The following is a 55582-nucleotide window of genomic DNA, read 5'->3' as shown; positions in this document are numbered from 1 at the left end:
CCCCGGTCCTGACGGATCGGAGGAACGCCACCAACCTGGGTCTCGTCGGCGCCCTGACGAAATCGCTGCTCGAGTACCTGCTCGAGGCGGACGTCTCGTCGGCGGACTATCTGGTGCGCCAGGGCGACCGGGCACTCGAGCACGCCCTGACTCGCGCCGGCTTCGCCGAGGCGGACTTCCATTCGTCCACCGACTTCGCCGACTACCTGGAGTTCGCGGCCTCGCCGCAGACGGTCCTCGACACGCTGGGCCTGGGGGCACTCCGGGTCGGCGACCTCCTGTCCCTGAGCCTGGACGGCGGGGAGCTCGACCGGCTGAGTTCCTACCACTTCGCGCTCACCGCCGGACTCACGGCCTACCTGCAGGACTCGCTCAGGCATGCGGCCCTCCTCCCGGGCCTGATCGACGTCGTCGCCACGCTGCCGCCCGCGGGCGTCCCGCCCGGCACTCCCGGGCCACCGCTGACATGAGCCGTACGACGTCCTCGCCCGGCCAGGCGCTGCACGGGACACGGGCGTCGACGGTGTCGCTGGTCATCTCGACGCTGGACGAGGGCGCCGAACTGCATGCGACCATCGAGTCGGTGTACGGCGGATCCGTCGTCCCCGACGAGACGATCGTCGTCGACGACGGCGGCACGGACGCCAGCTGCGCCCTGTTGGAAGGGGCGCGGTGGCGGGCCCGCGGCGTCGTCGTGCACCGCGTCCGGCGCAGCGGCGTCGCTACGGCCCGCAACGCGGGCGCCCGGCTCGCCCGAGGTACGCACCTGATGTTCCTCGACGCACACTGCCGGCTTGAGCGGACCTGCCTGGCACACCTGCGGTCGGCCCTGGACGCCGGGCCGGACGCCGTCCTCGCACCCACGGTGTACGACGCCGCCGGCACGTCGGCGGGCTGCGGCGCGCGACTGATCGACGCCCACCTGCGGGTGCGCTGGCTGCCTCCCGAACCCGGCGGTACCGCCCCATACGCCGTGCCCCTGGCCCCGGGCGGCTGCCTCGTGGTACGCCGGGCGACGTTCCACAGGCTGGGCGGCTTCGGCGCCTTCCGCGAACTCGGCCTCGAAGACGTGGACTTCAGCATCCGGGCATGGCGTGCGGGGCTCGACGTGCTGGCCGTACCGGGGGCACGGCTGGCACACCGCTTCCGCCCCCATCCGCCGTACCGCCTGACCGGTACGAGCCGCGCCTACAACCTGGCGCGGGTCGCGCTCGTCCACTTCGACGGTGCCCGCCGCGAGGAGTGCCTGCGCAAGGTGATCGGTACGACGAGGGCTGCAGAGGTGCTGGTCGAAGCGTTCACCGGCGACTGGGAGGCCCAGCGTGCCGCCGTCGAGGCGATCAGTGTGCGGCCGGTGGAGGCGTACTTCGAGAGGTTCGGCGACTGGCGCTGACGCCCGTCCGGCGCAGGCCGGCGACACGAACGGTCATCCTCCGCAGCAGTCGTTCAGACCAAGAGTTCGGCCAGGCGCGGCGCCGGATCGGCGTCCGGGGTGCCCGCGAGGCGGGCGGCGGCCTCCGCCGTGCAGGCGTGGACGCAGCGCAGGGCGCGCTGGATCCAATGGCCCGGCCTGACCACCCGCTACGACAAGACCGCCACCATCTACCTCGCCGGCGCCGGACTCCATATCGCAGCCATCTTCATCTGGTCCGCGAGATGATCCGGACGGGGCGTTCAGCGGTGATGTGCTGCGGCAGTGGTCTGCTCAGTCGTCGAACCACACGACGAGTCGCACGTTGTCGTCACCGTGCTGTTCTGCGAGCTGTCTCATCGCTTTCCAGACGGGTCGCCACTCGCCGGTGTCGGTGACGGCATCTCTGCGGCAGATGGTGACTGATTTGTAGAGCGTTTCTCCGACGAGCCACTCACTTCCTTCGGGCCACTCCCGAACCTCGCCGGCGCTGAGACCGACCGCCTGGGCGAAGGCGCCACTCCAGGACGCCTTGCCCGTCATCCTGAGCCCGCTCGACGTCTGGCGGTATTGGTGGAGCCGGCTGTCGGGCTTCTCTGCGGGCTCGTCCCAGTCGACGGCCTTCACCTCGGCCCACGTGATCCACGTGGTGCCATGAAGGCCGTTTTCGCCGTACCACTCCGTCAGCTGGGCGAACCGCGCGCTCACGGTGGCCGAGGCATCGGTGGGAAACCCCCGGCCTGCCGCCAGGGGACGGAAGTTCGCGTAGTTGCGGACCCCGAAGAGGCAGCCGAACGCGTCGTAGTTACGAACATCGTTCAGAGAGGTGAGGTCGTGTGCGCAGTACCAGCCCGGCTCCTGGTCGCCCTGCGGCACCCGATACTCAAGGAAGCCGCTTATGTCTGTACCCATGCCAGGCATTCTCCCGATGCCGTCAAATGCTTTCGTCCGCATCGGATCCACGACCTACGCATACGTGAGCTGCCTGACCAGGCGCTTCTGTGGTGGGAGCAGCGTCCAGCCGACCCGTCTGCTTCGAGGCGACGGTGCTGATCGCGGTCCTCAACGAGTGGCTGTGGACATCGCCTTCGAGCTGTCCAGCATGTGCATGGCGTCGGCAGCCGGCGGTGACAGGACTGCGGTGTCCCGTACGTCGCTCAGGGGGACCCATACTGCGGCCTCGGTGGAACCATCGACTTCAGTCACCGTCGGAGCCCTTCCCTTGAGAGACGCAGCGTAGAACAGTGCTGTCAGGCTCCAGCTGATGCCGTTCCTCTGGGCCGAGTACGTCCGCGCGTCCAGCAGGCGAGCCCCGACCAGCTCAAGGCCCGTCTCTTCCAAGAGTTCACGAGTCAGCGCTTCAACGGGCTGCTCACCAGGATCGATCCCGCCACCGGGCAAATGCCACAAGCCCGGCGTGAAAACCGGCGAAGCGTCCGACAAGCGGGCCAACAGCAGCCGATCATCTTCCACGGCGATTGCATACGCCGAAATGCGGGTCCTCACCTGGATGTTCACAGGCCCCGTCCCTCCCTGCACCGGTGACAGACGGAACCCTAACGCCATCACGACCGAGTCCACGCTGCTCTTCCGACACCGCTGGGTTGCTTCACCAGCTACCGCTCAACGACGAGACCGGCCGGGAGCCCGGCTCGTCACCGGCCTACGCACGTATTTCCCATTCCACGCAGGTCCGGCCTGAGGAGTGCTCGAAGGTGGTGGGCCAGTAGTTCTTGAACGGGGCGCCGGTCTCCAGGGCATGCGAGATGGCGCCGACGAACTCGGTCAGATGTGAGCCCCAGAGGGTGCCCTCCAGGTCGCCTGAGCCGATGCCCATCTCAAACACGTGTCCGTAGGTGGGTCCCGGCCGATGGTCGACGAACGCGAATCCTCCGTCGTTCGGCACGGCGAAGGGCACACATTGGTGGAGGTGACCGGCGAGATCCTCTTCATCCCACAGCTCAGCTTCAACGTTGTCCTCACTGACGTCCACGAGAATCTTGTGCATCTCCGCGACATCGACGGTGGAGATGAGCCGATGCCCCAGAGGAAGGATGCCTCCGGCCGGAAAGACTCCGTGACCAGACCCACTGCTTTGCTCAGGCTCGACGACACCGTTGCGCCGCTCCAGCAGTCTCCTGAGTTCGGGATGAAGCGCAAAGCCGAGGTGGTCCTCCAGCTCGGCGATCTCAGCAGCCTCTGCCGGCGGCCGAAGGGCAGCGTGATCCGCGGGTGAATGAGACGCGAGCCACGATTCCAAGCGGTCCCACGCCAGATCGAACGCAACAAGATCCGTCGATGTCATGGGCAGACCCTAGACGGCGGGTCTGACAAGCGAGGTGCCGTGGTACGGGCTACGCCAGCCTTCGGACACAGGCTCCTAACGCACCTCGGACGTGTAAGTCCTGCTGGCCGTCCAGGCAGTGCACCCCCCGCCCGCGGCGACGGTGGGGATTGCGCCGGGTCCGGGAGAGGAACATCGCGGGCTGTGTCACGACAGGGCAACGGCACGGTGACGGTGGCAACCGCGGATTGGCCGGAAATCGTTTGTGCCTGAGACAGTCACCGCCGACTGCACCAGTTCCACTCACGAGACAGGACCGACATGACGACCTCCGCGAAGTCCGACCGGCACAGACCCGGCACCCTTCTCCGTACGACCGTGATCAGCGCGTCGACTGCCCTGCTTGCGCTGCTGCTCACGGCCTGTAATGGAGACGGGACTTCGAAGGCCGCCTCCCCCGACGGGACGACTCCGACGGCCACCGCGGCCGGCAGCGCCCCGGGTACCGCATCCCCCACGGCCGGTGCCAAGCCCGCGGCCCCGCCCGCGTCCAAGCCCGCCGACGCCGGCGGCGGCGCCTCGCCGTCCACAGCTCCCAAGCCCGTCGCCTCGACACCGGCGCCCGGCAAACCGCTCGCCTCCGCCACGGCCGCCGACGACGGCTGCGACCACAAGATGCCGATCTCCCCCGACGAGGTCGCGGTCTACCGCTACACACCCGAAGGCGGCTTCCTGAGCCTCATCGTCAAGTACGGCAACTGGGGCTGCGCCCCCAAGGACTCGGACGGCGCGCCCTTCGAGACCGTGGGCAAGGAGACCTACATGCCCATGGACCAGGCGGCGTACATCACTGTCACCAACCCCATCGTGGCCGGCTCCGAGAACCAGCACATCGGTGTGCAGGAGTTCCTCGACTGGCTGGAGGCCCACCCCAACAGCGGACTGGTGTTCAAGTACCACCTGGGCGCCCACGGGGCGATCGACCGACTGGACGAGGAGTTCACTCCCTGACGTCGACGGGGCCGACCTGGCCCTGACGGATCCGGGCTGACTCCCGGCATCCGACCGGCCGCCGCAGCGATCGACCCCTGGGCCGCTGCGGCGCCGCCCGTCCTCGATGTCAGCTCTGCGTCCGATCTTCCATGACGAGACCCAGCACCAGCGAGGATCCATGTGAGTCGCGCGTCAGGACGCCCCCATGCCGCAAGGGCCCCTTCATGCGGTGTCGAGTACAGCGATGCGGCGCGTTCGGCACGAGGGGGCGGTCGTTTCGGGCCCGCGCGCCTGGTCTCTAGTCCGTTCCGGCGGGTACCGGGCGTGTGACGCGCGGCGGGGGCGTCAGCGCTGCGATCCTCGTCGTCCATGAACATCGCCACCTTTTACGCCCTTTTCTCCACGACCTGCTTCACCTTGGTCGGCCTGTGGTGGAACGTCGTCCAAAAGCATGACGACTGGATGTGCGACCCTGCCCAGCGCCGTGTCGTCGCAGGGGTCTACCTGTCCTTCCTGCTGCCCGCTGTGATGGGCCTTTTCGCCCAGGTCGGCGGTGCCAGGCAGCCGCAGATCTGGCGGGCGGCCTTCATCGTGCTGGCCGTGGTCGGCTGCGCGTGCACCCTTCGGCTGCTGGCCCGCACCCGCGGCGACGGCTTCGTCGCCCGGCACCAGGGCGCTGCCGCCCTGCTGTACGCGCTGATCGCGGTCGTCGGCGCGTTCCCCGAACTCGCCGGCCATCTGGGGCTGCGCCCTATCCAGGCCGAGGCTCTGATGCTGATCGTCCTGGTGGTCCTGGGCCACGCCCTCGTGTGGCGGTTCATGGTGGGCGAGGGCCGTTACGTGGAGGAGGAGCAGATCGCTGAGCCCCGGTGAGCCGAGCCCCCGCCGACGGCGTGCCGGGCAGCCCCCGGCCCCGGCGCCGGAACGCGCCACTCGGGCACTCCGGCGAGGGCGCCCCAGAACGTGGACGGGGCGCAGGACCGTCGGGCGCCCGTGGGTTGGTAGTGGTCAACGGGTCACGTGTCAACGAGTCCAGTGGTTTCGGACCTGGCGCTCCTGAGCGAACCGCCGCTGCCGGCGTTGAGCCGCAGGGCCCGTTCCTCCAGCCGGGTCCAGTAGGTGAGGAAGACGGTGTTGGCCGAGGTGAACAGGAGGGCCGTCAGCCAGGCGGTGTGCACCATCGGCAGGGCGGCGCCCTCCAGCACCACGGCGGTGTAGTTGGGATGGCGCAGATAGCGGTACGGGCCGTGGTGGACAGGTGGGAGACCCGGGATGACGATGATCCGGGTGTTCCAGCGTGGACCGAGCGCGTGCATGCACCACCCCCGCACGGCCTGCACCAACACCAGGACGGCCACCGCCGTCCAGCCGAGCACCGGGACGAACGGGCGGTGGGCGATGGCCACTTCGAGGAGGATGCCCAGGAGCAGGCAGGTGTGCAGGAAGATGACGACCGGGTAGGACCGGCGCCCGTACTCCACACCGCCGTGCGCGGCGGCCCAGCGGGTGTTGCGTCGGGCCACGCACAGCTCGACCAGGCGCACGCAGCACACGGAACCCACCAGGACCAGAGCGCCGAGGGGGACGGCAACGCTGCCGGGCAGTGTCACTGCGGCACTTCTCCGGGCTGCTCGCTCCCGCGGTGGGAGGCGGGTTTCCGGGACGTCCTCGCCCCCAGTCCGAGGAAGCAGATCGCAGCAGCGGTAACGACGGCCACGGCGATGACCGCCCCGGACATGCCGCTCATGAACGCGTCGCGGACGTCCTGGGCGAGCGCCGTGCCCCGCGGGCCCAGGAGGTCCGCGACATACAGGCCGCCCACCGGGGAGCGGCGTACCGCGTCGGCTGCCTGCTCGGGGAGCCCGTCGAGGTCCGCGGTGAGGGAGGACCGGTAGCGGCTGCCGAAGACGGAACCCATGAGCGCGATGCCGATGGACGCGCCGACCTCGCGGGTGGCGTCATTGGCGGCCGATGCCACGCCCTGCTGCTCGGCGGGCAGCGAGCCGGTGATGGCCGAGGTGCCGACGGCGCCGGTCAGGCCGAGGCCGAGGCCGGCCAGCAGGAGGCTGCCTAGGAAGGGCAGGTAACCGGAGCCGGCTGTGAGCAGCGACATGGCCAACAGCCCGGACGCCAGCAGGGCCAGCCCGCTGATCATCACCCCGCGCATGCCGACGCGCCGTACGAGCAGGGGAGTGGCCTGCGAGGTCGGTACGACGACCAGGGCCACCGGTACCAGGGCGACGGCGGAGAGCAGCGGGCCGTAACCGAGGACGAGCCGCAGATACTGCAGGCCGACGAAGTAGAACCCGAACAGGACCATGAACTGAACGGTCAGTGCCACACTGCCGGCGGAGAATTCCCGCACGCGGAACAGGCGCGGATCGAGCAGCGGATTCTCGGTGCGCAGGCCGATGACGACGTAGGCACCGCCGGCCGCCACCGCGACGGCCAGCGCGGCGACGACCTGGGGGGTGCGCCAGCCCTGGTCGCTGCCCGCGATGAGCGCGTACACCAGCGCGCCTGGGGCGAGCGCAGTGCAGACGGCCCCTGCAGTGTCGAAGCGCCCGGGGGAGGTGTCCTTGGACTCGGGGGCCCGCAGGGCGACGGCCAGGGCCGTGACGGAGGCGACGAGCCCGCCGGTCACGAAGATGGACCGCCAGGAGAACCACTCCAGCAGGGCCCCGGAGACGAGCAGGCCGAGGATGGACCCGGCGGCGGCGCAGCTCGACCAGACCGCGACCGCCTTGGCGCGCTGCTCGGCGGGGAAGACGGCGGTGACGGTCGACAGCGTCCCCGGCATGATCATCGCGGCCCCCAGGCCCATCACCACGCGGCACAGGATCAGAGCGGTGGTGGTGGAGACGGCCGAGGCGGTGAAGGCGGCGCCGCCGAAGACGACGGATCCGGCGAGCAGCACGGACCGCCGGCCGACCCGGTCGCCCAGGGCGCCCAGCGGCAGCACCAGGCCGGCCAGGGCCACGGTGTAGGCGTCGACGATCCAGGTGAGCGAGGTGAAGGAGGCCGACAGGTCCAGGCCGATGTCCGGCAGGGCGAGGTTGAGCGCGGACATGGAAGCGGTGACGAGCATCAGCGCGAGGCACATGACGGCGAGGACCGCGCGGCGTGCCGCCGGGTCGAGCGCCACCGTTGCTCCGGTTGTGCGGGCGGGTGCGGAAGTCATCCGTGGAGGCCGTTCTGTGTGAGGGGTGTGTTCTTCACCAGCGGATGAGGACGAGTTCGATGGCGAACCCGGGGCCCATCGCGGCGATGAGGCCGGGCGCGCCCGTGGGCGGCGGTGTCGTCATGACGGTGTGCAGCACGTTCAGGACGGAGGCGGAGGAGAGGTTGCCGTGCTCCGCGAGGGACCGCCGCGTCGGTTCAAGGGCGTCGGGCGGCAGGTCGAAAGCCTGCTCCACGGAGGTGAGGACCTTCGGTCCGCCGCCGTGGACGATCCAGGTGGCGACCTCGTCAGGGGTGAGCGCGTGCCGGCCGAGCATGTCGTGCACGGCCTTCGGCAGATGCTCGGCGGTGAGGGCGGGCACCTCGGGGGCCAGCAGGATGCGCAGGCCGTGCGAGCCGATGTCCCAGCCGAGGGCCTCCTCGGTGTCGGGCACCAGGTGGCTTTGCGAGTCGACCAGTTCGGGCCCGTCTCGGTGCCGCCGGGCTCCGGTGGCCACCACGGCGGCCGCCCCGTCCCCGAAGAGGCTGCCGGCGACGATGTTCGCCAGCGACGTGTCCTGCATCTGGTAGGCCAGTGAGCACAGTTCGACCGAGAGCAGCACCGCGGTGGCGTCGGGGTGAGCGAGGAGGTATTCGCGCAGCCGGGCGAGGCCCGCGGCGCCGCCCGCGCAGCCGTTGCCGAACAGGGGGATCCGGCGGACGTCGGGGCGCAGGCCCACCCGGTGCGCAAGCCGGGCTTCGAGGGAGGGGACCGTCACCCCGGTCACCGTCGTACTGATCACCGCGTCGACATCCCGGGGCCGGGTGCCGGCCGCCTTCAGCGCCTCGGTGAGTACCTGTTCGCCCAACTCCAGGGCGGTCTGGAGCCACACCCGGTTGGCGTCGGTGAAGTCGGTGAGTGCGCGCAGCTCCGCGAGCGGGCGGGCGAAGTGGCGGGTGGCGACCTGGGCGTTGGACTGGATCTTGCGGAGCATCAGCCGGCCGGTCTCCGACCGCCCCAGCGTCGTGCCCGCCAAGGCGTCCATGATCTCCGCCTGGGAGAACCGGTGCGGCGGTAAGGCGGTGCGGATCGCCGTCACCCGTGGTCCGGGTGCGGCCTGCTCCGAGCCCCCTTGGATCGTCCTCTGACCTGGCGACACTCGGTTCTCGCCCTTTCCGCTATTGCGTGCGCGTCTGATGGTGGCTATCCGGCCGTGAACAGCAGGACCGCGTTCTGGCCGCCGAAGCCGAAGGAGCAGCTGAGTCCCGCCCCCAGAGCCGTGGGGCGTGGCCGGCCGGCCACGATGTCGAGCTTGTGGTCGCCGTCCTGTCCCTGGAAGTTGGCCACCGGGGGTACCAGCCCGTGGCGCAGGGCGAGGACCGTGTAGGCCGCCTGGATCGCGCCCGAAGCCCCGAGGGCGTGCCCGATGACGCCCTTGGCCGCGGTGACCGGGGGCACCCCGTCGCCGAAGACCCGGGTCAGGGCGGCGGCCTCCGCCGCGTCGTTGAGCGGGGTGCCGGTGCCGTGGGCGTTGACGTGCCCGACGTCCGCGGGGCGGCAGTCCGCGTCGTGGAGAGCGGCAGTGATGGCGCGTGCGGCGCCCTCGCCGTGCGGGTGCGGGGCCACGGGGTGGTGGGCGTCGGCGCCGGCGGCGCACCCGCGCAGCACGGCCAGCACCCGGGCGCGGCGGGCGCGCGCGTCCGTGAGCCGTTCCAGTACGAGGACGGCGGCACCCTCGCCCAAGACGAAGCCGTCGCGGCGCGCGTCGAACGGCCTGCTGGCCAGCTCGGGTTCCTCCCGGCGGCGGGACAGTGCGCGCATCCGGGTGAAGCAGGTGGCCGTCATCCGCGACCGGGCCGATTCGCTGCCGCCCGCCAGGACGAGGTCGCAGGTGCCTGACCGCAGCAGGTCCCGGGCCACGCCGAGCGCGGTGGTGCCCGACGCGCAGGCGCTGGCGGTCGTGAAGTTGGGGCCACGCGCCCCCAGATCGATGGCGACCTCACCGGCGGCCATGCTCGGCACGCTGCGCGGCAGCGCGAGCGGTGAGACCCGCTCCGGCCGGTTGGCGCCGAGATGCCCGAACTCGGTGACGTAGCTGCTCAGGGAGTTCGATCCGACGCCGAGGACGACGCCGACCCGCTCGCCGAGCCCTCCGTCGCTGACGGCGCCCAACTCGGCGTCGACGACGGCCCTGCGGGCTGCCACCAGGGCGAACTGGATGAACCGGTCCGCACGGCGGGCAAGCGGACGGCCGAGCTCGGCGACCGGGTCGAAACCGGTGACCTGGCAGGAGAAGTCGACGGGTAGTCCGGTGAGTTCGGGATCGCGGGCGGCCAGCGAGTCTCCCCGGCACAGGGCCGCCCAGTTCTCCTCGGGCGTGTGCCCGGCCGGGGTGACCAGGCCCAAGCCGGTGACGGCGATCTCAGCGGGCATGACGTGCGCCGGCGAAGGCGCGGGCCGCGTCGGCGAGCGTCGAGGCCGGTGAGAGGTCCAAGGTGTCCTCGGGCAGAACGATCCCGAACTCCTCCTCGGCCGCCACCACCAGTTCCATGAGGGCCAGGGAGTCCACGCCGAGACTCTCGAAGGTGGTCGTCGCCGTGAGGTCCGCGGGATCCGCATGAACCTCCAGGTGCTGGGTCAGCAAAGCGACGAGCTGTTCGGGGAGCGCCTGCGGCGACGCCTGGGTCATACGTGTGCCTCCCGTGCGGTGGGGTCTTCGCGAGGGGTCTTCAAGCGGTCTTCGCGAGGGGTCTTCGTGCGGTCTTCTCGTCGTCGGTCTTCGTGAGGCGTCGTCATGCGGTCGAACAGCTCCCGGGCGCGGGCCGCCCGTGCGCTGAGCCGCTCCGTGTGGGCGTCCAGCCGTTCCCGCGCCTGCTCGCCGGCCGGTCCCAGCCCGGGCAGGGACATCACCTTCAGGGCGCGCAGCAGGGGGACCACCACGTGCTCCAGGTGGACGTCCAGGCCGTAGATGCCGGCTGCCGCGATCCGCGCCGCCCGCGCCCGGAAACCGGGGAGACCGGCGCCGGGCATCTCGAAATCGTGCAGGACGTCCGCCAGGGCGGTCAGGGCCGCGTCGGGGAAGCGGGCGAGCGCGTCACTGAACAGTTCCCGGTAGAAGAGCATGTGCAGGTTCTCGTCCGCCGCGATCCGCGCCATCAGCTGCTCGCCGACGGGGTCCTGGCAGGCCGCTCCGGCGTTGCGGTGCGCCTGCCGGGTCGCCAGTTCCTGGACCATGACGTACGCCAGGGAGTGCAGGAGGGTCGGCAGGCCGGCCCGGTAACCGGTGCCGACATGCCGCATCCGCAACTCCTCCAGCGCGACGGGGTCCACGGCGCGGCGGGCGTGGACGTAGGCGCGCAGGGCCGCGGCGTGGCGGTCCTCCTCGGCCGTCCACCGGTGCACCCAGGACCCCCAGGCGCCGTCCCGGCCGAAGCGGGTGGCGATCTCGAAGTGGTAGCTGGGCAGGTTGTCCTCCGTCAGGAGGTTCACGACCAGCGCGTCCCGGACGGCCTGGGGCAGTGCCGACTGCTCCGGCGCCCAGGCCGTGCCTTGCAGCGGGCCGTCGAAGTCGTGTGCCGCGCTCCACGGCACGTACTGGTGCGGAAGCCATTCGCGCGCGGCGGCCAGATGCCGCTCCAGCAGCCGTTCGACCGAGGGCTGCAGCTCCTGCAGGACGTGGTCCTCCTCGGGGCCATCTCCCATCTGTTCCTCCCTGAAGTGCCCTCACCCGTGCACGCTGCTCCGTGCACCCCGTCATGGGAACGCGAGCCGAAGGGATAGGAAACGATCTTTCACTCGTCCGAAGGCCGCCCACGCCGATGTCCCACTGGGTTCATGCGGTTGGGGGATGGGCCGACCGTCTCCTGAGGGCCGGCAGGCTCAGGCACACATCGAGTGCGTCGCGTCCCGCGCGCAGCACCGTGCCGTCGGGGCGCACGACCGCCGCCCGCGCGCCGCCGCCCCGCAGCCAGCGGTGCAGTACGGTGCCGGGTGCTGCCACCACCAGCACGGCGCCGCGTCGCCGCACCTCGGCACACAGGGCCTCGGCCGGGCGCTCGGTCGTGACGAGCGCGAACCATCCCCGGGCGAGGTCGTCGAACCGGTGACCCGGGTCGGCGGGGTCGAGCGGCGCGTTCGGGCACAGGCTGCCGGCGAGGCCCCGCCGCAGCCACGGCCGACGGACCAGGGTGGAGCGGCGCAGTGCCGGGGTCTTGCTGCTGAGCGCCAAGTCCCGCAACCAGGGCAGCAGAACCAGCCGGGGCAGCAGCGACCGGCGCAGGGCGTTGCCGAGGTCGCCGCCCTGCGTCATCAAGCTCCCGACGAGGTTCGCCGTCCGGATCAGCGCGCGGGCGTGTGCTTTCCGCTCGCTCTGATAGGTGTCCAGGACGGCCTCGGGGAGGCTTCCGCGGAGGACGGCCGCGAGTTTCCAGGCCAGATTGGCCGCGTCGCGCAGTCCGGCGCCCAGGCCCTGGCCGATGAAGGGGGGCGTCAGATGGGCGGCGTCCCCGAGCAGGAACACACGCCGGTCCCGCCAGCGGTCGGCGACCTGGGCGCGGAAGGTGTACTCGGCGATGCGGATGGGCTCCAGTTCCCCGGCCGGGACGGCACCGGTCCAGGGCGCGATCAGCGGGTACAGCCGGGCGATGTCCCGTTAGTCGTCGGCCACTTCCCCGGGACCCAGCCGGAACTCCCAGCGGTGGCGTCGCGGCCCGATCCGCATGTACGTCGCCGCGCGGGCGGGATCGCAGACCTGGTGCACGCCCTCCCACTGCCCCAGGTCCGCGTCGGTGACCACGTCGACGACGAGCCAGCGCTGCGCCCGGCCGAGGTCCCGCATCGCGGCGCCGATCCAGGACCGGGTGTGGCTGTTCGCGCCGTCGCAGCCCAGCACATACCCGGCGCGCAGGACGTCCTGCTCACCGGTGGCCCGGTCGGTGGTCCGGACCGTCACCGCGCCGTCGTCGCGCTGGCTCAGGCCGGTGACCTCGGTACGGCTGCGCAGTGTGACGCTGGGGAACCGGGTGAGGTTGGCGCACAGAAGCGCCTCCAGCTCCGGCTGGTCGTACATGTTCGCCTCGGGGTAGCCGTGCGCGCCGGTCGCCGCCCGCTGGAACTCCGCCAGCGTGCGCAGTTCCCGGTCGACCAGGCGCATGCCCGGGCAGGGCCGGGAGATCGCGGCGAACTCCTCACGCACGCCGAGCCAGGCCAGGATCCGGTGCACCTCGTCATCCAGGTGGACCGCTCGGGGCTGCGGGCAGACCGGCACCCCGCGTTCCAGGACCAGGCACTCGACGCCGTACCAGCCGAGCAGATTTGCCGCGGCGAGCCCGGTGGGGCCCGCGCCGACGACGACCACCGGCACGTGCGACTGGCTCATCCCAGGCTTCCCCCGAGCCCTGTCACCGTTGCGGCTTGGTGGCACGGAACACGCCGCAGCGGATGATGCCTTCGTCGTGGAGCCGCTTCGTCGGGGGCACCGAGGTGGCGGCGCGCAGGACTGCGAGTCCCTTGGCGCGCAGCAGCCTGAGCATCAGCCAGGGGTTGCGGGTGATGGGTCTGCGGATCTCCGTGTAGGGCCGGTCGAGGTCCCAGTACCGGCGATGGATGTGTTGGCCCCACAACTCCCCGTAGAGATCGACGAGTTGGTCGAAGTGGTGCACCGCGGCACGGCGCAGCTCGGCAGCCGAGCCCTCCAGGGACATGCCGTCGTCCAGGACGCTGCTTGTCTTCTTCATGCGGATGCGGATTCCTCGTGAAGCGACCAACCGATGCCCCCGGAGCATCGTGGTCCCGCATCGTCCCATGGCCGACTGCCCCCACCAGGGCGTTCAGTGGTCTCGCCGGTGATCTACGCCCGAAGGCGTGAATCTCCGTGTCCATCGCCTGCCGTCCGGCCTGCCTGCCCGGCGGTGGCACCAGCGCGGGACTCAAGAGGCCACCCCGCGCCGCCGGTACGGCCACCCGGTGGTCTCCGTCCCGGACAGCCGCAGCAGCGCAGTCTGCCAGAACGACTGCTCCACATCACAGAAACCCACACCCTCCTCACCACCGCCGCGAAATCACTCGCCTGACGCACCCCAGTAGCAGCGACGAGCGGCACACTGCGCGACGACGCAACCAGCAGGGTGGGGCTGGAGGCCGGTGACGGAGAGCAGGCCGCCTTCGGCGTTGAGGCGCCTGTGGAGCCAGATCAGCAGGTTCAGGCCGCTGGAGTCCATGAAGGGGACGCCGGACAGGTCGATGTACAGGCGTTTTCCCCCGAGCGGGATCATGGCTGCGGCGCGTGCCAGCCGGGGGCAGCTGTGCAGGTCCATTTCCCCGCGCACGGTGATGAAGGCACGGTCGGTGTATTGCTGGGTGACCACGGTGAGGTCGTTCACTGGTTCGCCCCTCGCACATCTCGGGGTCGAGCCCATCACGCCCCTCGCGATGGGGGAGGGGTGTCACGCACACGGCATCAGACCGTGTACAGCCGAGCGAGACAACCCGTACCGCGCCCCGGTCACACAGCGGTGGCCTTCAGGGGCGGCGCGGGGTCTCTCACGAGACCAGGCTGGTTGTTCCTGCGAGCGTCGCACAGACTGGACGGTCTCTTCCAGCCCGCCGGCGCCGAAGGCGACTGCCATGAGCCGGCGCCTTGCTGCGGACGCTGGCCCTGTCGCGTGCGGCTGCCGGGACACCTCCACCGAGACCAAGCTCGGGTCGGCCGGCCGCCACCGCGCTCGAAACGAACAGCCGCAACTGTCAGCCGGACGGAGCAGTGACCGCGGCCTCCTCCTCCTTTGGATGCGGCTCCGCCTCGCGGGCCAGGATGCTCGGCCACCACGCCCTCGGCCCGATGTCGATCATGAGCGCGGGCACCAGCAGCGAGCGGACCACGAGGGTGTCCAGCAGCACGCCGAAGGCCACGATGAAGGCGATCTGCACCAGGAACGCCAGCGGAATCACCATGAGCGCGGCGAACGTCGCGGCCAGGACCACACCCGCTGAGGTGATCACCCCACCGGTTGACGTAAGCCCGCGCAGCACGCCCTGGCGGTTGCCGTGCGCGAGCGCCTCCTCCCGCACACGGGACATCAGGAAGATGTTGTAGTCGACGCCGAGTGCCACCAGGAACACGAAGCCGTACAGCGGCACCGACGCGTCCGTGCCGCTGAATCCGAGCAGGTGCTGGAAGACCAGCGCCGAGACGCCGAGCGTGGCCAGGAAGTTCAGGCCGACGGTCGCGACCAGCAGCACCGGCACGAGCAGCGAGCGCAGCAGCACCGTGAGGATCAGCAGGATCACGGCGAGGACGATCGGCACGATGAGCGTCCTGTCGTGGGCCGCGGTCAGCTGGGTGTCGTACTGCTGCGCGGTGTAGCCGCCGACCAGTGCGCCGGCGCCGGGGACGGCGTGCACCTTCTCACGCAGCCGTTCCACGGTCTCCTTGGCGGCGTCGCTGTCGGCCGCGGCCTTCAACGTGACGTCGATGCGCACGCGCCCGTCCGCCACCAGCGGCTTCCCGGACCCGGGCCGTCCGGATGCGGAGACGGCACCGGCGCTCGCCACGCCCTCCGTGGAGCGCGCGGCGGCCGTCACCTCCTCAGCCCGGCCGGAGTCGGCGATGACGATCGCCGGGTTGCCGGAGCCGCCGGGGAAGTGCTCGCCGAGCGTGCGCTGCGCCGCGACCGAGGGCGCGTCGTTGACGAAGATCTCGTCCAGCGGCACGCCCTTGGCGGACAGGGACGGAGAGAAGGCCGCACACACGGCCAGCAGCAACGCCGTCACCACCCAGACGCGGCGCCGCCGGGCGGACACGATGCCCGCCACCCGGCGCCACACGCCGCTGCCCTCCGCGGACTCCTGCGGCGGCTTCGGCCGGGACGGCCAGTAGGCGACCCGGCCCAGCAGGGCCAGCACGGCGGGCAGGAAGGTGAGCGTGGCCAGCACGGCGCAGACGATGCCGATGGCGCCGACCGGGCCGAGGGCGCGGTTGTTGGTGAGGTCGCTTGCGAGCAGGGCCATCAGCCCCAGCGCCACCGTGGCGGCACTGGCGGTGATGGCGCCGGAGGAGCGGCGCACTGCGGCCACCGCCGCCGCGACCCGGTCACCGCGCGCGGCCAGTTCCTCGCGGAAACGCGCGGCCAGCAGCAGCGCGTAGTCCGTTGCCGCGCCGATGACCAGGATCGACAGGATGCCCTGCACCTGCCCGTCGACCCGGACCACGTCCCGCTCCGCCAGGGCGTAGACCACAGCGCAGGCCAGACCCAGGGCGAAGACCGAGCTGAGGATGATCAGAAACGGCAGCAGGACGCTGCGGTAGACGAGCAGCAGGATCAGCAGTACGGCGCCCAGGGCCACGCCCAGCAGCAGTCCGTCGATGCCCGCGAACGCGTCCGACAGGTCGGCCTGGCTCGCCGCGGGCCCGGCGATCCGCGCCTCGGCGCCCGGCACGTCCCCGGTCGCGGCGCGCACCGCGTCGAGGGTGGCGGGCAGTTCCTCGCCGAGGTCGGGTTCCAGCTGGACGACGGCCTGCATCGCCTCGCGGTCTTCGGCTAGCTGGGCGGGGGAGGGGCGGCCGACGACGCCGGGCTTCCCGGCGAGCGCGGCGACGGCCCGGGTGGCCTCCGCCTGCTGCTGCGGCGTGAACGGCTGCCCGTCCGCCGTCCACACCACGATGGCCGGCACGGTCTCGGCCTGGTCGAACGCCTTGCGGGCGTCCAGCACCTGGGTGGACTCGGCGCCGCGGGGGAGGAAGGCGGCCTGGTCGTTGGTGGCGACCTCGCCCAGCTTGCCCGCGTAGGGGCCGAGTGTCCCGCCCACCCCCAGCCAGACGAGCAGCAGTGCGAGCGGAACGAGCCGTCGTGCCCAACGTTGTGCGGTAGTCATGCGCATCCCAAGCCGTAAGAAGTATCTCACCCACAAAGTATCTCAATCATTGAGAGATACTAGGCTGGTGCCATGAGCAGTCCCGGTGTGCCCACGGCATCTCTTCCGGCGGACGACCCGATCGGGTTGCAGTCCTTCGCCGTTTTGCTGCGCCGGATGAACGGGGAGTTCAACCGCATAGCCCAGGAATTCGCCCAGGCGCAGGGTCTGCACATGACCGACATGCAGGCGCTGATCGCGATCCTGGACGCGGAGGCCGATCCCGAGGCGGGGGGCGAGCCCATGACACCCGGCCGTCTGCGGAAGCAGCTCAACCTCACGTCCGGCGCGGTGACCGCCTGCCTGGACCGGCTGGAGCGGGCCGGGCACGTCCGGCGCGTGCGGGACGGCGGCGATCGCCGCGTGGTCCACCTGCACTACGCCGACGCGGCCCGGAGCCTGGCCCGGGACTACTTCCGGCCCCTGGCCCACGGCACCGAGGCGGCCCGGAACCGGTTCAGCGCCGACGAACTGGCGGTGGTCGTCCGGTTCCTCGCCGAGATGAACGCCGAACTCGCTCGGCTGCGCCGGAGTTCGGACTGAGCCCTCCCTTGCAGAGTCGCCCGGCTCGAGATCGCGCGAGGTCCGGAGCTCGGCGCCGGGCATGAAGCACCGTGTCCGCGCGGAGCGACGTGTTCCGCGCGGAGCGTCCGGGCATCACCGCTGTACGGTGACAGTCGTGCCGCCGGGGGAGGGAGCATGGCCGCTAAACGCCGCCTTGTGGACCGGAACCGCGTCACCGGTCTGCTGATCACGGTGCCTTCGGTCGCGGCCGAGGTTGCTCTGTGCACATGGGCGTTCCGCGACCACATCTTCTTGCCGTACTTCCTCGGCGTGCTCTTTCTCGGCCCCCTGTGTGTCGTCGGCGTGGCAATGTTGATCATGGGTCCCCACTTCGACGAGGCCGGGGGTGACACCAAGGGGGACGGTGGGATCGGCCTCGGCGGTCTCTAGGCAGCGTCCCGGGCACAGGTCGCTGAGAAGCGCGCGCACTCGTTCCACCGCTTCCCCGTGGGGCCGGACCGGCGGAGCCCGTACGCCTTTGTGGTGCCGAACCGCCCCCCTCGACTCCGGCATTCCCCAGGTGGCCCCGCATTCGGCGCTCCCCGGTCGTAGCGCCTCTGCGACTGCCCGGCCCGTCGCCGTACGCCGTCGTCCGTAGCGCACACGTGATCCGGCTCGCGCACCCGGGCAGCTCTGGGACACTGCAGCCGTGTCAGCGTTGCTCCCCGTTTTGACCGCAGTGTTCGGTGCGGCCCTCGGCGCCGTGACCACCTATGTCGCCAACAGGTCCACCATGCGGCTCAACCTGGAACACGAATACGACCGCACGCTGCGCGACAAGCGGCTGGCGGCCCACCAGGCACTCTTCCACCTCACCCGGCAGATCCCGCGGCACTGGATGCTGATCCCGGTCCCCACGCGATCGGACCTGCTGCCCGTCCGCGCCTCCTTCCGCAACTGGTACTACGCCGAGGAGGCCCACGGGATGTTCCTGTCGCAGGGCTCCAAGCGGGCCTACCTCGCCCTGGAGGACGCCCTCGACAACGTGCTGTTCGTGAAGTCGCCGGACGGCCGTAGCAAGACGGCGGACCGGGCTGATACGCCCCTGACCGCCGACGAGCTGGACGACCTGCAGCGGCTGGCCAGCGAGCTGCGCCACCAACTCGTCGCAGACATTGGCGGATCCAATCCGCCGCGCACTCGCTCCACCCGCCCCGACCCCACCTTGCGGGGCATGCCGGACCCCTTCTAGACCCCCGGCCGCGCCGCCGGAACGGACCGCAGGAAGGCGACGAGTTCCGCGGCGACGCCCGGTGCCGCCGCGACGACCACGGGCACGCCGCCGGCCAGCTCCATCTCCTCGGCGACGCCGCCCGCCGCCGTCACCAACGCGACACCCGCCGCGTAGTCCCAGCGGCCGAGGTCCACGCCCACGTAGGCGTCAAGCGTGCCGGTGGCCACCGCCAGCAGGTCGCAGCAGGCGGAGCCGATCCGGCGGAAGTCGCGGGCGCGCGGCAGAAGGTGCTCCAGCAACCGCAGCGAGACCGGCCGCATGGAAGGATCGTGCGGAACGCCGACGGACACCACCGCCTCGGCCAGCGAGCCTGTGGACCGGCAGGCCAGCGGCAGGGTGCCCGTCGGGCCGTGCTCGCCGGTCGCGGCCCAGGCGCCGTCCGCCGGCCGCCGGATCACGGCCGCCAGCGGGACTTTGTCGCGGTACGCCGCGACGCTGACCGCGTAGTCGGGCCGCCCCAGGACGAAGTTGCCCGTGCCGTCCACCGGGTCCAGGATCCACTGGACACCGCTGGTGCCGGGGTGGCTGCCCGACTCCTCCGCGAGGATCGCGTCGTCCGGGCGGTGCCTGCGGATCTCGGCGATCGCCGCCTCCTCCGCAGCCCGGTCCGCCGTCGTCACCAGGTCGTGCGCCCCCTGCTTGGCGGCGACCTCGACCCGCCCGCCGGCCACCACGTCCCCGACCGCCCGCGCCGCCAACCCGGCGGCCCGTACCGCCACCGCGGTCAGCGGCCCCTGGCCCTCGCCCTCCTCCCGCAGGTCGGGCAGGGTGAGCAGTCCCCGCGCGCCGGCGCGACGGATCAGGGCGGCGACCTCCTCGTCCTCGCGAAGGCCACCGGCTTCCGCGGGGCGCAGGCCGGTGGCGTCCGAGCAGTGCGTGACCCGCACCACGTAGGCGTAACCGGGCGCGGCCTCCGCTCCGGTGCGGACCAGGGCGGCCACCCGTCCGCCGATGCCGTACCTCGCCCGCAGGGAGGCCATCAACGCAGCCTCGCGGCCCACCGTGGGCAGACCCAGCGGCACCGGCACGATGGCGCGCGCTTCGCCTCCACCCGCCTCCTCGACCAGCAGGGCGCCGTCTGCGGTGACGAGCAGGACGCGCGGGCTGGAGACGCCTGTCATGGTTCCCCTTACCGTATGGGCGGGCCGGGTTGGGCTGCAGCGGTCGGCCCGGTCATCGTAGGTCCGTGGTGTCGGGGAAGGCCTGCTTCCAGTTCCCCCAGAATGTGACGGTCCAATCCGACGCCACCTTGCTCACGGAGCGGACGACGGGTCGCCGTCCGTGTCGTACCTCTCGGCCACTGCCGCGATCGCCGTACTGACGCCAGCGGCGGCGGTGACGCCTGCGACCGTCAGCAGGATGTGCCGGCGGGTGGGCCGGGGGAGGGAGGGGGTGGACGCCGCCGACGCCTTGGCCGCCGTGGCCGGCACGAGCGCCACGGTGGCGGTGGTCCTGTGGGCCTCGGATGGAGGCTCGTGTGACTCGGGCAGAGCCGCATCCTCGGCCGGCTCGGCGGCGTCCGACGGCCCGGACCTTCCCGGTGCGGGGTGGGGCTCCGACTCGGACGGCGCCGCAACAGGAGCCGGGGAAACAGCCGGTGGCCCCGGCCGGTCAAGGGACTGACGGTGGCGCAGTTCTCCCGCCACCGGGGCGGGCAGCCAGTCCGTGCCCGCGAGGGAAAGGCCCGTCGCCGGATCGTCCTCGACCCCTTCCGTCAGCTGTTCCAGCAGCTCGGGCAGGGCGGGCCGGTCCGCGGGCTCCTTCGCCAGGCAAGGGCCGATCAGTTCCCGCAGGGCGGGAGGTACGGCGCCGAGGTCCGGTTCCTCGTAGACGGCACGGAAGTTGACCGCGTGCGCCGGGCCCGTGCCGAACGCCGGGACCCCGGTGGCGGTATAGGCCAGCACCGCGCCCAGGGCGAAGACGTCACAGGCGGGGCCGACCGGGCCGCCCACCACCTGCTCCGGGGCCATGAAACCCGGCGTGCCCACCACCATGCCGGTGCCGGTGAGCGCGCTGGCGCCGCCGACCACCGAGATGCCGAAGTCGATCACGCGTGGGCCGTCGGCCGCGAGCAGGACGTTGGAGGGCTTGAGGTCCCGGTGGATGACCCCGGCCGCGTGGATGGCCTCCAGCGCCTCGGCGAGCGCCGCACCCAGCGCGAGCACCGCTTCCGCCGGCCACCGGCCGTGCCGGCTCACCGCCTCGCCCAGAGACATGCCGGGCACGTAGCCGGTGGCCAGCCAGGCCGGGGTGCCCTCGGCGTCGGCGTCGACGACACCGGCGGTGAACACCCCGTTCACCCGCCGGGCGGCGGCGACCTCACGCGCGAACCGCTTGCGGAAGTCCGGGTCCTCCGCCAGCTCCGGACGGACGACCTTCACCGCGACCGCGCGGCCACCGGGCGAGCGCCCCAGATAGACCTGACCCATTCCGCCGGCCCCGAGCCGGGCCACGATCCGGTACCGGCCCACCCGCCGTGGATCCCCCGCCGTCAACTCCTCGAACACGGCCACCCCGGTGCTCCCCTCCCCCCGCGGCCCGACATCGCGGAACCGGCCGCAGCGTACCGAACTGTTCTACCAGTGCGAGCGATTGCCGGTCCGTGCTGTGCCTCGGGAACTGCCGCGGCCGGAGAGCGCGTCGTCAGCGACATCGAGAGAGAACAGTGGGGTCCGTGAGGGGGGAGACCGAGCGTGGATCAAGGTCGACAGGTGGAGTTCAGAGCTTCATGCGGACACATGCTGCAGGCCCCGGCCGAGCATGCCGAACGGAAAGTCCGCTGTCCGCACTGCCGCCAGGTGGTCCGGGTCCCGCGATCCGACGCTCCGCTCACCCGAGGACCGGCCGTCGGGCCGGCGCCCCTCCTGCCACCGCCCGCCTCTCCGCCGCGCCCTGCCGCAGAGCCGGTCGCATTGAGCGCTCTGTATGTGATCGCCCTGCTGATCGGCGTGACGGCCGCAGGGTTCATCTATCTCGTCAGTTTCGACGAGTTCTCCGAGGAGGAACTCGTCACCGTCACACCGCTGTGGTTCTTCCCCGTCGTCTTCGGACTGTACGGCCTCGTCTCGCAGCGGCTGCTCCGCCGTGCCGCCGACGGACACGGCACCGACGGCCGGCTGACCAGGGCGACCGTCCGCGTGGCCGGTCCCGTTGCCGGGCTTATGCTGCTGCCGTTCCTGGCGGTGAAGTGGCGCAGCTCGCTGATGGTGTCGCTGGTGGCGGCGGTGGTCTGGGCGCTGCTGCTGTGGCTCTTCTTCGCTGTCGTCTTCCCGAGTCTGTGAGGTGGAGCCGGTGAACGGTACATCGCCTGGATCCGACGCAGGGCCTGTCTGGCCGGCCGTGTTCATCGCCGTGGCGTTGGGCATGGTCGCCGCGGTCGCGGCAGCACGGCTGCGTACCCCGCCCGCCGTCGCAGCCGTCCTCGGGTGCGTGACGCTCCTGGCCGGACTGGGACTGAGTCTCCCGCTCTCCGTCGAAGCCGACGCCCACCACGAGCGCTGGGTGGAGGTCTACGTCGTCGACCACTCCGTGGGTTTCGTCCTGCTCGCCGACATCGGACTCACGGTGGCACTCCTGGTCGCTGTGGCCGCCGAATCAACCTCCTGGGCCCGGATGCTGGCCTGGCCGTTCGCCGCAGCGACCCTTTTGGTGGGTGCGGTGGCCTACGGCGGTGTACGCGGCGCGTTCCTGCACCCCGCAACCGGCCTCCAACTGGGTGCGGCAGCCCTGGTCGTCGAGGCGCTCCTGCGCCTGGGCACACTGACCGCCCTGGCCCACACCCACCGCATCCCCACGGCGCTGCCGGCTGCATCCGCCACCAGCCCTCCGGCATGAGAGTGCGACCGGCCGTGCGCCTGCGGCGCCGGCAACGGCTGCACGTCGCCGTCGAGCGGGGCGAGGCCATGCAGCATGGTGCGGGCGGGCAATCTCGATCTGCTCGGGCTGTCGGCGCAGCGCCTGACGTAACTCCTCGATGTCGGGCGGCTCGCGCGTAGGCAGAGCACCGCGTAGCAGGCCGTGTCCCGGTCCTCGGCCCACGTTTCCGACCGCACCCTGCCGGTCCGCTCGGCCCCTACCGGGAAGAACCACAGGCTCAGTTCCGAAGTTCGCGCCCGCCGATATCGCGACCGCGGGGAGTTCGACGGCGCTGACCAGCCGCTCGGCCACGAGCACCCGACGGTCCGGCGATCGTCGTCTCCTCTTCGAGTACGCGATGCCCACGGGGAGCACGACATCCTCCAGCGCAAGGGGCACCACTACGCTCTGGTCGAGGAGGACCGACAGCTCCGCGTGGGTCAGCCGCATTCTGCACAGCTTTACGAAGCCGTCCATGGACGGGCTGCTCGAACCAGCCCGGCGCCTCTCGTGCGGCCTCCGCAGTAAGTAAGAGGGCAGCCCGCGCCGCTCCAGCTCGGTGGGTTGCCATACCGATCATGGGGCCTGCCGAGCGAACGGGAGTCTCGACCGGATGATCGCGGGGCCCTGCCCGACATGGGGGTCGGGCCTGGCGGTCTCCGGGGAAAATTCGAGGGGAGCGCACAGCCGCGCACTGCTACGGTCGGGCGCCATGAGCTGGCTCCCCGATGACTTCGTCCATCCCGTCCTGGTACCCCTGCCGGGCGGTGGCCATCGCCTGCGGCCGATCAGGGAGTCGGACACCCCCCTCGACTATCCGGCTGTGATGGGTTCACGCGAGCGGCTGTGGGCCATCTTCGGACCGGCCTGGGGCTGGCCCGCGGCAACCATGACCTACGAAGCCGACCAGGCCGACCTGTTGCGGCACGAGAAGGAGATCGCCGCCCACCAGTCCTTCAACTACGCGCTGTTCGACGCCGAGGAGACAGCTCTGCTCGGCTGCGTCTACATCGACCCACCGGAAAGGGCCGGCGCGGACGTCGAAATCTCCTGGTGGGTCGTGGACGAGCTGGTGGACAGCAAGGTCGAGCAGGCACTCGATGCGCTGGTGCCGCAGTGGATCGCCGCCGACTGGCCGTTCGAGCAGCCGCGCTTCCTCGGCCGCGAGATCTCCTGGTCGGACTGGCTCGCCTTGCCGGAGCATCCCGGCACGTAAGCGGTCGTTTCCCTTACCAATCTCGACGGTTCTCGATCGAACGGGAGACGCGATCGGGTGACGGGGGCGGTTCCCCGCGAGAAGGGGAGCCTCCAAGTGCTAGGGGGTGCGCTCCCATTCCGAGTGGTTCCCGGAGACTCTGTTGACGTGCCCCAGCATGTTGACCTCAACTCGCCCGCCGTTTTGCGATTGCCTTGCGCACGTGACGGCAACGCGGCCGAGCATCCGGACCGGGTGCGCCGGCATCCGTCGGACATGACGGACGCGGAATGGGCGGCCGCTGGCCGTCGTTGCCGGTGCCGACCTGGTTCGTCAGGGGTGAGAGCGGGAGAACCCCGCCAGTGATTCCTGGCTCACTGCCCGGTCACGGTGACTGGGCTTCTGACGGGCCGCTCGCAACCGATCCGGTTCCCGGCGACCAGCTACCCCCCAACAGTGGGAAGACCCTGCGCAGGGTGCTCACGGGGCTGCGGGCCTGAGGTCGGCCAGGGCTACGTCGGGCAGGAGACGACAGAGATCGAAGACGGTGGGATGCAGTTCGGCTGCCAGGAGCAGCAGCGACAGCGGCTGTTCGCGCAGTCCGGTCGCGGTCACCCGACGCTGTTGGACCTCGCTGGCGGTGGGGGTGAAGAGGAGGTGGAGGCCGGCGATGTCCATGAAGGACGTGAGGGTCAGGTCCCACTGCAAGTCGGTCACCTGCGGTGGCAGCGCGGCAACGGCGGCGCGCAGGGGGAGCATGGTGTCGAAGTCGATCTCTCCACAGAGGGAGATGCGTGCGAAGGTGCTGTCGATCGTGGTGCTGATGTTCACGAGGGCGTGCCCCCTTCCGGGGGTTGGTGAGCCCAAAGACGAAGCACCCCCTTTGAGGGGTGTACGACGATGGCGGGGGTCGGGTGCCCGGGGTGGGGGCAACGCCCGATCCCCTCAAAGACCGGCACCAGGGGGTGCCGACCGGTCTCGTTGTCTCCCCCCACCGTCACACAGGCACTCTCGCCGCCACGACTGCCTGCACGAGAATTTCGTGTGAAGCCCGCCACCGCCCCGGCCGACAGAACCTGCCCGGTCAGAGCCGCGCAACAGGTGAGAGCCGTTGCCTGCCCCGCAGACGGCCCGGCACCTGCTGCTGTGCCCCACGGGCACCAGGGCTCACCACCTGCTTGGCTCTGTCTCGGCCGTCTCCCTGAAACGACCGGGTCCGCAACGCTTGGCTGCCCCTCACCGCTGTGGCTGGTGGGAGTAGACCCGCCGCCCGGCCGAGCCCTCCGTACACGAGGGACGAGGACCTCATTCGACGCCGGCCCAACTAGCCTCGAAGCCGACCCCGCAGCGCGTCCGCCACCTTCTGCGTCTTTTCGGCGACCGTGACCGGCCCTTCGGCCACCGGATGCAACTGGAGCTGTCAGCAGTGCGCTGGCTTTTAAACTGCGCGGGACAACCGGTATTGCACTGAGCGTCGTTCGGATGGCCTGGCGCGTCAGCCGGTGGCTGTGCCTCGCTCTGCTGCCTCGCGGGCGTCAATGAGTTCGTCCATGTGAGTTTCGGCCCATGTGCGAATTTCGCCCAGTAGATCGAGGAGGCTCCGGCCGAGCGAGGTCAGTTCGTATGCGACATGGCGGGAGGGTTCGGCATGGACGGTGCGGGTGACGTAGCCGCCACGTTCCAGGGCTCGGAGTGACTGGGTCAGGACCTTTGGCGTGATGTTCCGCAGCGGTACTCGTAGCTCGGAGAACCGTCGGGGGCCGTCTTCGAGGCACTGGATGATCATTCCGGCCCACTTGTCGCCCACGCGGACCGGCATCAGCTCAGACGGGCAGAGCGGATCGAACATGTCCGGATCCAGAGGCTTTGTCATAGGTGCCACGGTAGTTCGGTATCCAGGAGGTAACCACGGGTCCGGCTACTTTGCCGAGTCAGCAGGCAGAGCTTGTCGAGACGATGCGAGGTAGCCGCATGGGAAAGATCATTGTTTTCGGAGCAGGCGGCCGCGCTGGACGGGCCGCTGTTGGCGAGGCGGTACGGCGCGGGCACCATGTCACCGCGGTCGTTCGGGATCCCGACCGGTACCGGGATCTCGAAGGGGCCCAAGTCCGCCTGCTCGTCGGTGATGTCACCGACGCCGAAGCCGTCGCGGACCTCGCGAACGGTCATGACGCTGCGATCACGGCTGCCTACGACCCTGGCGCCCAGGCTGACGTGTTCTTCACGACTGCTGCCCAAGCGCTCTTGGACGGGCTGCCGAGAGCCGGTGTGGACCGGTTGGTCGTCGTCGGCCTGGCGGCCGTTCTGGAGGCCGCCGACGGCACGCCGTTGATGGACAGTCCCAGCTTTCCGCAGGAATACCGACCCTTCTGTGTCGCTCACGCCGCCGGGACAGACGTGTTGCGCACCTCGACTACCGCCCTGGACTGGCTGATTGTCAGTCCAGCGGGCGACTTCGACGCTGACGGGGAGCACTCTGGGCGCTACTCCGTCGCTGCCGCCAACGCCGCCAGCCGCATCTCTCACCACGACTTCGCGATCGCCTTGCTCGACGAGATCGATGAGCCTCGTCATCACCGCACTCAGATAGGCGTCGAGACCGCGTGAAGGCTCCCCGGCCGGGGGTGTCGTACTGGCGGAGGCTTCGGGGCCGGTGCCGAGTCGGCGGCGCATCGTCCTCATGTCGGAGTTCCTCCCACGGGCGGGCTGCTGGTCGGCGGCAGGGCGGGGGCGGGGTGGTGTTGATGCCGCCCGCACGCACGTCCGCCGTAGCGTCCAGCAGGGCGGCTCCCAGGTTCTCCGGACCGCAGTGGGCGTGACGTCAGCGCGGACACTCCTACTGGAGGCCGTCGATTGGTGTTTCCGTCGCCGGGGGCCGCTGCCGGTGCCGGGGCGGAACACGCCGGGGCGGCCGGGTCAGGGTGATCTGACGGACCAACTGCTGGAAGCAGGCCAACGAGGCGATACTGGGCAGGGCCGCCGCGACATTGCTCGTCAGCGACTGATGTGACTGCAAAAGGCACATCAACAATGCTGTCGCCGAGAAGAGGAGCACGATGCACCAGGAGTGAACGGCGCGCCGTTGGTGGACCGCGGCACGCAGGATCGACAGGGCCGCCACGAGCCACGGCCCGTACACCAGCAGGGGCCACCAGGCGATCATGCCCTGAGACATCCGCGACGACGCCGATAGCTGCAGCGGACTGTAGGCGACCATGCCGCCGAACAGACTCACCGCGGAGGCCATGGCCGCCACCATGCCGGTGATGGAGAGGCTGATGATGCGAATACTGAGGCCACGTGGGCGTTCACGCCTCCTTCGGTGCCTTGCGGATCCGTGCTGCAGTGGTGGCAGTTCCGCCGTGATCTCCTGCAGGTTGCTCATGGGCGTGCCCGGCGCCGGACGGGTGACCGAATCCTCCTGGCGAGCGGCGGGAATTCTCGCCCTCAGCTCATCGCCGTTCTCCATGGCGTTCTGCAGCATGAAGGTGAGCTCTTCCGCCGGATCCCACAGCAGATCCGCGGTTTCCTCACGTTCCAGGAAATCCGCAGAGCCGCGGTTCCATCCCGTACCGGCGCTTTGGACTCCCCGCGGCTCATCGGCGAAGCTCCACTGACCGGTTCGTTCTTCGAACATGGCCTCGTCCGACTATTCCGCGCCGGAGATGGCAGAATTCCCCTGGGTCGCGACCCATCGGCGGGACAAGTCTGCTTCGAGGCGACTCAGGCCTTCCAGAAACTCCTGGAAGAGCGGTTCGGTCACTAGAAGAGGCACGGAGAGCCCGCCTTTGGTGAGGGTCCCGTTGGCAGCGGCCGCCGAATGCCTCGGGGCCGGAACATAGGTGTACGAACCCACCGCCACGACCCCCCGGATCGGCCTGCTGGCGCCGTCCTCAGCCGTGTAGAACCCGAAGAGCTTTTCCCTGGTTGCCTTTGTCATATCCCACCTAACGCCCGCCCCGTTTAAACGGTGCTGCGGCGAACGAGTGATGGATGTACACACAAGCACCCTTAACGACCGACGGTCATGCCACAGGCTGATGTGTGACGATCATGTATCCGCGCCCATCAGGTCGACCAATATATCGTCATCAACACCCATGCCTTATTATTTTTTGTTTCGGGGTCGCCGATGAAATAACCATAAGAAGTGAACAAGGCGCAGCTGAGCCGTGCATCGCGTGATCTTGTCAACTGCGTGCCCTCAGGCTTCTGGGGCCCGTCGCGCTTACGGCCCATGGCGTGCACCGATTCGCCATCATGGCTTTGGTGCGTAGGAGCCTGTTGTGCCCGGCGAAACCCATTTCTGTGGAGTTTCAATGAGGGGGATGAAACGAACCTAAAAATTCGCTGTCAAAGACAGCCAAGTAAACGGAGAGAGGCACACCACCCAACCGCCAATCTTCTCCCCCCGGATCAGGCCGTTCGGGCGCACGCCCTGGCCCTCGACCACACCCGCATCGCCGATCTGTGGGCGAAGGACCTGCCGACGGTCACGCACTGGGGCAATATCGCCGGCCTTCACGATGCCCTGGTCCGCCTCGGCTCCGATCTGGAGCGCCGGATCGCCCTCAACGGCGACCTCGGCGGTGTGCCGCGGGGGATGGTCGTGATCGACCGGGCCGACGCCACCCTGCGGCACCTCGACCGCCTGGTACCTACTCCTCACATCAGCGGATCCCCGAACTGTTCAAGGAGGGCGTCGACCGGCGTCTGGTCCGCGGGACCAGGTGGGCCGTCATGCAGGATCTGCTCCGCCCAGATGACCTTGCCGCGGGAGGTGAACCGCGTCCCCCACCGCTGTGCGAACTGCGCCACGAGGAACAGCCCCCGCCCGCCCTCGTCGGTGGTCTCCGCCCGCCGCAGTCGCGGAGAGGTGCTGGAGCCGTCGGACACCTCGCAGATCAGAGTGCGTCCGCGCAGCAGGCGCACCTTCACGGGTGGTGATCCGTACCGGATCGCGTTCGTGAGCAGTTCGCTGAGGATCAGCTCCGTGGTGAACGCGGTCTCCTCCAGCCCCCACTCGTTCAGAACCGTCCTGCACTCGGCCCGCACCGAGGGCACCACCGCCGTGTCCGAGGGCACATCCCACTCGGCCACCGACGAGGACGGGACCCTCCGGGTCCGCGCCGCCAGCAGGGCGATGTCGTCCGAGAGCCGGGCCGGCTTCAACGCCGAGATCACCGCCCGGCAGGTCTCCTCCGGAGTACGCTCCCCGGCCCCGGCACCGCCCAGGGCCCGGCGCAGCCCGTCGAGCCCGGTGTCGATGTCGCGGGCGGCGTTCTTGACCAGCCCGTCGGTGTACAGGATCAGCTGGGAGCCCTCCGCCAGGTGCACGTCGGCCGTTTCGAAGGGGTAGCCCCCGAGGCCGAACGGGGGCGAGGCCGGCACCTCGGGGCAGACGACCGTCCCGTCCGGGTTCACCACGGCGGGGCCGGGATGCCCCGCCCGGGCCATCGTGCAGATCCCCGAGACCGGGTCGTAGATCGCATACAGGCACGTCGCTCCGGTCAACCCCGCCCCCTCCTTGCCGTCAGGGGCAGCGCCGGAGTCGTCCTCCTCATCCAGGCGGACGACCAGATCGTCCAGCTTCCCGAGGACCTCGTCGACGGGGAGGTCCAGCGTGGCGAAGTTGTGCACAGCGATGCGCAGCCGCCCCATCGTCGCCGAGGCGTGCAGCCCGTGGCCCACGACATCGCCCATCACCAGCGCCACACGTCCGCCCGGCAGCGGAATGACGTCGAACCAGTCCCCGCCCACGCCCGCCTCCGAGGGCAGATACCGCCAGGCCACTTCCAGGGCGTCCTGCTCCGGCTGGCCCCGCGGCAGCAGACTGCGCTGCAGCGTCACCGTCATCGCGTGCTCGCGGGTGAACCTCCGGGCGTTGTCGATGGCCAGCGCCGCCCGCGCGCCCAGCTCTTCCGCGAAGGCCACGTCCTCCGGCTCGAACGCGGGCGAGTCCTCCGTCCGGTAGAAGTGCGCGAGGCCCAGGGGCACCCCCCGTGCCCGCAGTGGCATGGTCACCAGGGAGTGCAGCCCCAGCTCCAGCGCCCTTCGAGCGCGTTCCGGATCCTGTTCCTGCCAGCCGTGGGCCTGCCGCAGGTCTGCCTCCAGGACACCCCGGCCCTGTTCCAGGGCGAGCATCTGCGGAGTCTCCGGCGAGAACGTGATCACTTCACCCAGCCGGTACACCGGCAGCATGCGCTGATCTCCGCTGATCGCGGAACGCAGCAGGTGGCGCCAGCCTCCCGTCGTCGGTTCATCGCCGCGCACCACCGAGTCCAGCAGATCCACCGCGACGACGTCGGCGAACCGAGGCACCGCCACGTCGGCCAGTTCCTGGGCGGTGCGCTCCACATCCAGCGTCGTCCCGATCCGCGTCCCCGCCTCGTACAGCAGTTTCAGCTGCCCCAGCGCCCCCTCGGCCCGCCCCGACACCACGGCCAGCTCCGTGGTGTCCCGCAACGTCACCACGCTGCCCGCGTAGTCGGCCTCCGGGAACGTGGGGCGCTTGTTCACCGCCAGCAAACGGTCGTGAGTGAGGTACACCTGGTCGGTGACCTTCTCCGGGGATGCGAGCGCGCGCGCCATCTGCTCGGGAAACCCCAGCTCCTGCACGTGCCGTCCCTGTACGTCCGCCGGCAGACCCAGCAGCCGCATGGCCTCTTCGTTGGCCAGCAGCAGCCGTCCGTCCTCGCCGGTGATCAGTACCCCTTCCCGCACCGAGTGGAGCACGGCCTGGTGGTGCTCGAACAGGTGCGCAAGCTCCGCGGGGGCCAGCCCATGGGTCTGCCGCAGCAGCCGCCGGGATGCCACGGTCGTCCCCGCCGCGGCCAGCACCAGCATGATCGCGCCGACGCCCAGGACGATCGGCAGCTGCGGCATCCACAGTTGCGCCACGTTCGTGACGGTGATCCCCGCGGACACCAGACCGACGATCCGGCCGCGCGCGTCGGTCACCGGGACAACCGCCTGGATGGCCGTCCCCTTGCCCGCCGGCAGAGGCGGACCGCCCGCCTGTTCGACGACGGTACGGCCTTCGAGCGCGGGCTCGATGGTCCCGACGAACTTCTTCCCGATCTCCGCGGGGTAGGGATACGTGTACCGGATTCCGTCCGTGTTCATGACGACGATGAAGTCCATGCCCGCCCGCTTGCGCGCCTGCTCGGCTCGCGGTTGCAGCACGGCGGTCGGATCCGGGCTGCGCAGCGCCAGGCTCACACCGGGGGCGCTGGCGAACGACTGGGCGGCCACCACCGACTCACGACGTCCCTGCCGCACCGCGTCGCGCGCCGCCTGCAGCATGATGCACGCCACCGCGGCCACCACCAGCAGCACCACGATCACGCTCTGGACGAGGAACACCTGCCCCGCCGCGGTGCGCGGGCTCAATACGGACAGGCGCCGAGTCCGCCGGCCACTGGCGGGCGGAGGACGCGAGGTCCGCAATCGGCTGGGATATCCCTCCATACTCCCTTGATAACACCGCCGTGCAGACCTGGATGACTCACGACGCCTGTCCGGAGAGGACGCACCCGCGGCGGGACGAGCAGGCCCGTGGGCCGCGACGGGGGACAGCCCGAGCGGCGCACCGGGTGAGGGGGCTCAGCCAGGGTGCGCCAGGCCCGGCATGCCCCTTCCGCCGACCGGATGGCGACGCATCCTGCCGCGCCAGTCCGATCATCAACCAAAGGCCGAGTCTTCCATCGGAGCCCGATGCCCGATTCCTATCGTTATGATGCACTTTGTGATCAGGATCGGGCAGCCGTGGCGTCGGCAACCTCTCCGCGGCGGCCGGTGGGAAGCGGCCACGCTGTCACCGGTGATCCTCACCGCCCTCATCGCCGTTCTGGCGTTCTCCACCCCACGGGAAATCGCCTTCAGCCGCCTCCTCCCCACCGCTCCCGCCCTCGCCGCCGCGATGTGGCCCGTGCTTCCCACGCTCCTGCTCGGACTGTTCTGCCTCCTGGTCATGATCGGTCTCAGCTTCGCCTACACCGACCTGGGAACGCCCTACACGGCGGCAGCCATCATCGCGGTCACCCTGGCGGCCGCCTACGCCAGCCACGTCCGGCTGCAACGCGAGGAGACGCTGTTCCACGTCCGGCTTGTCGCCGAGGCCGCCCAGGAGGTCCTGATGCGCCCCCTGCCGCGCCGCATGAACGACATCGAGCTCGAGGCCCTGTACCTGGCGGCCCAGGAGGAAGCCCGCATCGGTGGCGACTTCTACGAAGCGGTCGACACTCCGTACGGGATCCGGCTGCTCATCGGGGACGTGCGCGGCAAGGGCCTGTCCGCGGTCGGCGCGGCCTCCGCGCTGATCAGCTGCTTCAGGGAGGCCGCGTACGACGAGCCGGATCTCAGCGGCATCATGCATCGCCTGGAGGTCACCATCACTCGTCACAGTGCCGCGTTCTCCGTCCCCGACCGGCCGGAGCACTTCGCCACCGCCCTCATCGCCGAGATTCCCCAGGACGGCGGCCACGTCAGAATCCTCAGCAGCGGACACCCTCCGCCGCTGCTCGTCCACCAGGGCAAGCCCCGGCTGCTGGAGGCCACCACCCCCTCGCCGCCGCTCAACCTGACGACGCTCGCCGGCGAGCACCACCGCGTCGACACCTTCGACTTCACCCCCGGCGACCAGCTGCTCCTCTACACCGACGGGGTGACGGAGGCCCGAGACCGCACCGGCACGTTCTTCCCACTGCCGGACTGGACCCAGCAGCAGGGCCAGACACCGCCCCGCGAGCTGCTCGACCGACTACACGCAGCCCTGCTCCACTACAGCGGCGGAAAGCTCGACGACGACGTCGCCGCCCTTGTCGTACACCGCCCGGACGCCTGTGCCGGCGAGTACCGCCTGTAGCCGTGCCCGGAGCGGCGAACCGGCCTGGACGAGGGCGACGGGTGACACGTTCCTGCGAGGCCGACGGCCGGCAAGACAGACAGGCCCGGCTTGAGCCGCTGCCGGCACCAGATCCCGGCCGCCGGGCTCTGCGCGTGGAAGGGCATCCAAGGCTTGCTCAGTGTTTCGTGTGCTCAGTGTGTCCAGCGCCCGTACCCCCTCCAGGAGTCAGGCCCAGGGGGTAGCCGAGTGACTTGTCAGAAGCGCAGGATGGAGGGGCGGTGGTTTCGCCAGCGGCCTTTGGTGATTTCGCCAGTCTGTATGGCAGAGCGGGGCAGAATGATCATGACCGAGATTATGTTCCAGCGGGGTGAACCATGCGCCCAGTGCGCTGGAAGCGCACAGCGGCCTGCCCGAACATCGCGCATGCTCTGCGAGGATCACTTCAGGGAAGTCGCGGTCATGTACTTCGCTCGCCGGAAGCACCCGAACCCCATGGAGGCGGCTACCTCGGCAATGGACGGTGGGCTCCAAGCCGCATCCGCACCTGTAGATGCCCCGCAAGCTCGGGCCTCAGCGACACGATGGAGGAGAAAGCGGACAGTGGCCGGCTGCACCGACGTACGGATCACCGTGAACAGCGACGACGACTGGTCCATCGCTAGTCGGGTTTTGCAGTCGCTCTCGGAATTTCACGAACCCGCTCGGCCAACCACCAAGGGTGTCTGGCATCACTTCCGTCCCGACGGGCTCAAGACAACTCCCGTCACGCTGGGAGTCTGGCTGGCGGGGGACGTCAGGACTCAGGTCCAAACGAGCATTGTGGAATCGGCGCCGCCACACCTCCGAGATCAGTTCAGGATCACGGTCGAAGGCTGACCCGTCGGACGGCCGGATTCCCGTGCCCTACTCGACGGCCTCGGCCGGAGTCCGCATTGCCCCTGCCATCCGCTTGGCCACGTCCGCGCGCACCATGCCCAGGTGGACGTACGGCTTGCCACTGTGGATCACCCTCGGGCGCACGTTGCCCCACACACTCTCGGGCAGGCCGAGAGCGGCCAGGGCTTGCCGAATGGCGTCCGCCGCCGCGGTGGAGGCTTTGCGGCCGACCCGCTAGGTGTGCATGTCCATCGTCATTGGTGGGCCCGACGCGTGATCGCGGATCGCCGTCGCGTGCTCCCGTTCACCGGCAAGACCCCGGCGGGCTCCTTCCGGTGGCCTGGACTGCCGACGTCCCCCGTATGCTCGCCGCCCTGGACTTGCTGCAGCTGGCCGCCGCGGCCGACTCTCTCGCGGCCGCCGCCCTCCCAGGCACCGCGGCCGGCGCCGACAGCTACGCCGCGCAGCTCTTGAACCTTCCCTACCAGCCTGGCTGAGGCCACCTCCGCTGCGCGCACACTGGCCGTGCACTGCCTGCCCCGGCCAACCCTCATGCCCCGGACGCGGCGGTGCTCCTCGGCCCCTTACCCCCCTGCCCCGCGTCCAGGCCGCGGGGCAGGCGCAGGCATGCATGGGAACGGAACCCGCTGGTTTTGGGCCTTATGGTGTGCTGGTCGAGGGGGCGTGGTCAGCGGGTGGCGGTGATGGCTGCTGCGGCGGTAATGAGGGCGGTCGTGACGCCGAGTGCGGCGAGGGCGGCTTGTACGGGGGCCGCGCGGTGGGCCGGCGGGGCTTGAGAGTGGGCGGGGTGCTCAGTAATCACAAAGGACAGCCCGGCCGCTCTGCCATAGTGCGTGTTTGATCCTTCCTGGGGGGCAGTGCAGGGTGTATCCATGGTTTGGACAGCACCGCCAGTCGAGCGCACCGTACAGCTGGGCGACCTGGGTACCGTGACTGAGCGTCAGATGCTGGAAGGTTGGCTGAACTGGCACCGCGAGACGTTGCTGGCCAAGTGCGCCGGGCTTGAGCCGGCCGCATTGGCTCGGACGACCGTGGAGCCCTCGGACCTCACCCTCCTGGGCTTGGTCCGGCACATGGCGGAGGTGGAGCGATGGTGGTTCCGGCGGAGCTTTGCGGGTGAGGAGATCGGCGATGTCTTCACCAGCCCGTCGGATGGCAATGAGGGACTCGACGAAGTGCACGCAGCCGATGCGGAGAGAGACTTCGGACTGTTCCGGGCCGAGGTCATCGCGTGCGACGCGGCGGCGGCCGGACACGACCTCGACGAGACCTTCGTGTCCTCTCGTGGCGTTTCCCTCAGTCTGCGCTGGGTCTACGTGTTGATGATCCAGGAGTACGCCCGCCACAACGGCCACGCCGACTTCCTTCGGGAGCGGACCGACGGGACGACGGGCGACTGAGCCTTTTTCCCAGGCCTACCGGGCAGCAGGTGCCCGGTAGGCGGCGGGGTTTCGAGTGGCCAAGGGCCCACGCGACCATGGAGCCCTCTACGCTCGGTGATCGCGAGGGACAGCCGTGCCGTGCTGCCATCTTCCTGCTCGAACCCCTCTGGAACCAGTTCGTGGCGCTCCTGCCTACTCGGGGGGAATTCGCCGCGGCCACCCGCTTGGCTGTCACCGCCGTGTCCCCGACCGGACTGTGTTCGAGCATGTGCTGCTCGCTTTGGTCCACGGCTCGGGCTACGAACAGGTATCCAGCCCTGGATGCGCTGACCGGACCATCCGTCGACGTGTCGCCCGTGAGGGCGTCGAGTCTTCGACTCGACTCGGGCGACACCAGTCGACTGTCGAGCGCACCGTGAGCTGGCTGGGCGGCTTTTGTCGGCTGCACCGCCGCCACGAGGGCAAGGCTGGCACTTCCTTGCCTTCACCGGCATTGCCGTGGCCTTCTGCCCCGGCCAGGCGCAGGTGCTGCATGACTACGGCATCCACGCGGTCGGCCTGCTCGCCGCTGTGTCCCCTGTGACGGTGCAGCGGCTGCTCGGCGGCCGCGCCGGCCGCACAGCCAGCGGACCGCGCCCGCGGCATCGCCCCCCGCCCCGTCGTCCCCCGCGCCCTTCCCGCTTCCGCGACAGTGCGGCACCGCTTCGAGCGGCACGTCCTGGACGGCGCCGATGTCCGCGCCGCCCTCCTCACCCTCGTCGTCGACCTCGGCCTGAACAGGGTGACCATCTTGCGGCAGCGCTTGCGCAAGCTGCTGCTCTTGCGCACCTTCCAGTGGATCTCCTTGCTGATGGGATCTAGCCCGAAGACGTGGTCACCGACTTGGATCTGCTCTCGTAGGTCCGCCATCCGAGTGGCGTGAGCGCCTCCGTCGCGGCATCGACCCCGGCGTCAGCCGGGGAGGGGATCGTCTCCATGCCGAGAGTCTGGTGGCTGCCACTGACATTGGGTGCGTCCGCTCGTGGACATGGACCTGCCGCCAACGACGGTGCTCCCGCACTCGTCGACCATCGACGTCAGAACTCGCGGACGAAGCCAGGGCGGATAGGGCGGCACCGAGGGCCGCGTCGCGACACGCTCGGACGCAAGGGTGACACGCGAGCCTTCGGCGCATACAAGCGGCGCATCACCGGATAGGCATGCAACTGCGCCAGGCGGCGACCGGCTGGGCCACGAGGGCCATGACCAGGCCTCTGCTCGCTGCCCGGACGGACAGCCCGGGGCACTGCCGCTCACCCCAGCCCGATCGGAAGGCAGTAACTTGAAGATCAACATCGTGGGTCCCGGCAACATGGGCCGAGCCATCGCCGCCCGCGCGCTCACCGGCGGCCACAGCGTGTGCCTCGTCCACCCTGACGCCGACCGCGGCAGAGCGGCGGCCGACGAGCTCAAACAGCTCTTCCCCGACGGCGAAACCGGCTCAGCCACTGCAGCGCAGGCAGCCGACATGACGGTGCTGGCCCTGCCCTACAACGCAACGCTGGAGGTCGCCGGATCCGCCCGTGCCACGCTGTCCGAACAGGTCGTGGTGGACATCTGCAATCCCGTCGACTTCGTCACCATGGACTCGCGGGTTACGCCCGCCGACACGTCGGCCGCCGAGCAGATCCAGCGCATCGTCGGCACGGACGCGAAGGTCGTCAAGGCATTCAACACCACGTTCGCCGGCCTGCTCACGACCGGTGATGGCCACGGCTTCCCGCTCGACGTACTGATCGCCGGCGACGACTCCGCTGCCAAAGCCAAGGTCGCGGAGCTAATCTCCTCCGGCGCGATGCGTCCCCTGGACGTCGGTCCGCTGCGCCGCGCCCGGGAGCTCGAGGCGTTGGGCTTCCTGCACATCTCCGTCCAGCAACCCCTGGAGCTGAACTGGCAGAGCGCCATCAAGATCCTCCCCTGACTGAACCGGACGGGCGGGTGCGCCAGACCCTCCCCAGTCAGCCGAAAGCCCGCACGAGCGGCTCGGCTTGGCTACCTCCCCGGACATCGACGCCGCCGTCAGACAACTTGCCGCCGACGGCTTCCCCGTCAGTCGACCAGCTTGGGCTGCGCCGCGAATACGCCGCAGCGGTACGCGGCCACCGCGACGCCGTGGCCGTCCCGCGGACCTCGAATCGGCTGTGGACCTACTTCAGCCCAGCGGAGGATATCGTTCCCAGCGAGCGCACCGGCCGCTTCCGAATCGGCGGCGATCAGCCGGTCCTGGACGCGTACGGCCACAGTCGCATCTTGGTGGAGGACGCGGCCATCGCCTTGATCAATGAGGCGGAGCTGCAGGACGAGCGAGCTGGCGGGCGGCATCCTTGCGTAGGGGTGAGCTGCGGCCGGCCGGGCGCAGGTGGCCGGTGTCGTCGTAGCGGCCCAAGATGAGCGTCTGGGGGCGCGCCACGGGGGGCCTGTGATGGCGCCGATGATGGCTCGGCCGCCTGCCGCCCCGTTCGTGGTCTTGTGCGCGGCTTCCACGGCCACGGCCGTCGACTCGCCGCCTGATGGAACGGTGCCCTCAACACGCCCGCCACACTGGAAGCTGCCCTGCATCAGGCGGTGCGTGACCTGGCACGCGCCCACGGCACCGGGCACTGCCACGACGCCCCGCACCGGGCGCTCGTCTAGCTCCAGCCGAAACGCGCGGCTCACGCAGGAACCCGGGCTTGCCGCCGACGACCGCGGCTGAATCCGCAGCGTCGTCCGCAGGGCCCCGCCGATCGCAGTGCCGTTGCTGGACCCGGTCCCGTCGCTGTCGACGTTCCCTGCGCGCGGTGCGCCGTGATCTCACCGCGCGGGAGGGGCCGGTCTCGCCGCGGGACCGGACGCGGCACGCGCCCACGACGTCCTGGTGCTGCATGCGATGCGCTGGCCCGACGGGACCCGCCGCCCCTTCTCCCGGCTCCTACTGCCTTGTCCTTCACGTCGACGGCCGGCGCTTCCCGGCGGTCGCCTTCACCGTCCTCGACGCCTTGCCCTCTCCCGGCCGTCCAGTCCTGCTCACCAGTCCCAGGCCGCTCCCTTTCGCGCGCCACCGCGGCCCGGTGCGTGCTGTCCGCAATCCCCCGAAGGAGTGACCCGACCTGATCGAACGAGTTTGGGCGCTGACACCCCGCAGCCCGCACGGGCCGACCCTGACATGAGAACTCGCGTTCGCCGAATGCCCTCCATGGGGCCCGTGACGGGACCGAATCAGCCGCGTTTTTAGAGCATCAGTGCCACACCGACGCCCAGATGAAGGACGCCATGCACCCCACCCTCGCCCTCTTGCAGCAGCCTCCTGGAATCGAACGGCGGGCCCTCCCGCGCACGCGCAGCGTTGACGGCACGCGCACGTCAGCACACCCGGATGCGGGGTGGACGGCATGAGTGAGCCCACCGATGCACCAGCCGACAGCGTTCCGGGACCGCGCACCACCACCGCGCAGTCCCCCGCCGCCTCCGCCACCGCGCCGGCGCCCGAGACGCAGATGCGGTACGTCGACCTGACCGGCAGCCGCGAGGCGGCCGGCCGCTCGATCCGGATGCGCGACATGGCCCGCCGCCTGCCGCAGTTGGTGCGCCGCTCGCTGGCCCTTGCCTGGCGCGTCGATCGGCGGGCGACCGTCGGCCTGCTGCTGTGCCAGCTTGTCACCGGCGTGATGCAGGCCTTAGGCCTGGTCGCCATCGCCGGCACCCTGACCGCCCTGCTGCGTGACGGAGACGTCTACCACCGCCTCCTTCAGGCGTGGCCCTCGGTCGCCCTGCTCGCCGGGGCCGCGGGTGTGCGCGCGCTTCTCGGCATCACCGTCAACTGGCTCTCCTCCCGGCTGGGCCCGCTGATGTCTCGCGAGGCCGAGCAGATGCTGCTCACCGGCTGCGCCGAAGTCGAGCTGTGCGCGTACGACGACCCCGACTTCAACCGCGACCGCGAGGCCGCCGACCGCGGCGCCCAGGTCACCGGCGACCTGATCAACGAGGGCCAGGACCTGATCGCCTCAGCCGCCGCCTTCCTCGCCGGGGCGATCGTCCTGGCCGGCGTGCACTGGGTCCTTCTTCCCCTTCTCATCGCCGCCAGCCTCCCGCAGGCCCTCGCCCAGATCAGCGCCGCACGCGCCCGATATCTGGCGAACCTGCGCAGCAACGGCGACGACCGGATGCTGTCCGTGCTGCGCTGGCACATCTACACCAAGGACGCCGCCGACCAGATCCGCGCCGGCACCATGGCTGACTTCCTCTCCGGCCGCTACCGCAGCACCGTCGCCCGCATCAACCGCGAGGACCGGGCCGCAGCCGACCAGGGCGCCCGCATGTCCCTGGTCGGCGCGATGTGCGGAGGGCTGGGGTCAGCCGTGGTGTGGGCGGCGGTCGTGTGGCTGCTGGCGACCGGCCGGATCACCGTCGGACATGCCGGCACGGCCGTCTTCGCCCTGCAGACCGTCGGTATGGCGGTCCGCGGACTGGTGGCCGTCGGCGCCCGCGCCGTACGGACCGGCCTGTACATGGACGACTGGACCCGTTTCCTCGACAAGGCCGGCGGCTTCCGCATGCGCCGCGGCCCGCACCACCCCCCGGCGCCGGAGACGATCGAAGTCAAAGGGGTCACCCACCGCTACGCCGGCAAAGACCGTGACGCCCTGTCCGGCGTCTCCCTCACCCTGCGCCGCGGCGAGGTCACCGCACTGGTCGGCTTCAACGGTTCGGGCAAGTCGACGCTGTCGAAGCTGGTCAGCGGCCTCTACCTGCCCACCGACGGGCAGGTGCTGTGGGACGGCGTCCCCACTGGCGACTGCGACCCGCAGGCCCTGTGGCGACAGGTCGCCCTCGTGCCGCAGGACTACGCGCACTGGCCCCTGACCGTGCGCGAGAACGTCACCCAGGGCCAGCCCACCGCCCGCGGCGACGCCGCAGTCCGCGAGGCGTGCGAGGCGGCCGACGCCGACGAGGTCGTCGCCAAGCTCGGAGCCGGCCTGGACACCCTCCTGGCCCGCGAGTGGCTCAACGGAGAGGAACTCAGCGGCGGCCAGTGGCAGCGCATCGCCCTGGCCAGGGCGTTCTTCCGCCCAGCCGGTCTGCTGGTCCTCGACGAGCCGACGGCCAACCTCGACCCCCGCGCCGAATTCCGCATCTTCCAGCGGCTACGGACCCTTGCCCGGGACCGGGCGGTACTGCTGGTGACCCACCGCATCACCAACGTGGCCATCGCCGACCGCATCGTCGTCCTCGACGACGGCAAAATCGTCCAGGAGGGCACCTACGCCCAGCTCTGCCAACAACGCGGACTCTTCCAGCAGTTGCTGTCCTACCAGATCACGTCCGAGCCGGACAGTGACAAGCACGAGACCCCCGCGTGAGCCGCCTCGGAGCCACCTTCGCGCGCCCCGCAGCAGCGGCTACCCCCACCGCCGCCAACCTGCCCGCCCTACTCCTGCCCTTCCGAGGTGATGACGTGCCGCTCACGCGCTCCCACATCCGCCAAACCGCCGAGGCGTACCTGACCCGGCATCCACACGAACGGGACTCCCTCGCTGGTCTGCTCTCCCTCCTGGACGGCGCCGACGACCCGGCCGACCGTGCCACGCTCCCCGGCCACGTCACGTGCAGCGCGGCCGTCATCGACCGTGAACAGCGCGTACTGCACATCGGCCACCGGAGCACAGGACTGCTCCTCAGCCCAGGTGGCCACATCGAGGGGGACCGGACGCTCCTGGCCGCGGCGCTGCGCGAAGTGTGCGAGGAGACCGGCCTCCGGCCGGGCCACCTTTGCCTCACCCCGCAGTTCCTCGGGGATCCGATCGACATCGACGTCCATGACATCGGCGCCAACGCCGCCAAGGGTGAAGGCGCACACCAGCACTTCGACTTCCGCTTCCTCTTCTACCTCGTGCCCGAGCAGCACCCCCAGCTCACCTTGCAGGACGAGGAGATCTCCGGCGTCCGCTGGCTCGACTTCGCCGACGTTCGTTCCAGGAGCTTGCGCGCCAAGCTCCTGGACGCCCGCGACCAAGGTCTGAGCGGGCGGCCGGAGCCCGTCAACGCAACGCCTCCGCGCTGATCCACGACGGCCACGGCAGATATCTCCTCCACCTGCGCGACCAGCGCGAAGGCATCTGGGCCCCTGGCACGTTCGCGCTCCTGGGCGGCGGCCGCACACGCAACGACGCCAGCCTGGAGGCGACCGTGCGGCGGGAACTCGCCGAGGAAGTACCAGGGCTGGAGGTGGCCCATCTGGCGCCTTACGCACTGGAGGAGGCGACGAGCGTCGACGGCCTTTCGGTGCCGATCCAGGTCTTCCAGGGCCGTTGGAGTGGCGACCCGGAGACGGTGGACCTGCACGAGGGCGTGCTGCTGCGGTGGTTCACCCCGGACATGCTCGAGCGGCTTAACCTCAGCCCCGGTCTCGGTGACTTCATTCGCCGGCACGCCGCCGAGCATCCGCCCGCCGGCAGCCCGCCAGCCGCGACCCGGCTGCTGCGCGAGGAGGCACCGGAGGGAACTGAGCTCCACATCGTCGGTGTCCACCTCTACCTGGAGGACGCCCACGGCCGGATCCTTCTCGGCCTGCGTCACCGCGACTCGGCGTACGCGGGCAACACGTGGCACTTCCTGGCCGGGCACTGCGAACGCGAGGAAGCCGTCGCCTGCCTGGTCAGGGAGGCGCAGGAGGAGGCCGGGCTGGTCATCGAGCCGGACGACGTCCACCTCGTGCACATCGTCCACCACGTGGACTCACCGTCAGCCCGCCCCAGGATCGGCCTGGTCTTCCGGGCCGGCACCTGGTCCGGCACCCCGGCTGTCCGGGAGCCCGACCGGTGCGTCGAGTGGCGGTTCTGGAACCCGAAGGACCTCCCCACCGACGTCGTGCCCTACACCCGCCAGGCGATCGAAGGCGTGCTCGCCGGTCGCCTGTACTCACAAAGGGGGTGGGACAGGCGATGACGCTCCCAGACACGAACACGGCAACCCCGGCCCAACTTGGCCGGGCACCCGGACCGGCAGCGGCTGGTACAGGCCCGCTTGCGGTCGCGGTGGACCCTGCTGCCGCGCGCACGGCGACGGTCGCCGAACCGCAGGCCAGGCACGAGTTGCGGCACGGGCCGGTGCCCGACGCCCTGCTGGCGCTGCCGCGCGAGGTGCTGATGCCGCAGGCATACGTGCGGCGCAGCGCGCCGGACGAGGAGCCGCCGCGGTGGGATCTGCCGGCGGACCGCTGGCGCCCCGCCGGCCGATGCGGACCGGGGCTTGTGGCTGGCCGCGGACCATCTCTGTCCCGGACGCACCCGCCGAACGGGTCGGGGAGCTGGTCGCGCTCGCGCAGGTCCTCCAGGTCGCCGGGCGCGGCGGCCACCCGGACCTCGCTCCCCACCTCGCCCGCCACGCCGGGCACGTCACCGGCACGCCCGTGCCCATTACTGTGACCGCCCTGGAGATCCCCGTGCTGCCCGCCCTGCTTGCCCGTCTTCGCTCACCTGGACGACGAGTGTCTCCTCGCCCGGCGACGCTCACGATCACCGCCACGAAGAACCACCACATGGGAGGGCTCTTCAACAGTTCGATGCTCGACTACCACAACCAGAGGCCATCCTTCGACATACGGTTCTGACCGGTTCCGGCCATACGCCCATCACGCCTGACCGGGCGCTCCTGAGTACTGGTCCCCGCCGTCCCCGCGGGGACGGACCGAGGGCTTCGGCGTAGTTTCGTGACGCCCGGTTCGTGAAGATCTTCCCGTTCGGCGGTGCTGGGCCCGGGGCTTGATCGCGGGCCCCTCCTCGGGTGTTCAGGGGGCGAGAGCCGCTCCGTCCGCTCCGGGTGCGGACTCGGAACCGTCCGCGTACAGGGCAGTCACCCTGTAGTAGTGGGTGGTTCCCTCGGTGAGGCCGGCGTCCACGTAGGTGGTCTGCGTGGTCTGCGCCAGCTTCTCGTACGCCGTCGTCTGCGGGTTCCAGCGGTAGACCTGGTAGCCGGTGGCGTCGGCCACGTGGTTCCAGTTCAACTCGACCTGTGCGAGCCCCCGCTGCGGGACGGTCGCATCCAAGCTGATCGGCGCGCCTTCGGGGGCCGGCACGCTCGGGGTGGTGTCCTGCTCTGTCGCGGTCACGATGTTCGGCGAACGGGTCCACTCGTAGTGGGAGTTCCAGTCGTCGTCCACGGCGTCGATGAAGAAGCAGCGCTCCTCGCCGTCAGGGAGGGTGGCGTAGTCGTAGGAGGTGGTGTCGGTGGACAGCCACTCCGCCGCGTACACCTCGCACGCCTTCAGGTCCTCGTCACTGATCACCCGACCGGCGTAGACGGCGTACCGGGCCAGATCGGGCGTCGGGTTGGCGTCCCAGGCGAGGTGGAAGCCGTAGCCGGTCGGGGTGACCGTCAGCCCGGTGACCGCGGAGGGCGGAGGTCGTCCCAACGCCGGTCCATGATCACGACGGACGGTGCGGACGCGTTGCCCGCGGCGTCGACGGCGCTCACCCGGTAGGCGTAGGTGACACCCGGCGTGCCCGTGCCGTCCCGGAACGACGGCTCGCCGGTGCTCCCGATCAGGCTGAAGGGGCCGTCCGCGCCCGGTGCCCGGTAGACCCGGTACGACACCGCCTGCGCGACCGGGTTCCAGCCGAGCCGCAGCCCGTTGTGCTCCGAGGTGTCGGTCACCTGCAGACCGCCCGGCACCGCGGGCGCCGTCCGGTCGACGGTGGTGACCGTGACGTCGGAGCTGCCGTATGAGGTGTTGCCGGCCTTGTCGTAGGCGCGGACCTCGTAGGCGTATGCGGCACCCGCCACCGGCAGGGTGCTGTCCGTGTACGACGTACCCGTGGTGGAGGCCAGCGGGGTGGCGGGGAAGGCCGCGCCCTGTGCACGCCGGTAGACGCGGTACCCGGAGAGGTCCATCTCCTTGTTCCGCGCCCACGTGAGCTGGGCGCGCCCCGTGATCCTGTCGTAGGACACGGCGAGACCGGCCGGGGCGAGCGGTTTGACCTGGTCGGCGGTGGCGGAGGTCAGCGGGGTGTACGTGAACGAGACGGCGGCGGCGCCGGTCCAGTTGACGTAGTCGACGCGCAGGGTGTGCTTGCCGGGTGGGACGGTGAGGTTGACGGTGCGCCAGACCGTGCTGGAGGTGTTCTTCCACAGGTCGATCCTGCGGCTGCCGTCGAGGTAGACGCGCATGCCGTCCTGGCCCCTGACGGCGAGGGAGAAGGGCCCGCCGGAGCCGAAGTCCCGGGTCACCGTCCAGCGGACGCCGAAGTTGTCGGCGGGCAGGCCGGTGGCGGGGGCGCCGCTCCAGGACTCGGCGACGGCGCTGTCGCAGTCGGTGCACTTGGGGGTGCCCGAGAAGGTGGTGTTCGCGAAGAACTGCCGGGTGTAGGCCGGAGAGGTACACCCCGCGGCGGATGCCGGAGTGGTGGCGGTCGTGAGCAGACCGCCGGCGGTGGCGAGCACGACCGTCGCGGCGGTGGCCGTGCGTCTGGCTGGGAACATTCGGTCCTCTGGTCGCATCAGGACGGCCCCGTGGCGGCCGTCATGATCACGACTCACGAAGCACGGCGTTGGTTGTACGGATCTCTGCCGCACCCCGGACCACCGCCTCGGAGTGCCGTCACGGCGACCCCTCACAAGGGGGACCAGGAGGAGGCGCCGCGCCGGTGACCAGGACTCGCAAAGCCGCCTCAGATCCTCAGCTCTTCGAGGCGCCGGAGGTCGTCACGAACCCTCTTCCGCTCCTCTTCGGTGAGACGGACAGCGGCGGCCCGCCTCCGCCGCAGTGCGGCGCCGTTTCGAGCGGCACGTCCTGGACGGCGCCGATGTCCGCGGCGCCCTCCTCACCCTCGTCGTTGACCTCGGCCTGCTGCTGCGCCGCCGCGGCCAGGCCGCCCGCGCCCTGACCCTTCAGCTCGCCTTAGCTGGGGGAGGCCGGTGGGAGAAGACCCGCCGCCTGGCCGCCCCCTCCGCGCACGAGGAGGACCTGCGCGCCCTGGCCTACCAGCTGATGGACGCTGCAGGCCTGCAGCGCGGCCGCTCCGCAGATCCGCGACTTCCCCTACGTCGTGGACGACCCGAAGTGGGCGGCCGTGCACGGCTACGGGAGCGGGCTGCGGCTGAAGCAGCAGTCCGCTCGGAGGACCGACCCGAACCAGAGCTACCTGCTCTCGTTGCCGGCCCGGCGCCGGGCGGAAGCCATGGCCGCGCTCAACGGACCGAAGCCCCCGGGATTGTCCGTCGATCTACCCGGAGGGCCAACCGTCTCGCGGAGCGACAAGGGATGCCGGACCGCCGCCATGGGAATCCTGTACGGCGACATGAAGGGCTGGTACAGAGCGAGCTCCGTCGAGCGCTATCTTTCGACGCTGCGCACGCAACGGGTCCTGGACGATCCGCAGTTCGGCAAAGGAGTGCAAGCCTGGTCGGCTTGCATGAACCAACGCGGATTGCGCTACTCGTCACCGCTGCAAACGGCCAACCGCTTCAGGGGCGGCGGCAAGGAATCCCTTCGCCAGGAGAAGGCGACCGCGGTGGCGGAGGCCGAATGTGCGAGGAGCAGCGGATTCTCCGCGACAGCGGCTCGGCTCGACAAAAAGTACGAGCAGGAGCTGTCCATGGCATACGGCAAGGATCTGGCACTGGCCGAAGCGCTGCGCAAAAAAGCGGTTCCCCAGGCTCGTGTGATCCTCGAGGGAGCAGCCCGGCCGGCACGGAAACACCGGCCGCATCCCTCCTCGACAAGTGAAATCCCTCAGTCGGCAGACGGAAGAACCCAGAGGAGTTCTCCATGATCCGCATCGGCAAGTGGGCGGCTGTCGTGATCACAGCCACCGTCGGCGTGACGGTGCTGCCCGCGGCTGCCCAGGCCAACGACGGATACCTCAAGGCCTACCAGGACATCAACTTCAACGACTACACCTACGCACGGCCTGCGGCGTGGGGAGGAAACAGCACCGACTGGAGGGACCGCGGAATCCGGAACGAGGCGTCGTCGATCTGGAACGACGGCTGGCTCGGTCCGCTCGACGACGTGCTGCTCTACTGGGGCATAGGCTGGGGAGGCGCGTCCTTCTGCCTGCCGAACGGCGACTCGCTGCGGAACATGACACTCGACCACTTCCCTTACAACGGCAATGGCGCGGGGGCGCCCCTCAACGACAACGTCGCGTCCCACAAGTGGGTCGAGTCCTGCTGAATCCGGCGTGACAAACGTGCCGCCCCTTGGCCCCGTCCCTGTCGTGGACGGGGTCAAGGGTTTCCGTCGGTGTCGCTCGGCTCCGCCACCGGGTGCGCCGTCAGTCCAGCATGACCAGACACCATCGGGCCCCGGGGAGCCTGTCATGACATCCCCCGGGGGCACGTCGGAACCCTCCTGCTCAGCGGTGTGCACCGCCGCCCTTGTCACGTGAACTCGCCGGCGGTGGGAGAACCTGCGTGGAAAGGCGGGGCGGTGAGGGTGTCGTCGGTGTGCAGTTCGGCGTGTAGAGCGAGCTACCGAGATTGAACTCGTGGTGTCGTAGGGTCTGATGGCTCGTCGCTCGTGCGGTATCACCGGGGCATGCGGTATCCGTAAGGAGGCGGGCTGACTGCCAAACGGCAGCAGCTTCGCGAGGAGTTACGGCTCAAGGTGGCTGAGCGGTTCGCCCAGGGGGAGGCGAGCTCGGTCACCGCCAAGGCCCTGCGCGTCAACGTACGCTCGGTACAACGGTGGCGGCAGAAGTGGGACGAGGGCGGTCCGCGGGCCCTGTGGTCGCAGGAGCCGGCATCGCTGCCGAGGCTGAGCCAGGAGCAGTTCGCGCAGCTGAAGGCGGAGCTGGCCAAGGGGCCAGCCGCGCACGGCCGGGAGGACCAGCGCTGGACACTGGCGCGGATCAAGACGGTGATCGGTCGGCGCTTTCACATGGCCTACACGATCCAGGGCGTGCGGAAACTGCTGGCGCGTAACGGCTGGTCCTGGCAGGTCTCGGCCCGACGGGCCATGGAGCGGGACAACGACGCGGTGGCCGGGTGGGTCAAGGAGGTGTGGCCCTGCGCGGAAGACTTGCGGCGGCCCGTGGAGCCTGGCTTGTCTTCGAGGACGAAGCCGGATTCTCCATTCGCCGCCGCACGCGAAGACCTGGTCACAGCGCGGCCGGACCCCGGTGGTGCGGGTCCGCGGCCGCTCCCGCAGACGGATCTCCATCGCCGCGCTGACCTGCTACAAACCCCGTCACCGCTCCAGGCTCATCTACCGGCCCGCCATGACGACGGCCGTCGCGATGGGCGCAAGAGCTTCTCCTGGCGCGACTACCGGGACCTGTTGATCGCAGCACACCAGCAGCTCGGCGGTCCGATCGTTCTCGTCTGGGACAACCGCCCACCTGCAAAAGTTCGCCGAGGCCCGGGACTGGCTGACCATCTACTATCTGCCGCCCTACGCACCCGACCTCAACCCAGTCGAGGGGATCTGGTCCCTCCTGCGACGCGGCTGGCTCTCCAACGTCGCCTTCAGTACCCCAGAACACCTCGTCCAGCGCATCCGGCGCGGCCTACGGCACATCCAGTACCGCAGCGAACTCATAGACGGCTGCCTCGCCGAGACCGGCCTGACGATCAGAACCACCTGAGCAACCAGGCCACGTCTCGAGTTCAACCTCAGTCATGCAGGGCGGCCGCGAGTGACTCGGCCAGGGTCACGGGCGGGCGGCCGATCAGGCGGCGCAAGTCGCCGGAGTCGGTGTACATCTCGCCGCGGTTCATACCGCGGTCAGCGTCAGCGAGGACCTCCGCCAGCTCGGCGGGTAGGCCCGCGGAGGCCAGTACCTGGGCGAAGTCGGCCACCGGGAGGTCAGCGTAGGTAACCTGCTTTCCGGCCGCAGCGGAGATCGCGGCGGCGAGCTCAGTCAGGGTGAAGGATTCGTCGCCGCCGAGCTCGTACACGGCGCCGGTGTGGCCTTCAGCGGTGAGGACGGCCGCTGCGGCCTCGGCGTAGTCGGCGCGGGACGCGGCGCTGATCCGCCCCTCGCCTGCGGCGCCGACGACCGCGCCGTTGTGCAGGATCTGCGGCAGTTGGCTGGTGTAATTCTCCAGGTACCAGCCGTTGCGCAGCAGCACGCTGGGGATTCCGCGGTCCCGCAGATACGCCTCGGTCTCGCCGTGCGTGGCACCGATGACGGTGGTGGCCGTGTCCGCGTGCGTCGTGCTCGTGTACGCCACTAGCGACACGCCTGCGGACGCCGCGGCGTCGATCACGCGGCGGTGGTTGGCGACCCGCTCGCCCACGGGGACCGAGGCCGAGATCAGCAGCAGCCTTTCCGCCCCCGCGAATGCCTCGGCCAGGCCGTCGGTGTCCGCGAAGTCGGCGCGGCGTACCGTGATGCCTCGGTCGGCCAAATCCTTGATCCCGGCGATGTCCCGGCCGGTCGCGATGATGTCCGCGGCCGGGATCCCGCGCCGCAGCAGTGCCTCGACGGGGAGCCTGCCCAGCTGGCCGGTGGCTCCGGTGACGACGATCGGCATGATGGTCATTCCTTCCTTCCGCGCGTGCCTTGCACGCCTGCCGCGGTCCGTCCGCAGCGGGATGGAACACAGAATGACCTGGACACTCTCTGTTGGGGAGTAGCCACTTCTTGGTACGGTACTTACCGAAGCGAAAGCATTGGGGTGAGCCGTATGGCTGCTGTCGAGAAGGTGACCGGGCCCATGCCGTCATTCGATCCGTACGAGCGCGGCTGCCCGTCGCGGGACCTGCTCGACCACATCGGCAGTAAGTGGGCGGTTCTCGTGCTCGGCGAACTCGGCCGGAACGGGACCTCCCGGTTCGGCCAGCTCCGGCAGGCGCTGGCGGGCGTGAGCGAGAAGATGCTCACCCAGACGCTGCGCACCCTCGAACGCGACGGGCTGGTCAGCCGGACCGTCTACCCAGAGGTGCCGCCGCACGTGGAGTATGAGCTGACCGCGCTCGGCCAGACGCTACGGGAACCGCTGAAGGCGCTCACGGAGTGGTCCGTTCTGCACATCGAAGAAGTCATCACCGCCCGCGAAGAGTACGACGACCGCACTGAGCGCACCAGGTAAACAGCGGCGGCCAGCGGTCTGATCATAGACGGCCGCCATGCCGGGACCAGCCTGACGATCAGACCCACCCAAGCCACCCGGCGACATCACGAGTTCAACCTCAGTAAGACCGTGCCCTATGTGGTGAGGCCGACGAGCCGTTTGGAGAGCGGATGGCAGCGCCGAAGCCGAGAAGGGCCAGGTGGTTCCGGGGATCGCCGCTCGTAGCGGGGGCTCAGATGTCGGTACCCGGGCAGCCAGGAGATGGTGTGTTCGATGACCCGTCGGCGGCGGCCCAGGCTGTCGCTGTACTCGACGTCCTGGCGGGCGATGCGCACTCCGATGCGCTTGCCGCATAACGATTTACGAGGCTGAGGGACGTCATCGGGCCCGGTCGGCGTGCAGACGTCAGGGTTTGAAGTGAGGGCCGTGTCTCGTTTACGGCCAGCCACCATCGGCTTCCACGCTTCGCTGTCGTGGACTTTGGCGGTGGAGACGCCGACGAGGAGGAGCAGTCCATCCGCGTCCGACAGGAGGTGCATCCTGGCTCCCGGCTTGCCCCGGTGTTCGCCCCTTTCTTCTGTCACACACGTAGCCAACCGGACCGAGCCGTCGCCAGCACGCCCGCACGGCGCCCGCGCGAAAAGGGGGACCACGTCTTGATCACCTGGGGTTAGGATCACGCCGACCATAACTTACATAGGGGGAAGGCAACTTCATGTTCCAAGCACGCAGCCGAGTGAGCACGGTGCTGGCGGCGACAGCCGTGGCCGTCGGTCTCTCGATCGGTGTCGGTGCGGGCAGTGCCGCGGCGGCGCCCCGGCTCACCACGGACACGATCTTTTACCAGGACGGCAAGTCGGTGGTCGTCTCCCTGTACGCCGACGGCAAGTACGCCGGCGCGGTGACCTGGAACGCGGACCCGCTGGGCGACAAGCCCGGGGACGCGCTGCAGGCGTACGACGGCGGGGCGGACGGCTGGGGCGTCATGGGGACGGTCACGGACCCCTGGATATACCGCTCGGCTTCCACGGCCGGGCACGCCTCTCCGTACACCACCAAGTGGGTGACCGGGGACCTCACGGAGGACACCCGGCTGGACATCTCGGTGTGTCTGGTGAAGGGGTCGCAGAAGGTCTGCGACTACAACCTGCCCCGCGTCTCCTCGTAACCGCACTCATGTAACGCCGACGGCCTCAGCCGTCTGCGCACGAGGGGGGCCGCTCCAGCCGGGGGCGGCCCCCGCGGCAGACCGCGGGCGGCCCACTCCCGCCGTTGACGGTGTAGCTGAACCCGGATCATGGGCCAGCGCTGAACGGACTTCCCCACGGCGGGATCCCGCCGCAGCCAAAGATCGGGCCCATGCCGACGTAGCCATCCCCGGGTTCACGGGGTGTCGGTGTGTACCCAGTCGACGTTCTTGTGGTTGAGGCCGCTTGGATCAGCCAGTCCCGGCCGCGCGGCCTGGCAGCGAGGCTGTGCTGCTGCTCTGTCTCGCGGCGTTCCTGATGGCCGCCCTGAACGAGTCGGTGGCCAAGGTGCGGGAAGTCCGCGGGGAGCCGGCCGGGGGGCACGAGCTGCCGAAGAAGAAGACCGCCAGGAAGGTCCCGGCCAAGAAGACGGCAGCGAAGAAGACGACCAGCCGCCGCCCCCGGAGCGCCTAGCCCCGCTGACGAACCGCATGGCGGTGCCCCACCGCTCCTTCGCTGCGGTCATGCATCACTGGCACAGCGGGTTCTCTGGGGCAGGAAGCGTGGCGCGAGGCAGGGTTCAGGACTCAGTGCAGTTCAGCGCCGGTGCGGCTGACGATATCGAGCGCAACAGGTGTGGCGCCATCGCTGAATCGGGCGACGGTGTGAGCGGAGGTGGGGCGAGGGTCGGGGTGGGTGCCCATGCCGATGTCGCTGTCACATGAGCTAGTCGGCGGTTCGCGTTCCAGGCGGTGTTGGGCTTGGCTCCGATGATGGCGCTGCGGATGTCCCCGGCCGTGGTGGTCGTCGTGCTTATGCCTGGGGTTCCGGCGCGATCTCCTTGATCAGGCCCTCGACGAGCATCTTGATCTCGTCGCGGATCGGGCGGACGGCCTCGACGCCCTGGCCGGCCGGGTCCTCCAGCTGCCAGTCGAGGTACCGCTTGCCGGGGAAGACAGGGCACGTGTCGCCGCAGCCCATCGTGATGCAGACGTCGGACTCCTTGACGGCGTCCACGGTGAGCATCTTCGGGACCTCGGCGGAGATGTCGATGCCGACCTCGGCCATGGCCTCGACGGCGGCCGGGTTGAGCTGCTGGTCCGGGTTGGAGCCGGCGGAGCGGACCTCGACACGGTCCCCGGCCAGGTGGGTCAGCCAGGCGGCGGCCATCTGGGATCGGCCCGCGTTGTGGACACAGACGAAGAGCGCGGAGGGCTTGTCGGACATCGAAGGTCTCTCTTGGTCTCGCGCCTGCACGGCGGCGGAGGGAAAGGCGCCAATGCGTCAGCGCCCGGTGACATCAGTCACCGCTGATGTGACAATATCAGTGCATGCTGACGTCAGCCGACACTGATCTGATCCGGGTCCTGGCCGACCCACTCAGGCTGCAGATCGTGACCCTCCTCGCCGAAGAGACGCTGTGCACCACCCACCTCGTGGAGGAGACCGGTGCCAGGCAGACCAACCTCTCCAACCATCTGAGAGTGCTGCGCGAAGCCGGGATCGTGGAGACGGAGCCGTGCGGCCGGTTCACCTACTACAAGCTGCGCGCGGACGTCATCGCATCGCTTGCCGGACAGTTCGCCGAGCTGGCCGAGTCGGCCCGCAGCGCCGCCGACAACAAGCGGCCCTGCCCCTAACCTGTCGCCGCCCCGGCGACCGCACCGAGGAGTCCTGTTGACCGTCACGCACGAGTCCGCCGCGGAATCGGCGATACCCGACGCCGCCCCGCAGCCAGCTCCGGGCGCGACCCCGCCCCGCCGGCCGCTGGCCGCGCGGGCCGCAGCCGAACTCGTCGGCACCGCGGCCCTCGTCGCCGTTGTCGTCGGCTCCGGTATCCAGGCCACCGAACTGACCAAGGACGTCGGGGTGCAGCTGCTGGCCAACTCCCTGGCCACCGTCTTCGGCCTCGGCGTGCTGATCCTCCTGCTCGGCCCCGTCTCCGGCGCGCACTTCAACCCCGTTGTCACGCTGGCCGAGTGGTGGACGGGCCGGCGCGGCGGCACCGGGGTGACGATCCGCGAGGCGGCCGTCTACATCCCCGTCCAGACCGTAGGTGCGATCGCGGGGGCGATCCTGGCGGACGGGATTTTCGGCAGGCCGCTCGTGGAGTGGTCCGCGCACGACCGCTCGGCCGGGCACCTGCTGCTCGGCGAGGTCGTCGCCACGGCGGGCCTGGTCATGCTGATCTTCGGGCTGGCCCGCACCGACCAGCTGCGCTTCGCCCCGGTGGCCGTCGCCTCCTACATCGGCGCCGCCTACTGGTTCACCTCGTCGACGTCCTTCGCGAATCCGGCGGTGACCATCGGCCGTACCTTCAGCGACACCTTCGCGGGTATCGCCCCCGGGTCCCTGGCGGGCTTCATCTCCATGCAGCTGATCGGCGGCGCGGTCGGCCTGGCGCTGGTGGCACTCATCTTCGCGCCCGGTCGGAAAGTGGAGGGCTGATCCAGTCTGCCCGGGAGTGCGTCCTCGCAACGGCCGCTCGCTCGGCGGAGCCGCCACGCCGGAGACGACTGCGCCCCCGTTCGCTTCAGCTGGATTCAGGCTGCGGTCGGCGTCATGGTCAGCAGTTTGCCCATCGCGGCCAGTACGGAGGGCTCGACCCGGTAGTAGACCCAGGTGCCGCGCCGCTCGGAGGTGAGCAGCCCGGCTTCCTTGAGCTTCTTCAGGTGGTGGGAGACGGTCGGCTGGGAGACGCCGACGTCGGAGATGTCGCACACGCATGCCTCGCCGCCCTCGTGCGAGGCCACGGCCGAGAACAGCCGCAGACGGACCGGGTCGCCCAGTGCCTTGAACATCCGCGCGGCCGTCTCGGCCTCGTCCGCGGTGAACGGCCGCTCGGTCAGCGGCGGGCAGCACGGCGTCACGGCCCCGGACGCCTCGGGTTCGAGTAGCGGCAGTACCTTCGCATTCGACATGCGTCTATGTTGACACATGTCGAACCAGGCGGGCGAGGGTCACCGGCTTCGAAGGTGGGCGGCGCTGCGGCGGGCGATGCGGGCAGCGTCCCCGCCGACTCCGCGCAGCGAGTTGGAGGACAGGGAGCGCTGCCACTCCAGCCCGACGAAGGCCAGGCCCGGCACAGTGGCCGAGGCGCCGCCGCGGTGCACCGGCTGCCCGGTGGCGTCGAGCCCGCCGTCCAGGCCGGCAAGGTATGGCAGGTCGGGCTTGTAGCCGGTGGCGAGCACGATCGCGTCGGCTTCCTCCCGGGTTCCGTCCGCCCAGCAGACCTTCGCGCCGTCGATGCCGGTGAAGAGCGGCCGCCTATCTGGGGTGCCCTGGGCGAGGGCGATGCGGTAGCGGCCGTCGTCGATGACGAGCTGCGTGGGCGGCCGGCGCAGCAGGCCGCCGAGCGGGGCGATGTCCAGGCCGGTGTGCCGCAGTCAGAAGTGCAGGTCGCGCCCGGCGATCTTCTGGCCGGCGAACTTCACCGGCGCGCGGCTGGCGAGCGTGACCCGGGCCTCTTTGGCGAGTTCGGCGGCGATCTGCACTGCGGAGTTCCCCGCGCCCACTACCACGCCCCGCTGGCCGGTGAACGGGGCCGGGCGGCGGTAGTCGGCGGCGTGCAGCACCGTGCCGGTGAAGCGGTCCAAGCCCACAAGGGCGGGGCGGTGCGGGTGTCCGAACGTGCCGGACGCGGCGACCACGGCCCGCGCCGCCAGTGCGCTGCCGTTGGCCAGCTCTACCTCGAAGCCGGCGCTGCCGCGCCGTACGCCGGTGACCCGGCGGCCGGTGCGGATGTCCGCGTCCAGGCCGGCGGCGTACGCCGTCAGGTAGGCGGCCACCTCGTCCCGGTGCGGATAGCGGTCCGGATAGCCGGAAAACGACATGCCGGGCAGGGAGCTGTACCGGGCCGGGGAGAACAGGGTGAGGCTGTCGTAGTGCCGCGGCCAGGACCCGGCCGCAGCCCCGGACGCCTCCAGCACCACTGGCCGAAGACCCCGCGCAGCAAGGTGTGGGCGGCGGCGAGGCCGGACTGCCCGCCACCGATCACCGCGGCGTCGATGTGCTCCACGAACGAACACCCTGGTTTCGATGAATGTCTATGTTGACGCCCATCGATACAGATGTCATGCTGGGCCGCGCAAGCCATCGACGGATGTCGAAACACGCAAGGAGTCGCCGTGAACGCGCCCGCCACCACCGAGCTGCCCGTCGTCGTGATCGGAGCCGGCCCCGCCGGCCTGGCCGCCGCCGCCCACCTCATCGACCAGGGCATCGAGCCCCTGGTCCTCGAAGCCGGACCGGCCGCCGGAGCGGCGGTGCGCGAGTGGTCGCACGTACGCCTGTTCTCCACCTGGGGCGAGGTCGTCGACCCCGCCGCCGAGACGCTCCTCGCTCCCACCGGCTGGACGCGGCCCGACCCGGCCACCTACCCCTCCGGCGGCGACTGGGCCGAGCAGTACCTGCAGCCGCTCGCCGACGTCCTCGGCGACCGCGTCCGCACCGGCGCCACCGTCACCGGCGTCTCCCGCACCGGCCGGGACCGGATCGTGGACGCCGACCGCGAACAGCAGCCGTTCGTCGTGCACGTCGCCCACAGCGACGGCAGTGAGGAGCGCCTCTTCGCCCGCGCCGTCATCGACGCCTCCGGCACCTGGACCACACCGTCCCCGGCCGGCGGCAGCGGATTGCCCGCCCTCGGCGAGAAGGCCGCCGCGGACCGGATCACCTACCGCGTCCCCGACCTCAAGGACCCCGCCGTCCGCGCCCGGTACGCGGGCAAGCGCACCGCCGTGATCGGCTCGGGCGCCTCCGCGTTCACCGCCCTCGCCTACCTCGCCGACCTCGCCAAGGCCGACGACGGCGCGGGCACGAAGGCCGTGTGGATCCTGCGCCGCGGCATCTCCGGCTCCACCTTCGGCGGCGGCGAAGCCGACCAGCTCCCCGCCCGCGGCGCCCTGGGCCTGGCGGCGAAGGCCGTCGTCGACGAGGGCCACGCGGACGCGGTCACCGGCTTCCGCACCGAGGTGATCGAGCGGGCGGACGACGGCCGCCTGATCCTCGTCGGCGAGGACGGCCGCCGCCTGGACCCGGCCGACGAAGTGATCGTCCTGACCGGCTTCCGCCCAGACCTGTCCTTCCTCGACGAACTCCGCCTCGGCCTCGACGAGCGCCTCCAGGCACCCGTCGCCCTGGCTCCGCTCATCGACCCCAACCAGCACTCCTGCGGCACCGTCTACCCGCACGGCCACCGCGAGCTCTCCCACCCCGAACAGGGCATCTACCTCGTCGGGATGAAGTCCTACGGCCGCGCCCCCACCTTCCTCGCCATGACCGGCTACGAGCAGGTTCGCTCCGTCGCCGCCGCCATCGCCGGCGACCTCGACGCGGCCGACCGCGTCGAACTCACCCTGCCCGAGACCGGAGTCTGCGGCGGAGCCGGCCTCTTCGACGCCCCCGAATCCGACCAGAGCGGCGGCTGCTGCGCCCCGGCGCCCCAGCTCGTCCAGCTCGGCGCCCAGGCCGCGGTGGCCGTCGGCGCCACGGCCGCCGAGGAGGCTCCGGCGGGCGGCTGCTGCGGCTCGTGACTGACCTGACCACCCCAGCCCGCGGGGCCGCGACCGGATCGGGGAATCGGTTGCGGCCCCGTGCTGCCTCAGGTCCGTGCTGAGCTAGCCGAGC

General features: G+C 70.3%; 57 protein-coding genes and 3 pseudogenes (1 of these 60 cut by a window edge). 30 read left to right on the top strand and 30 right to left on the bottom strand.

Features of this window, described 5'->3' with window-relative positions:
- The 3 genes from IE308_RS09330 to IE308_RS09320 form a co-directional block, all read left to right on the top strand.
- On the top strand, window positions 1–470 hold the 3' portion of the coding sequence (locus IE308_RS09330; RefSeq protein WP_190217465.1) for a hypothetical protein. It extends 271 nt beyond the left edge of the window; the window shows 470 of its 741 coding nt (coding positions 272–741); its start codon lies off the left edge, out of view; it ends in the stop codon at window positions 468–470.
- Complete coding sequence (locus tag IE308_RS09325) at window positions 467–1393, top strand: glycosyltransferase family 2 protein (protein ID WP_190217464.1); 927 nt, start codon at window positions 467–469, stop codon at window positions 1391–1393. The genes IE308_RS09330 and IE308_RS09325 overlap by 4 nt, the downstream gene beginning before the upstream one ends.
- Window positions 1394–1492: 99 nt before the next feature.
- Window positions 1493–1660: a hypothetical protein gene (locus tag IE308_RS09320; protein ID WP_190217463.1), complete on the top strand. Its 168-nt coding sequence runs from the start codon at window positions 1493–1495 to the stop codon at window positions 1658–1660.
- A 45-nt stretch (window positions 1661–1705) separates the two neighbouring features.
- Here the strand turns inward: IE308_RS09320 and IE308_RS09315 are convergent, their stop codons facing one another.
- The 3 genes from IE308_RS09315 to IE308_RS09305 all read right to left on the bottom strand — a co-directional run bounded on the left by IE308_RS09315 (window position 1706) and on the right by IE308_RS09305 (window position 3716).
- Window positions 1706–2323 (bottom strand): hypothetical protein, encoded by a 618-nt coding sequence (locus IE308_RS09315; RefSeq protein ID WP_190217462.1) that lies wholly within the window; start codon window positions 2321–2323, stop codon window positions 1706–1708.
- Window positions 2324–2473: 150 nt separating this feature from the next.
- Window positions 2474–2929, bottom strand: coding sequence for an NUDIX domain-containing protein (locus IE308_RS09310; protein WP_229908787.1), 456 nt, complete (start codon window positions 2927–2929; stop codon window positions 2474–2476).
- 145 nt (window positions 2930–3074) lie between these two features.
- Window positions 3075–3716: an SMI1/KNR4 family protein gene (locus tag IE308_RS09305; RefSeq protein WP_190217461.1), complete on the bottom strand. Its 642-nt coding sequence runs from the start codon at window positions 3714–3716 to the stop codon at window positions 3075–3077.
- Between the two features lie 300 nt (window positions 3717–4016).
- On the opposite strand from IE308_RS09305, the gene IE308_RS09300 reads away from it, so the two are divergent.
- Together IE308_RS09300 and IE308_RS09295 are read left to right on the top strand one after the other, a co-directional pair.
- Window positions 4017–4706, top strand: coding sequence for a hypothetical protein (locus tag IE308_RS09300; protein ID WP_190217460.1), 690 nt, complete (start codon window positions 4017–4019; stop codon window positions 4704–4706).
- Between the two features lie 351 nt (window positions 4707–5057).
- On the top strand, window positions 5058–5561 hold the full coding sequence (locus IE308_RS09295; RefSeq protein ID WP_190217459.1) for a hypothetical protein: 504 nt from the start codon (window positions 5058–5060) through the stop codon (window positions 5559–5561).
- A 143-nt stretch (window positions 5562–5704) separates the two neighbouring features.
- Here IE308_RS09295 and IE308_RS09290 read toward each other — a convergent pair whose 3' ends face one another.
- The 11 genes from IE308_RS09290 to IE308_RS09245 all read right to left on the bottom strand — a co-directional run bounded on the left by IE308_RS09290 (window position 5705) and on the right by IE308_RS09245 (window position 16719).
- Window positions 5705–6298, bottom strand: a complete 594-nt coding sequence (locus IE308_RS09290; protein WP_229908786.1) for an isoprenylcysteine carboxyl methyltransferase family protein — start codon at window positions 6296–6298, stop codon at window positions 5705–5707.
- A complete protein-coding gene (locus IE308_RS09285) occupies window positions 6295–7833 on the bottom strand; it encodes an MFS transporter (RefSeq protein WP_229908785.1) in 1539 nt (512 codons plus the stop codon). The genes IE308_RS09290 and IE308_RS09285 overlap by 4 nt, the downstream gene beginning before the upstream one ends.
- A 70-nt stretch (window positions 7834–7903) precedes the next feature.
- Window positions 7904–9007 carry a type III polyketide synthase gene (locus IE308_RS09280; RefSeq protein WP_268256469.1) on the bottom strand — a complete coding sequence of 368 codons (1104 nt, stop codon included), beginning with the start codon at window positions 9005–9007 and terminating at the stop codon, window positions 7904–7906.
- A gap of 44 nt (window positions 9008–9051) precedes the next feature.
- A complete protein-coding gene (locus IE308_RS09275; RefSeq protein ID WP_190217457.1) occupies window positions 9052–10281 on the bottom strand; it encodes a beta-ketoacyl-[acyl-carrier-protein] synthase family protein in 1230 nt (409 codons plus the stop codon).
- Window positions 10271–10537, bottom strand: coding sequence for an acyl carrier protein (locus IE308_RS09270; protein ID WP_190217456.1), 267 nt, complete (start codon window positions 10535–10537; stop codon window positions 10271–10273). Before IE308_RS09270 ends, IE308_RS09275 begins: the two co-directional genes overlap by 11 nt.
- Window positions 10534–11550, bottom strand: a complete 1017-nt coding sequence (locus tag IE308_RS09265; RefSeq protein WP_190217455.1) for an acyl-ACP desaturase — start codon at window positions 11548–11550, stop codon at window positions 10534–10536. Before IE308_RS09265 ends, IE308_RS09270 begins: the two co-directional genes overlap by 4 nt.
- Before the next feature lie 130 nt (window positions 11551–11680).
- Complete coding sequence (locus IE308_RS37435) at window positions 11681–12436, bottom strand: FAD-dependent monooxygenase (protein ID WP_373314499.1); 756 nt, start codon at window positions 12434–12436, stop codon at window positions 11681–11683.
- A gap of 63 nt (window positions 12437–12499) precedes the next feature.
- On the bottom strand, window positions 12500–13225 hold the full coding sequence (locus IE308_RS37430) for an FAD-dependent monooxygenase (protein WP_373314486.1): 726 nt from the start codon (window positions 13223–13225) through the stop codon (window positions 12500–12502).
- 22 nt (window positions 13226–13247) lie between these two features.
- Window positions 13248–13583: a hypothetical protein gene (locus tag IE308_RS09255; protein ID WP_190217454.1), complete on the bottom strand. Its 336-nt coding sequence runs from the start codon at window positions 13581–13583 to the stop codon at window positions 13248–13250.
- Between the two features lie 324 nt (window positions 13584–13907).
- Complete coding sequence (locus IE308_RS09250) at window positions 13908–14228, bottom strand: STAS domain-containing protein (protein ID WP_190217453.1); 321 nt, start codon at window positions 14226–14228, stop codon at window positions 13908–13910.
- A 364-nt stretch (window positions 14229–14592) separates the two neighbouring features.
- Window positions 14593–16719 (bottom strand): MMPL family transporter, encoded by a 2127-nt coding sequence (locus IE308_RS09245; RefSeq protein WP_190217452.1) that lies wholly within the window; start codon window positions 16717–16719, stop codon window positions 14593–14595.
- 72 nt (window positions 16720–16791) lie between these two features.
- Here IE308_RS09245 and IE308_RS09240 point away from each other — a divergent pair, with 72 nt between their 5' ends.
- From IE308_RS09240 to IE308_RS09230, 3 genes are all read left to right on the top strand, one after another.
- Window positions 16792–17301 carry a MarR family winged helix-turn-helix transcriptional regulator gene (locus tag IE308_RS09240; RefSeq protein WP_190217451.1) on the top strand — a complete coding sequence of 170 codons (510 nt, stop codon included), beginning with the start codon at window positions 16792–16794 and terminating at the stop codon, window positions 17299–17301.
- Between the two features lie 156 nt (window positions 17302–17457).
- Window positions 17458–17712, top strand: a complete 255-nt coding sequence (locus tag IE308_RS09235) for a hypothetical protein (RefSeq protein WP_190217450.1) — start codon at window positions 17458–17460, stop codon at window positions 17710–17712.
- A gap of 280 nt (window positions 17713–17992) precedes the next feature.
- Window positions 17993–18514 carry a hypothetical protein gene (locus IE308_RS09230; RefSeq protein WP_190217449.1) on the top strand — a complete coding sequence of 174 codons (522 nt, stop codon included), beginning with the start codon at window positions 17993–17995 and terminating at the stop codon, window positions 18512–18514.
- Here IE308_RS09230 and IE308_RS09225 read toward each other — a convergent pair.
- On the bottom strand, window positions 18511–19677 hold the full coding sequence (locus IE308_RS09225; protein WP_190217448.1) for an inositol monophosphatase family protein: 1167 nt from the start codon (window positions 19675–19677) through the stop codon (window positions 18511–18513). The genes IE308_RS09230 and IE308_RS09225 overlap by 4 nt on opposite strands.
- Window positions 19678–19809: 132 nt before the next feature.
- Window positions 19810–21069, bottom strand: a complete 1260-nt coding sequence (locus IE308_RS09220; RefSeq protein WP_229908783.1) for a serine/threonine-protein kinase — start codon at window positions 21067–21069, stop codon at window positions 19810–19812.
- 399 nt (window positions 21070–21468) lie between these two features.
- Here IE308_RS09220 and IE308_RS36835 point away from each other — a divergent pair, with 399 nt between their 5' ends.
- The 3 genes from IE308_RS36835 (at window position 21469) to IE308_RS09205 (ending at window position 23627) form a co-directional block, all read left to right on the top strand.
- Window positions 21469–21837 (top strand): hypothetical protein, encoded by a 369-nt coding sequence (locus IE308_RS36835; RefSeq protein ID WP_229908782.1) that lies wholly within the window; start codon window positions 21469–21471, stop codon window positions 21835–21837.
- Between the two features lie 58 nt (window positions 21838–21895).
- Window positions 21896–22390 (top strand): hypothetical protein, encoded by a 495-nt coding sequence (locus IE308_RS09210; protein WP_190217446.1) that lies wholly within the window; start codon window positions 21896–21898, stop codon window positions 22388–22390.
- A gap of 733 nt (window positions 22391–23123) precedes the next feature.
- Window positions 23124–23627 (top strand): GNAT family N-acetyltransferase, encoded by a 504-nt coding sequence (locus IE308_RS09205; protein ID WP_190217445.1) that lies wholly within the window; start codon window positions 23124–23126, stop codon window positions 23625–23627.
- Window positions 23628–24086: 459 nt separating this feature from the next.
- Here the strand turns inward: IE308_RS09205 and IE308_RS09200 are convergent, their stop codons facing one another.
- A complete protein-coding gene (locus tag IE308_RS09200) occupies window positions 24087–24437 on the bottom strand; it encodes an STAS domain-containing protein (RefSeq protein ID WP_190217444.1) in 351 nt (116 codons plus the stop codon).
- Window positions 24438–25101: 664 nt separating this feature from the next.
- Window positions 25102–25479 (bottom strand): winged helix-turn-helix transcriptional regulator, encoded by a 378-nt coding sequence (locus IE308_RS09195; RefSeq protein WP_190217443.1) that lies wholly within the window; start codon window positions 25477–25479, stop codon window positions 25102–25104.
- A gap of 83 nt (window positions 25480–25562) precedes the next feature.
- On the opposite strand from IE308_RS09195, the gene IE308_RS09190 reads away from it, so the two are divergent.
- The gene (locus tag IE308_RS09190; protein WP_190218247.1) at window positions 25563–26213 is read left to right on the top strand and encodes an NAD(P)-dependent oxidoreductase; all 651 of its coding nucleotides are present in this window, start codon (window positions 25563–25565) and stop codon (window positions 26211–26213) included.
- Window positions 26214–26442: 229 nt separating this feature from the next.
- Here the strand turns inward: IE308_RS09190 and IE308_RS09185 are convergent, their stop codons facing one another.
- From IE308_RS09185 to IE308_RS09175, 3 genes are all read right to left on the bottom strand, one after another.
- Window positions 26443–27243, bottom strand: a complete 801-nt coding sequence (locus IE308_RS09185) for a DUF2637 domain-containing protein (RefSeq protein WP_190217442.1) — start codon at window positions 27241–27243, stop codon at window positions 26443–26445.
- 702 nt (window positions 27244–27945) lie between these two features.
- The gene (locus IE308_RS09180; protein ID WP_190217441.1) at window positions 27946–28275 is read right to left on the bottom strand and encodes a hypothetical protein; all 330 of its coding nucleotides are present in this window, start codon (window positions 28273–28275) and stop codon (window positions 27946–27948) included.
- Window positions 28272–31076: a SpoIIE family protein phosphatase gene (locus IE308_RS09175; protein WP_190217440.1), complete on the bottom strand. Its 2805-nt coding sequence runs from the start codon at window positions 31074–31076 to the stop codon at window positions 28272–28274. Before IE308_RS09175 ends, IE308_RS09180 begins: the two co-directional genes overlap by 4 nt.
- Window positions 31077–31428: 352 nt before the next feature.
- Between IE308_RS09175 and IE308_RS09170 the strand changes: the two genes are divergently transcribed.
- The 4 genes and pseudogenes from IE308_RS09170 to IE308_RS09155 all read left to right on the top strand — a co-directional run bounded on the left by IE308_RS09170 (window position 31429) and on the right by IE308_RS09155 (window position 36693).
- Entirely contained in the window at window positions 31429–32472 is a 1044-nt protein-coding gene (locus tag IE308_RS09170) for a PP2C family protein-serine/threonine phosphatase (RefSeq protein WP_229908780.1), read from the top strand.
- Between the two features lie 1751 nt (window positions 32473–34223).
- Window positions 34224–34751: a DinB family protein gene (locus IE308_RS09165; RefSeq protein ID WP_190217438.1), complete on the top strand. Its 528-nt coding sequence runs from the start codon at window positions 34224–34226 to the stop codon at window positions 34749–34751.
- Window positions 34752–34828: 77 nt separating this feature from the next.
- A pseudogene (locus IE308_RS09160) lies at window positions 34829–35085 on the top strand (hypothetical protein); the annotation flags it as partial.
- Between the two features lie 969 nt (window positions 35086–36054).
- Window positions 36055–36693, top strand: a complete 639-nt coding sequence (locus IE308_RS09155) for an NADPH-dependent F420 reductase (protein ID WP_190217437.1) — start codon at window positions 36055–36057, stop codon at window positions 36691–36693.
- A gap of 128 nt (window positions 36694–36821) precedes the next feature.
- On the opposite strand, the gene IE308_RS09150 is transcribed toward IE308_RS09155, so the two are convergent.
- The gene (locus IE308_RS09150; RefSeq protein ID WP_190217436.1) at window positions 36822–37013 is read right to left on the bottom strand and encodes a hypothetical protein; all 192 of its coding nucleotides are present in this window, start codon (window positions 37011–37013) and stop codon (window positions 36822–36824) included.
- Window positions 37014–38248: 1235 nt separating this feature from the next.
- Between IE308_RS09150 and IE308_RS09145 the strand changes: the two genes are divergently transcribed.
- The 4 genes from IE308_RS09145 to IE308_RS09135 all read left to right on the top strand — a co-directional run bounded on the left by IE308_RS09145 (window position 38249) and on the right by IE308_RS09135 (window position 42360).
- Entirely contained in the window at window positions 38249–40111 is a 1863-nt protein-coding gene (locus IE308_RS09145; RefSeq protein ID WP_190218246.1) for an ABC transporter ATP-binding protein, read from the top strand.
- A 95-nt stretch (window positions 40112–40206) separates the two neighbouring features.
- Entirely contained in the window at window positions 40207–40812 is a 606-nt protein-coding gene (locus IE308_RS37335) for an NUDIX hydrolase (protein WP_308440092.1), read from the top strand.
- The gene (locus IE308_RS37330; RefSeq protein ID WP_308440104.1) at window positions 40809–41696 is read left to right on the top strand and encodes an NUDIX domain-containing protein; all 888 of its coding nucleotides are present in this window, start codon (window positions 40809–40811) and stop codon (window positions 41694–41696) included. Before IE308_RS37335 ends, IE308_RS37330 begins: the two co-directional genes overlap by 4 nt.
- A gap of 250 nt (window positions 41697–41946) precedes the next feature.
- Window positions 41947–42360, top strand: a complete 414-nt coding sequence (locus IE308_RS09135; protein ID WP_190217435.1) for a hypothetical protein — start codon at window positions 41947–41949, stop codon at window positions 42358–42360.
- Between the two features lie 177 nt (window positions 42361–42537).
- Here the strand turns inward: IE308_RS09135 and IE308_RS36825 are convergent, their stop codons facing one another.
- Both IE308_RS36825 and IE308_RS09130 read right to left on the bottom strand, forming a co-directional pair.
- The gene (locus IE308_RS36825) at window positions 42538–43161 is read right to left on the bottom strand and encodes a fibronectin type III domain-containing protein (protein ID WP_229908779.1); all 624 of its coding nucleotides are present in this window, start codon (window positions 43159–43161) and stop codon (window positions 42538–42540) included.
- A complete protein-coding gene (locus IE308_RS09130; RefSeq protein ID WP_229908778.1) occupies window positions 43125–44228 on the bottom strand; it encodes a fibronectin type III domain-containing protein in 1104 nt (367 codons plus the stop codon). Before IE308_RS09130 ends, IE308_RS36825 begins: the two co-directional genes overlap by 37 nt.
- 283 nt (window positions 44229–44511) lie before the next feature.
- Here IE308_RS09130 and IE308_RS36820 point away from each other — a divergent pair.
- The 4 genes and pseudogenes from IE308_RS36820 to IE308_RS37575 all read left to right on the top strand — a co-directional run.
- A pseudogene (locus tag IE308_RS36820) lies at window positions 44512–44736 on the top strand (DinB/UmuC family translesion DNA polymerase); the annotation flags it as partial.
- 58 nt (window positions 44737–44794) lie between these two features.
- Window positions 44795–45520, top strand: a complete 726-nt coding sequence (locus IE308_RS09125) for a hypothetical protein (protein ID WP_190217434.1) — start codon at window positions 44795–44797, stop codon at window positions 45518–45520.
- The gene (locus tag IE308_RS09120) at window positions 45517–45924 is read left to right on the top strand and encodes a hypothetical protein (protein WP_190217433.1); all 408 of its coding nucleotides are present in this window, start codon (window positions 45517–45519) and stop codon (window positions 45922–45924) included. Before IE308_RS09125 ends, IE308_RS09120 begins: the two co-directional genes overlap by 4 nt.
- A gap of 387 nt (window positions 45925–46311) precedes the next feature.
- Window positions 46312–47335, top strand: a pseudogene (locus tag IE308_RS37575) (IS630 family transposase).
- Window positions 47336–47363: 28 nt separating this feature from the next.
- Here the strand turns inward: IE308_RS37575 and IE308_RS09105 are convergent.
- Window positions 47364–48236 carry an SDR family oxidoreductase gene (locus IE308_RS09105; protein WP_190217432.1) on the bottom strand — a complete coding sequence of 291 codons (873 nt, stop codon included), beginning with the start codon at window positions 48234–48236 and terminating at the stop codon, window positions 47364–47366.
- A gap of 144 nt (window positions 48237–48380) precedes the next feature.
- Here IE308_RS09105 and IE308_RS09100 point away from each other — a divergent pair, with 144 nt between their 5' ends.
- Window positions 48381–48785, top strand: coding sequence for a winged helix-turn-helix transcriptional regulator (locus IE308_RS09100; RefSeq protein ID WP_190217431.1), 405 nt, complete (start codon window positions 48381–48383; stop codon window positions 48783–48785).
- Between the two features lie 116 nt (window positions 48786–48901).
- On the opposite strand, the gene IE308_RS09095 is transcribed toward IE308_RS09100, so the two are convergent.
- The gene (locus IE308_RS09095; protein ID WP_373314485.1) at window positions 48902–49456 is read right to left on the bottom strand and encodes a transposase; all 555 of its coding nucleotides are present in this window, start codon (window positions 49454–49456) and stop codon (window positions 48902–48904) included.
- A gap of 26 nt (window positions 49457–49482) precedes the next feature.
- Between IE308_RS09095 and IE308_RS09090 the strand changes: the two genes are divergently transcribed.
- Both IE308_RS09090 and IE308_RS09085 read left to right on the top strand, forming a co-directional pair.
- Window positions 49483–49935 carry a hypothetical protein gene (locus IE308_RS09090; protein WP_190217429.1) on the top strand — a complete coding sequence of 151 codons (453 nt, stop codon included), beginning with the start codon at window positions 49483–49485 and terminating at the stop codon, window positions 49933–49935.
- Window positions 49936–50200: 265 nt separating this feature from the next.
- Window positions 50201–50428, top strand: coding sequence for a hypothetical protein (locus IE308_RS09085; RefSeq protein ID WP_190217428.1), 228 nt, complete (start codon window positions 50201–50203; stop codon window positions 50426–50428).
- Window positions 50429–50767: 339 nt separating this feature from the next.
- Here the strand turns inward: IE308_RS09085 and IE308_RS09080 are convergent, their stop codons facing one another.
- Window positions 50768–51181 carry an arsenate reductase ArsC gene (locus tag IE308_RS09080; RefSeq protein WP_190217427.1) on the bottom strand — a complete coding sequence of 138 codons (414 nt, stop codon included), beginning with the start codon at window positions 51179–51181 and terminating at the stop codon, window positions 50768–50770.
- A 104-nt stretch (window positions 51182–51285) separates the two neighbouring features.
- On the opposite strand from IE308_RS09080, the gene IE308_RS09075 reads away from it, so the two are divergent.
- Entirely contained in the window at window positions 51286–51594 is a 309-nt protein-coding gene (locus IE308_RS09075) for an ArsR/SmtB family transcription factor (protein WP_190217426.1), read from the top strand.
- A 37-nt stretch (window positions 51595–51631) separates the two neighbouring features.
- Window positions 51632–52402 carry an aquaporin gene (locus IE308_RS09070; RefSeq protein ID WP_190217425.1) on the top strand — a complete coding sequence of 257 codons (771 nt, stop codon included), beginning with the start codon at window positions 51632–51634 and terminating at the stop codon, window positions 52400–52402.
- Window positions 52403–52497: 95 nt separating this feature from the next.
- Here IE308_RS09070 and IE308_RS09065 read toward each other — a convergent pair whose 3' ends face one another.
- The 3 genes from IE308_RS09065 to IE308_RS37320 form a co-directional block, all read right to left on the bottom strand.
- Window positions 52498–52875 (bottom strand): ArsR/SmtB family transcription factor, encoded by a 378-nt coding sequence (locus tag IE308_RS09065; protein WP_190217424.1) that lies wholly within the window; start codon window positions 52873–52875, stop codon window positions 52498–52500.
- A 39-nt stretch (window positions 52876–52914) separates the two neighbouring features.
- The gene (locus tag IE308_RS37325; RefSeq protein WP_308440091.1) at window positions 52915–53145 is read right to left on the bottom strand and encodes a hypothetical protein; all 231 of its coding nucleotides are present in this window, start codon (window positions 53143–53145) and stop codon (window positions 52915–52917) included.
- A gap of 195 nt (window positions 53146–53340) precedes the next feature.
- Window positions 53341–53883, bottom strand: a complete 543-nt coding sequence (locus tag IE308_RS37320) for an NAD(P)-binding domain-containing protein (protein WP_308440090.1) — start codon at window positions 53881–53883, stop codon at window positions 53341–53343.
- 198 nt (window positions 53884–54081) lie between these two features.
- Here IE308_RS37320 and IE308_RS09055 point away from each other — a divergent pair, with 198 nt between their 5' ends.
- A complete protein-coding gene (locus IE308_RS09055; protein ID WP_190217423.1) occupies window positions 54082–55488 on the top strand; it encodes an NAD(P)-binding domain-containing protein in 1407 nt (468 codons plus the stop codon).
- Window positions 55489–55582 lie beyond the last annotated feature (94 nt).

The sequence above is a fragment of the Streptomyces griseosporeus genome (assembly GCF_014656055.1).
Classification (GTDB): Bacteria; Actinomycetota; Actinomycetes; order Streptomycetales; family Streptomycetaceae; genus Streptomyces; species Streptomyces griseosporeus.
This window is presented reverse-complemented; position numbering and strand designations above follow the sequence as displayed.

What these genes read in the sequence shown, in the direction of transcription:
- IE308_RS09315 (WP_190217462.1), bottom strand. Translation starts at nt 2,323, where the DNA reads ATGGGTACAGACATAAGCGGCTTCCTTGAGTATCGGGTGCCGCAGGGC.
- IE308_RS09090 (WP_190217429.1), top strand. Translation starts at nt 49,483, where the DNA reads ATGTTCCAAGCACGCAGCCGAGTGAGCACGGTGCTGGCGGCGACAGCC.
- IE308_RS09265 (WP_190217455.1), bottom strand. Translation starts at nt 11,550, where the DNA reads ATGGGAGATGGCCCCGAGGAGGACCACGTCCTGCAGGAGCTGCAGCCC.
- IE308_RS09165 (WP_190217438.1), top strand. Translation starts at nt 34,224, where the DNA reads ATGGTTTGGACAGCACCGCCAGTCGAGCGCACCGTACAGCTGGGCGAC.
- IE308_RS37430 (WP_373314486.1), bottom strand. Translation starts at nt 13,225, where the DNA reads ATGAGCCAGTCGCACGTGCCGGTGGTCGTCGTCGGCGCGGGCCCCACC.
- IE308_RS09130 (WP_229908778.1), bottom strand. Translation starts at nt 44,228, where the DNA reads ATGTTCCCAGCCAGACGCACGGCCACCGCCGCGACGGTCGTGCTCGCC.
- IE308_RS09240 (WP_190217451.1), top strand. Translation starts at nt 16,792, where the DNA reads ATGAGCAGTCCCGGTGTGCCCACGGCATCTCTTCCGGCGGACGACCCG.
- IE308_RS09105 (WP_190217432.1), bottom strand. Translation starts at nt 48,236, where the DNA reads ATGACCATCATGCCGATCGTCGTCACCGGAGCCACCGGCCAGCTGGGC.
- IE308_RS09255 (WP_190217454.1), bottom strand. Translation starts at nt 13,583, where the DNA reads ATGAAGAAGACAAGCAGCGTCCTGGACGACGGCATGTCCCTGGAGGGC.
- IE308_RS09185 (WP_190217442.1), bottom strand. Translation starts at nt 27,243, where the DNA reads ATGTTCGAAGAACGAACCGGTCAGTGGAGCTTCGCCGATGAGCCGCGG.
- IE308_RS09120 (WP_190217433.1), top strand. Translation starts at nt 45,517, where the DNA reads ATGATCCGCATCGGCAAGTGGGCGGCTGTCGTGATCACAGCCACCGTC.
- IE308_RS09075 (WP_190217426.1), top strand. Translation starts at nt 51,286, where the DNA reads ATGCTGACGTCAGCCGACACTGATCTGATCCGGGTCCTGGCCGACCCA.
- IE308_RS09300 (WP_190217460.1), top strand. Translation starts at nt 4,017, where the DNA reads ATGACGACCTCCGCGAAGTCCGACCGGCACAGACCCGGCACCCTTCTC.
- IE308_RS09065 (WP_190217424.1), bottom strand. Translation starts at nt 52,875, where the DNA reads ATGTCGAATGCGAAGGTACTGCCGCTACTCGAACCCGAGGCGTCCGGG.
- IE308_RS09190 (WP_190218247.1), top strand. Translation starts at nt 25,563, where the DNA reads ATGCGAGGTAGCCGCATGGGAAAGATCATTGTTTTCGGAGCAGGCGGC.
- IE308_RS09295 (WP_190217459.1), top strand. Translation starts at nt 5,058, where the DNA reads ATGAACATCGCCACCTTTTACGCCCTTTTCTCCACGACCTGCTTCACC.
- IE308_RS09175 (WP_190217440.1), bottom strand. Translation starts at nt 31,076, where the DNA reads ATGGAGGGATATCCCAGCCGATTGCGGACCTCGCGTCCTCCGCCCGCC.
- IE308_RS09275 (WP_190217457.1), bottom strand. Translation starts at nt 10,281, where the DNA reads ATGCCCGCTGAGATCGCCGTCACCGGCTTGGGCCTGGTCACCCCGGCC.
- IE308_RS09235 (WP_190217450.1), top strand. Translation starts at nt 17,458, where the DNA reads ATGGCCGCTAAACGCCGCCTTGTGGACCGGAACCGCGTCACCGGTCTG.
- IE308_RS09245 (WP_190217452.1), bottom strand. Translation starts at nt 16,719, where the DNA reads ATGACTACCGCACAACGTTGGGCACGACGGCTCGTTCCGCTCGCACTG.
- IE308_RS09095 (WP_373314485.1), bottom strand. Translation starts at nt 49,456, where the DNA reads ATGGTCGGCGTGATCCTAACCCCAGGTGATCAAGACGTGGTCCCCCTT.
- IE308_RS09205 (WP_190217445.1), top strand. Translation starts at nt 23,124, where the DNA reads ATGAGCTGGCTCCCCGATGACTTCGTCCATCCCGTCCTGGTACCCCTG.
- IE308_RS09145 (WP_190218246.1), top strand. Translation starts at nt 38,249, where the DNA reads ATGCGGTACGTCGACCTGACCGGCAGCCGCGAGGCGGCCGGCCGCTCG.
- IE308_RS09100 (WP_190217431.1), top strand. Translation starts at nt 48,381, where the DNA reads ATGGCTGCTGTCGAGAAGGTGACCGGGCCCATGCCGTCATTCGATCCG.
- IE308_RS09080 (WP_190217427.1), bottom strand. Translation starts at nt 51,181, where the DNA reads ATGTCCGACAAGCCCTCCGCGCTCTTCGTCTGTGTCCACAACGCGGGC.
- IE308_RS09325 (WP_190217464.1), top strand. Translation starts at nt 467, where the DNA reads ATGAGCCGTACGACGTCCTCGCCCGGCCAGGCGCTGCACGGGACACGG.
- IE308_RS09195 (WP_190217443.1), bottom strand. Translation starts at nt 25,479, where the DNA reads ATGACAAAGCCTCTGGATCCGGACATGTTCGATCCGCTCTGCCCGTCT.
- IE308_RS09270 (WP_190217456.1), bottom strand. Translation starts at nt 10,537, where the DNA reads ATGACCCAGGCGTCGCCGCAGGCGCTCCCCGAACAGCTCGTCGCTTTG.
- IE308_RS09305 (WP_190217461.1), bottom strand. Translation starts at nt 3,716, where the DNA reads ATGACATCGACGGATCTTGTTGCGTTCGATCTGGCGTGGGACCGCTTG.
- IE308_RS09225 (WP_190217448.1), bottom strand. Translation starts at nt 19,677, where the DNA reads ATGACAGGCGTCTCCAGCCCGCGCGTCCTGCTCGTCACCGCAGACGGC.